At 59.5% G+C, this 41,131-nt stretch carries 49 protein-coding genes and 2 other RNA genes (1 of these 51 running past the window's edge); 23 read left to right on the forward strand and 28 right to left on the reverse strand.

The features are described 5' to 3' along the window. The 9 genes from H9Q10_RS05175 to ssrA form a co-directional block, all read left to right on the forward strand. Positions 1-66, forward strand: the end of a protein-coding gene (locus H9Q10_RS05175; RefSeq protein WP_197902940.1) for a CobW family GTP-binding protein. The gene continues 864 nt to the left of window position 1, outside the view; only the last 66 of its 930 coding nucleotides appear in the window; its start codon lies beyond the left edge, outside the window; the stop codon is at positions 64-66. Between the two features lie 121 nt (positions 67-187). Further along, the gene (locus H9Q10_RS05180; protein ID WP_197902941.1) at positions 188-451 is read left to right on the forward strand and encodes a hypothetical protein; all 264 of its coding nucleotides are present in this window, start codon (positions 188-190) and stop codon (positions 449-451) included. 107 nt (positions 452-558) lie between these two features. Next, complete coding sequence (locus H9Q10_RS05185; protein WP_197902942.1) at positions 559-1,185, forward strand: HI_0552 family protein; 627 nt, start codon at positions 559-561, stop codon at positions 1,183-1,185. Positions 1,186-1,427: 242 nt separating this feature from the next. Further along, positions 1,428-2,195 carry a TSUP family transporter gene (locus tag H9Q10_RS05190; protein WP_197902943.1) on the forward strand — a complete coding sequence of 256 codons (768 nt, stop codon included), beginning with the start codon at positions 1,428-1,430 and terminating at the stop codon, positions 2,193-2,195. 162 nt (positions 2,196-2,357) lie between these two features. Then, entirely contained in the window at positions 2,358-3,542 is a 1,185-nt protein-coding gene (metZ, locus tag H9Q10_RS05195; RefSeq protein ID WP_197902944.1) for an O-succinylhomoserine sulfhydrylase, read from the forward strand. 353 nt (positions 3,543-3,895) lie between these two features. Continuing rightward, on the forward strand, positions 3,896-5,029 hold the full coding sequence (gene zapE / locus H9Q10_RS05200; RefSeq protein WP_197902945.1) for a cell division protein ZapE: 1,134 nt from the start codon (positions 3,896-3,898) through the stop codon (positions 5,027-5,029). A gap of 206 nt (positions 5,030-5,235) precedes the next feature. Further along, entirely contained in the window at positions 5,236-5,808 is a 573-nt protein-coding gene (pth, locus tag H9Q10_RS05205) for an aminoacyl-tRNA hydrolase (RefSeq protein WP_197902946.1), read from the forward strand. A gap of 57 nt (positions 5,809-5,865) precedes the next feature. After that, the gene (locus H9Q10_RS05210) at positions 5,866-6,159 is read left to right on the forward strand and encodes a hypothetical protein (protein ID WP_197902947.1); all 294 of its coding nucleotides are present in this window, start codon (positions 5,866-5,868) and stop codon (positions 6,157-6,159) included. Positions 6,160-6,244: 85 nt separating this feature from the next. Beyond that, positions 6,245-6,606: a transfer-messenger RNA gene (gene ssrA / locus H9Q10_RS05215) on the forward strand. Positions 6,607-6,711: 105 nt separating this feature from the next. On the opposite strand, the gene H9Q10_RS05220 is transcribed toward ssrA, so the two are convergent. Beyond that, positions 6,712-7,233, reverse strand: a complete 522-nt coding sequence (locus tag H9Q10_RS05220) for a type IV secretion protein Rhs (RefSeq protein ID WP_197902948.1) — start codon at positions 7,231-7,233, stop codon at positions 6,712-6,714. A 355-nt stretch (positions 7,234-7,588) separates the two neighbouring features. Then, positions 7,589-8,038 carry a tetratricopeptide repeat protein gene (locus tag H9Q10_RS05225; protein WP_197902949.1) on the reverse strand — a complete coding sequence of 150 codons (450 nt, stop codon included), beginning with the start codon at positions 8,036-8,038 and terminating at the stop codon, positions 7,589-7,591. 185 nt (positions 8,039-8,223) lie between these two features. Here H9Q10_RS05225 and ligA point away from each other — a divergent pair, with 185 nt between their 5' ends. The 8 genes from ligA (at position 8,224) to H9Q10_RS05265 (ending at position 17,512) form a co-directional block, all read left to right on the forward strand. Further along, positions 8,224-10,608, forward strand: a complete 2,385-nt coding sequence (ligA, locus tag H9Q10_RS05230; RefSeq protein ID WP_197902950.1) for an NAD-dependent DNA ligase LigA — start codon at positions 8,224-8,226, stop codon at positions 10,606-10,608. Between the two features lie 302 nt (positions 10,609-10,910). Continuing rightward, positions 10,911-11,759, forward strand: a complete 849-nt coding sequence (locus H9Q10_RS05235; RefSeq protein ID WP_197902951.1) for an aldo/keto reductase — start codon at positions 10,911-10,913, stop codon at positions 11,757-11,759. 128 nt (positions 11,760-11,887) lie between these two features. Continuing rightward, complete coding sequence (locus H9Q10_RS05240; RefSeq protein ID WP_197902952.1) at positions 11,888-13,003, forward strand: alpha/beta hydrolase; 1,116 nt, start codon at positions 11,888-11,890, stop codon at positions 13,001-13,003. Positions 13,004-13,160: 157 nt separating this feature from the next. Continuing rightward, positions 13,161-13,574 (forward strand): HIT family protein, encoded by a 414-nt coding sequence (locus H9Q10_RS05245; RefSeq protein WP_197902953.1) that lies wholly within the window; start codon positions 13,161-13,163, stop codon positions 13,572-13,574. A gap of 114 nt (positions 13,575-13,688) precedes the next feature. After that, positions 13,689-14,162 (forward strand): hypothetical protein, encoded by a 474-nt coding sequence (locus tag H9Q10_RS05250; RefSeq protein WP_218042250.1) that lies wholly within the window; start codon positions 13,689-13,691, stop codon positions 14,160-14,162. Positions 14,163-14,286: 124 nt separating this feature from the next. Beyond that, on the forward strand, positions 14,287-15,462 hold the full coding sequence (locus tag H9Q10_RS05255) for an LD-carboxypeptidase (protein WP_197903001.1): 1,176 nt from the start codon (positions 14,287-14,289) through the stop codon (positions 15,460-15,462). Between the two features lie 173 nt (positions 15,463-15,635). Continuing rightward, positions 15,636-16,283, forward strand: coding sequence for a recombination mediator RecR (gene recR, locus H9Q10_RS05260; RefSeq protein WP_197902955.1), 648 nt, complete (start codon positions 15,636-15,638; stop codon positions 16,281-16,283). Between the two features lie 161 nt (positions 16,284-16,444). Then, positions 16,445-17,512 (forward strand): AI-2E family transporter, encoded by a 1,068-nt coding sequence (locus H9Q10_RS05265; protein ID WP_197902956.1) that lies wholly within the window; start codon positions 16,445-16,447, stop codon positions 17,510-17,512. Positions 17,513-17,594: 82 nt separating this feature from the next. Here H9Q10_RS05265 and H9Q10_RS05270 read toward each other — a convergent pair whose 3' ends face one another. Continuing rightward, positions 17,595-17,858 carry a hypothetical protein gene (locus tag H9Q10_RS05270; protein ID WP_197902957.1) on the reverse strand — a complete coding sequence of 88 codons (264 nt, stop codon included), beginning with the start codon at positions 17,856-17,858 and terminating at the stop codon, positions 17,595-17,597. Between the two features lie 151 nt (positions 17,859-18,009). Between H9Q10_RS05270 and H9Q10_RS05275 the strand changes: the two genes are divergently transcribed. From H9Q10_RS05275 to H9Q10_RS05285, 3 genes are all read left to right on the forward strand, one after another. Further along, on the forward strand, positions 18,010-18,474 hold the full coding sequence (locus H9Q10_RS05275; RefSeq protein WP_218042251.1) for a PACE efflux transporter: 465 nt from the start codon (positions 18,010-18,012) through the stop codon (positions 18,472-18,474). 106 nt (positions 18,475-18,580) lie between these two features. Then, positions 18,581-19,204 carry a 16S rRNA (guanine(527)-N(7))-methyltransferase RsmG gene (gene rsmG / locus H9Q10_RS05280; protein WP_197902958.1) on the forward strand — a complete coding sequence of 208 codons (624 nt, stop codon included), beginning with the start codon at positions 18,581-18,583 and terminating at the stop codon, positions 19,202-19,204. A 61-nt stretch (positions 19,205-19,265) separates the two neighbouring features. Beyond that, the gene (locus tag H9Q10_RS05285) at positions 19,266-20,042 is read left to right on the forward strand and encodes a ParA family protein (protein WP_197902959.1); all 777 of its coding nucleotides are present in this window, start codon (positions 19,266-19,268) and stop codon (positions 20,040-20,042) included. A gap of 73 nt (positions 20,043-20,115) precedes the next feature. On the opposite strand, the gene H9Q10_RS05290 is transcribed toward H9Q10_RS05285, so the two are convergent. The 8 genes from H9Q10_RS05290 to H9Q10_RS05325 form a co-directional block, all read right to left on the reverse strand. Further along, complete coding sequence (locus tag H9Q10_RS05290; protein WP_197902960.1) at positions 20,116-20,610, reverse strand: hypothetical protein; 495 nt, start codon at positions 20,608-20,610, stop codon at positions 20,116-20,118. 148 nt (positions 20,611-20,758) lie between these two features. Further along, a non-coding RNA gene (gene ssrS / locus H9Q10_RS05295) (6S RNA) lies at positions 20,759-20,936 on the reverse strand. Between the two features lie 16 nt (positions 20,937-20,952). Then, a complete protein-coding gene (locus H9Q10_RS05300) occupies positions 20,953-21,249 on the reverse strand; it encodes a cell division protein ZapA (protein ID WP_197902961.1) in 297 nt (98 codons plus the stop codon). Further along, a complete protein-coding gene (locus H9Q10_RS05305; protein ID WP_197902962.1) occupies positions 21,246-21,581 on the reverse strand; it encodes a hypothetical protein in 336 nt (111 codons plus the stop codon). The genes H9Q10_RS05300 and H9Q10_RS05305 overlap by 4 nt, the downstream gene beginning before the upstream one ends. Before the next feature lie 117 nt (positions 21,582-21,698). Further along, positions 21,699-22,679 (reverse strand): NAD(P)H-dependent glycerol-3-phosphate dehydrogenase, encoded by a 981-nt coding sequence (locus H9Q10_RS05310; protein WP_197902963.1) that lies wholly within the window; start codon positions 22,677-22,679, stop codon positions 21,699-21,701. Positions 22,680-22,774: 95 nt separating this feature from the next. Then, complete coding sequence (fabF, locus tag H9Q10_RS05315; protein ID WP_197902964.1) at positions 22,775-24,022, reverse strand: beta-ketoacyl-ACP synthase II; 1,248 nt, start codon at positions 24,020-24,022, stop codon at positions 22,775-22,777. Positions 24,023-24,180: 158 nt separating this feature from the next. Next, entirely contained in the window at positions 24,181-24,417 is a 237-nt protein-coding gene (gene acpP / locus H9Q10_RS05320) for an acyl carrier protein (protein WP_003824915.1), read from the reverse strand. A 223-nt stretch (positions 24,418-24,640) separates the two neighbouring features. Then, positions 24,641-26,683, reverse strand: coding sequence for a prolyl oligopeptidase family serine peptidase (locus H9Q10_RS05325; RefSeq protein ID WP_197902965.1), 2,043 nt, complete (start codon positions 26,681-26,683; stop codon positions 24,641-24,643). Positions 26,684-26,982: 299 nt separating this feature from the next. Between H9Q10_RS05325 and H9Q10_RS05330 the strand changes: the two genes are divergently transcribed. Continuing rightward, positions 26,983-27,621 (forward strand): hypothetical protein, encoded by a 639-nt coding sequence (locus H9Q10_RS05330; protein ID WP_197902966.1) that lies wholly within the window; start codon positions 26,983-26,985, stop codon positions 27,619-27,621. 429 nt (positions 27,622-28,050) lie between these two features. On the opposite strand, the gene H9Q10_RS12130 is transcribed toward H9Q10_RS05330, so the two are convergent. The 3 genes from H9Q10_RS12130 to H9Q10_RS05345 form a co-directional block, all read right to left on the reverse strand. Continuing rightward, a complete protein-coding gene (locus H9Q10_RS12130) occupies positions 28,051-28,329 on the reverse strand; it encodes a hypothetical protein (RefSeq protein ID WP_238480142.1) in 279 nt (92 codons plus the stop codon). A gap of 134 nt (positions 28,330-28,463) precedes the next feature. Then, positions 28,464-29,027 carry a TIGR01440 family protein gene (locus tag H9Q10_RS05340; protein WP_197902967.1) on the reverse strand — a complete coding sequence of 188 codons (564 nt, stop codon included), beginning with the start codon at positions 29,025-29,027 and terminating at the stop codon, positions 28,464-28,466. Positions 29,028-29,177: 150 nt separating this feature from the next. Beyond that, positions 29,178-30,146: a hypothetical protein gene (locus tag H9Q10_RS05345; protein WP_197902968.1), complete on the reverse strand. Its 969-nt coding sequence runs from the start codon at positions 30,144-30,146 to the stop codon at positions 29,178-29,180. Between the two features lie 199 nt (positions 30,147-30,345). Between H9Q10_RS05345 and H9Q10_RS05350 the strand changes: the two genes are divergently transcribed. After that, a complete protein-coding gene (locus H9Q10_RS05350) occupies positions 30,346-30,597 on the forward strand; it encodes an NGO1151 family protein (protein ID WP_197902969.1) in 252 nt (83 codons plus the stop codon). Positions 30,598-30,618: 21 nt separating this feature from the next. Then, complete coding sequence (ygfZ, locus tag H9Q10_RS05355) at positions 30,619-31,494, forward strand: CAF17-like 4Fe-4S cluster assembly/insertion protein YgfZ (RefSeq protein WP_197902970.1); 876 nt, start codon at positions 30,619-30,621, stop codon at positions 31,492-31,494. Positions 31,495-31,573: 79 nt separating this feature from the next. On the opposite strand, the gene H9Q10_RS05360 is transcribed toward ygfZ, so the two are convergent. The 14 genes from H9Q10_RS05360 to rplU form a co-directional block, all read right to left on the reverse strand. Further along, positions 31,574-32,332: a Slam-dependent surface lipoprotein gene (locus H9Q10_RS05360; protein ID WP_197902971.1), complete on the reverse strand. Its 759-nt coding sequence runs from the start codon at positions 32,330-32,332 to the stop codon at positions 31,574-31,576. Positions 32,333-32,397: 65 nt separating this feature from the next. After that, complete coding sequence (truB, locus tag H9Q10_RS05365) at positions 32,398-33,324, reverse strand: tRNA pseudouridine(55) synthase TruB (protein ID WP_197902972.1); 927 nt, start codon at positions 33,322-33,324, stop codon at positions 32,398-32,400. 84 nt (positions 33,325-33,408) lie between these two features. Continuing rightward, complete coding sequence (locus H9Q10_RS05370) at positions 33,409-33,906, reverse strand: peroxiredoxin family protein (RefSeq protein ID WP_197902973.1); 498 nt, start codon at positions 33,904-33,906, stop codon at positions 33,409-33,411. Beyond that, positions 33,903-34,346: an acyl-CoA thioesterase gene (locus tag H9Q10_RS05375; protein ID WP_238480143.1), complete on the reverse strand. Its 444-nt coding sequence runs from the start codon at positions 34,344-34,346 to the stop codon at positions 33,903-33,905. Before H9Q10_RS05375 ends, H9Q10_RS05370 begins: the two co-directional genes overlap by 4 nt. After that, positions 34,327-34,686 (reverse strand): VacJ, encoded by a 360-nt coding sequence (locus H9Q10_RS05380; RefSeq protein WP_197902974.1) that lies wholly within the window; start codon positions 34,684-34,686, stop codon positions 34,327-34,329. Before H9Q10_RS05380 ends, H9Q10_RS05375 begins: the two co-directional genes overlap by 20 nt. 216 nt (positions 34,687-34,902) lie before the next feature. Continuing rightward, complete coding sequence (locus H9Q10_RS05385) at positions 34,903-35,817, reverse strand: MlaA family lipoprotein (protein ID WP_197902975.1); 915 nt, start codon at positions 35,815-35,817, stop codon at positions 34,903-34,905. Continuing rightward, entirely contained in the window at positions 35,814-36,104 is a 291-nt protein-coding gene (locus H9Q10_RS05390) for an STAS domain-containing protein (RefSeq protein ID WP_197902976.1), read from the reverse strand. Before H9Q10_RS05390 ends, H9Q10_RS05385 begins: the two co-directional genes overlap by 4 nt. A 4-nt stretch (positions 36,105-36,108) precedes the next feature. Then, positions 36,109-36,699, reverse strand: a complete 591-nt coding sequence (locus H9Q10_RS05395) for an MlaC/ttg2D family ABC transporter substrate-binding protein (protein WP_197902977.1) — start codon at positions 36,697-36,699, stop codon at positions 36,109-36,111. A 44-nt stretch (positions 36,700-36,743) separates the two neighbouring features. Next, positions 36,744-37,226 (reverse strand): outer membrane lipid asymmetry maintenance protein MlaD, encoded by a 483-nt coding sequence (gene mlaD, locus H9Q10_RS05400; protein WP_197902978.1) that lies wholly within the window; start codon positions 37,224-37,226, stop codon positions 36,744-36,746. A gap of 7 nt (positions 37,227-37,233) precedes the next feature. Beyond that, positions 37,234-38,010: a lipid asymmetry maintenance ABC transporter permease subunit MlaE gene (mlaE, locus tag H9Q10_RS05405; protein ID WP_197902979.1), complete on the reverse strand. Its 777-nt coding sequence runs from the start codon at positions 38,008-38,010 to the stop codon at positions 37,234-37,236. Between the two features lie 2 nt (positions 38,011-38,012). Beyond that, on the reverse strand, positions 38,013-38,813 hold the full coding sequence (locus H9Q10_RS05410; protein WP_197902980.1) for an ABC transporter ATP-binding protein: 801 nt from the start codon (positions 38,811-38,813) through the stop codon (positions 38,013-38,015). A 309-nt stretch (positions 38,814-39,122) separates the two neighbouring features. Then, the gene (gene pdxA, locus H9Q10_RS05415) at positions 39,123-40,124 is read right to left on the reverse strand and encodes a 4-hydroxythreonine-4-phosphate dehydrogenase PdxA (protein WP_197902981.1); all 1,002 of its coding nucleotides are present in this window, start codon (positions 40,122-40,124) and stop codon (positions 39,123-39,125) included. Positions 40,125-40,279: 155 nt separating this feature from the next. After that, positions 40,280-40,552 carry a 50S ribosomal protein L27 gene (rpmA, locus tag H9Q10_RS05420; protein WP_197902982.1) on the reverse strand — a complete coding sequence of 91 codons (273 nt, stop codon included), beginning with the start codon at positions 40,550-40,552 and terminating at the stop codon, positions 40,280-40,282. A 30-nt stretch (positions 40,553-40,582) separates the two neighbouring features. Continuing rightward, on the reverse strand, positions 40,583-40,891 hold the full coding sequence (gene rplU, locus H9Q10_RS05425; protein WP_197902983.1) for a 50S ribosomal protein L21: 309 nt from the start codon (positions 40,889-40,891) through the stop codon (positions 40,583-40,585). Between the last annotated feature and the right edge of the window lie 240 nt (positions 40,892-41,131).

Here is a 41,131-nt window from a genome sequence, read left to right on the forward strand (position 1 = left end):
GTGATCGCCAAATCGTTCGACAGCGATGTGCTGGAGCAGCGGTTGCAGGCGGCGTTGGAGAAATAAGCGGGAGGCCAGCTGAAAAGCAAAGCGCATTTTTCAGGTAGCCTCAATTCGATAGCAGGCTACCTGAAAATGTGGGCGGCAATGCGGCAGCGAAGAAACGGGTGTTCGTAAGGAGGATGCAATGAAATCCGGGATGCTGATTTCGCAGAGGATACATGAAATACGATTGGCTTTGAGGGCGTTTCCACTGCCATACGTTTTCCTATGCCTGTTTGTGCCGCTCGGCCTTGGCTCGTTTTTGGCCGGCTTGACGGTCGCTGGTTTGGAGCCGACGGGTTTATCTGCTGCTCGAATTCTGTTTGCTGCACGGATTGGTTTTGCTGGCGCTGCCGCTATCGCGGCGGTGGGCACTTTGTTGGAATATGTTCAACGGATTAAATCGTAATTTGTGAATTTCTCTGCTCCGGATGACCGCTGAATCAGTTTGAGGCTACCTGAAAATCCGTTTTTCAGGTAGCCTCTCCCCTTTAGAAACACACTCCGCAAACCATTATGCTCACTCCGCAAAGCTGCGACCTGTTCCAACGCCCGTTTTTCCAGTTCGCGCAAATCCGCCAATACCAGCCCGAAACCGAAGCGCAAACCAAGGCGGAATACAAAGCCGCGTGGCAGATGTGGCGCGCGCTCATTTTTCAGGTAGCCTCCGGGCTGGGCGCGGGTTTTGCCCCGCCGCACATCGAGCGCTGGTGCAACGGCTGGCAGGTGCGCGCGCACTTTTTCGCCTATTTCAAATACGCCGCCCATGCCGACACGGCGGTGATCCTTTCGCTGCTGCTCAACCGCCGCCGGCTCACCGCCAGCCTAGAATGGCACGAATACCGCGCGGCAAAATCTACCCTGCCGCTGGCCTGCTACCAGCAGGCGCTGGCCGGTTTCCCGCGCCATGAGTTTGCCGACTTCCAAATCTGGCACGGCCGCGACAGCGAATATGCCGACTACCCCGCCGTATCTTCCGCGCCCGCCGCCACGTTTGCCCTGCAAGACGCCGCCGATTTCCTCTGCCTCGGCCGCCATTTGGAGCGCGATGAATTGGAGCAGGCCGACAGTGCGGCCTGGATGGCGGAGAGCATCCGCCGCCTGCTGCCGGTGTATGAGGCGTGTCACAATGTGCGGCTTTAAGCGGAACACGGCGGGCCGCCGCGCGTTGGTTTTGCGCCCTGCGCTGCTGTTGCAGGCTACCTGAAAACGTATCGGCAACAGAGCGGGTGCTGCCGGGCTGCCGTTTGGTTTTGCCCGTTCCGCCATCATTTTCAGGTAGCCTGTTCATACCCTTCTGCGGGAGGGTGGCAAACCGCAGGCTTGCCCAACAAGCGGCTTGTTGCAAGCGGCTGTTTCAAACAACAAAACATCGGAGAAACCAAGTGGACATCCCCTTTCTGCTTTTGCTGGCCGCCGGCTTCCTGGCCGGCCTGATGGACGCGGCGGTGGGCGGCGGCGGGCTGCTGCAACTGCCCGCGCTGTTCGGCGTGCTGCCGGCCGCCACGCCCGTGCCCACCGTGTTGGGCACCAACAAGCTGGGTTCTTTCGCCGGCACGCTCACTGCCGCCGCGCATTTTGCCCGCCGCATCCCGCTGCCGTGGAAGATGCTGCTGCCGGCCGGCGCGCTGGCGTTTGCCGCTTCGTTTACCGGGGCGAAACTGGTGGCCTATGTGCCGATGCAGTATATGAAGCCGGCCATGCTGGCCATCATGATTGCCATGTTTGCCTACACCTTTTTCCGCAAAGATTTGGGGCAAACGGCGCGCACCACCGCGCTCTCGCGGCGCGAAACGGCGCTGGGCATGGCCTTCGGCGCGGCCATCGGCTTCTACGACGGCATTTTCGGCCCGGGCACGGGCAGCCTGCTGGCCTTCGTGTTTGTGCGCTTCTTCGCCTACGATTTCCTCACCGCCACCGCCTGCGCCAAAGTGATTAATTTAATGACCAATCTGGCGGCGCTGAGCTTTTTCGTGCCCAACCAGCATGTGCTGTGGCAGTGGGCGCTGCCCCTGGCGGCAGCCAACCTGGCGGGCGGCTTTTGCGGCGCCAAGCTGGCCGTGCTGGGCGGCAGCCGCTGGTTGCGCTATGGCTTTATGGCGCTGCTGTGCCTTTTGATCGGCAATTTTGCCCGCCAGCTGTGGCTGGGCTGAGGTCGGGTTTTCGGCGGCGGGCAAAAAGAGTATGCTTGCGGCTGAAGATTGCTTTGTTCCCTTGATATTGGTTTTTCAGGTAGCCCCAGGGCCTGCCCATAAGCCCTAAAGGCTACCTGAAAAATATTTATCCTTGCCCTTCATTTAATTGGAAAAGACATCATGCCCCACTCCAAACCCCTCCACCCGCAAACCCTCGCCATCCGCGGCGCCAAAGAGCAAACCAACTACAACGAACACAACCAAGCCCTGTTCCTCACCAGCAGCTTCATGTTCGACACCGCCGCCGACGGCGCCGCCCTGTTTGCCCACCAGAAACCCGGCTTCACCTACTCGCGCACCGCCAATCCTACCGTGGCCGCCTTTGCCAAACGCATCGCCCTGCTGGAAAAAGGCGAAGCCGGCATCGCCACCGCCACCGGCATGGCCGCCATCCAGGCCGCCCTGCTCACCTTCCTCAGCGCCGGCGACCACCTCATCACCAGCCGCAGCCTGTTCGGCACCACCATGGGCTTCATCACCAACCACCTCACCCGCTTCGGCATCGAAGTTTCCCTCGTGCCGCAGAGCGACACCGCCGCCTGGCGCGCCGCCGTGAAGCCCAACACCAAAATGCTGTTTGTGGAAACCCCGTCCAACCCGCTCAACGAGCTGGCCGACATCGCCGAGCTGGCCAACATCGCCCACGGCTGCGGCGCCCTCCTGGCGGTGGACAACTGCTTCTGCTCGCCCGCGCTGCAACAGCCGCTCGAATTCGGCGCCGATTTATCCGTGCAATCCGCCACCAAAGCCATCGACGGCCACGGCCGCGTGCTCGGCGGCGTGGTGTGCGGCCAGGCCGATTTGATTGAGCAAGTGGCCGTGTATGCCAACTCCGCCGGCCTGCTGCTCTCACCCTTCAACGCCTGGGTGCTGCTCTCCGGCTGCGAAACCCTGCCGCTGCGCATGGAAAAACAAAGCGCCCAGGCGCTGGAAATCGCCCAATGGCTGCAATTGCAGCCGCAGGTGGCCAAAGTGTATTACAGCGGCCTGCCCGACCACCCGCAAGCCGCGCTTTCCGCCAAACAGCAATCCTCCGGCGGCATCGTGGTGGCCTTCGAGCTCAAAGGCGGGCAGCACGCCGCCTGGCAGGTGATCGACCACGTGAAAGTGTTCTCCAAAACCGCCAACCTCGGTGATGTGCGCTCCACCATCACCCACCCCTGGACCACCACCCACTGCCGCATGGAGCCCAAAGCCAAGCTCGAAGCCGGCATCCGCGAAGGCCTCATCCGCCTCTCCATCGGCTTGGAAGACAGCGCCGATTTGATTGCCGACTTGCAGCAGGCGCTGGAACGCATCCAATAAGCCCGCCGCCATGCCCAAGGCTACCTAAAAATGCCGAAACATTTTTCAGGTAGCCTTTCTATTGCCCGCCATATCGGGCAGAATAGCGCCGTTTAAATTGAGACAAATTATTTTTAGCGCCGCAGAAACCCGCCAGCCTGTTTGAACTCCGCAGAAACGCGCTCTGCGCGTTTTAACTTCGTAGAAACTCGCCCTGCTCGTTTTAACTTCGTAGAAACTCGCTTTGCTCGTTTTCAGGTAGCCTGCTATCCCGTAAAGGCTACCTGAAAAACGAAGCCTCGGCGCCGCAAGGCCAAGCGTCTGCCAAGCCAAAAAGCAAACCCATCCCGCCCATCCAACCGAAAACACACATCATGACCGCCTTTACCCCGCCCCCCTTTGCCGGCCACAGCCCGCTGAGCTGGTATCAGGCCGCCGCCGAGCAGCCCGGCTTTATCCGCGATGCCGCCCAAGAAACCGCCATCCGCCGCCTCGACCGGCTCTGGCACGAGCTCGCCGTCCACCGATCGCAGCGCGGCAGCCTGCTCGGCAAACTCTTCGGCAAAAAAGCCACCCCGCCCAAAGGCCTCTATTTTTATGGCGGAGTAGGGCGTGGCAAAAGCTTCCTCATGGATGCCTTCCACGGCTGCCTGCCGCCCGGCAGCGCCCGCCGCGTCCACTTCCACGCCTTCATGGCAGAAGCCCACCGCCGCATGCGCGAACACAAAAACCAAGCCAACCCCCTGCAAGCCGTCGCCCGCGACATTGCCCGCGAAGCCCAAGTGCTCTGCTTCGACGAATTCCACGTGAGCGACATCGCCGACGCCATGATCCTCGGCCGCCTGCTCGAAGGCCTGCTTGCCGAAGGCATCATCCTCGTGGCTACCTCCAACTACGAGCCCGCCGCCCTCTACCCCCAAGGCCAAAACCGCAGCAGCTTCCTGCCCACCATCGCCCTGCTCGAGAGCAGCCTCGACATCCTCAACGTAGACGGCGGCCAAGACTACCGCCAACGCAGCCTCACCCCCGCCGACATCTTCTTTATCCCCGACGATGCCGAAAGCGAAGAGCAGCTCGCCGCCCTGTTCGAGCGGCACACCGGCCAAACCCCCCGCTCCGGCATCCTGCCCCTGCTCGGCCGCGAAATCCCCACCCAAGGCCAGGCAGGCGGCACCTTGTGGTTCCACTTCGACGCCCTGTGCCGCGGCCCCCGCTCCCAAGCCGACTACCTCGCCCTGGCCGAACAAAACCGCATGATCATCGTATCGCACATCCCGCGGCTGAATGAAACCGAGCGCGCCGAAGCCCGCCGCCTCACCTGGCTCATCGATGTGCTCTACGACTACCGCGTCAAACTCAGCGCCAGCCTCGCCGCCCCGCCCGAACAACTCTACCCCCACGGCGACTTCGCCCACGAATTCGTGCGCAGCGCCAGCCGCCTCACCGAAATGCAGTCCGAAGCCTACCTCGCCCTGCCGCACCTCACGCTGGATAAAGAGGCTACCTGAAAAACCAGACACAGCAGCAAACTGCGAAGTTAAAACCGAACTTTCGATTTTTTAGGCAGCCTGCCGCCATCCCCTCCGTGGGGAGGGTTAGGAGGAGAGCGGCAAACCGCAGGTTTGCTTGTATCGCCAGATCGCCCAAATTATTTTCAGGTAGCCTTCTGCCTCATCCCAAGGCTACCTGAAAACCCCAAACCAAAGGAAAGCCCATGCCCATCAAACTCATTGTCGGCCTCGGCAACCCCGGCCCCGAATACGACGACACCCGCCACAACGCCGGCTTCTGGCTGCTCGACGAGCTCGCCCGCCAATGGCAGGCCAACTGGCAAGACGACAAAAAATTCTTCGGCCACAGCGCCCGCAGCATGCAGCCTGAAGGCGAAATCCGCCTGCTCAAACCACAAACCTATATGAACCGCTCCGGCCAATCCGTGCAGGCGCTCGCCGCCTTCTACAAAATCAAACCGCAGGAAATCCTCGTCATCCACGACGAACTCGACCTCGCCCCCGGCCGCATCAAATTCAAGCTCGGCGGCGGCAACGGCGGCCATAACGGCCTCAAAGACATCCAAGCCCGCCTCGGCACGCCCGATTTCTACCGCCTGCGCCTCGGCATCGGCCACCCCGGCGAGCGCAGCGAAGTCATCAACTACGTGCTGAAAAAACCCCGCAGCGAAGACCGCGAGCTCATCGAGCAAGCCATCGCCAAATCCATCAGCACCCTGCCCACCATCTTCGCCGGCGACATCGCCGCCGCCCAGCGCGTGCTGCACGGCAAATAGCGGGCGGTTCGGGTAGATACTGGCAGATAAAGGCTACCTGAAAAACAGGGGATGAGCATGAGCAAAGATTTTCGTGTTTTAAAAGCATCGTTGGCCGCAATGATTACCGCGCTGGCAACAGGCGTGGGCTTGGGTGTAACAACGCTGCTGTTGGTGGTTTTAGGGCTGCTCACAGATGTATTTGAAATGTATCGTGATGATGCCAATGAGGCGTTTTGGACGGGGATGGCATTATCGATGGCGGGGGCATTGATAGCAGCGGCCGTGGTGTTTATCACTGTTTATTCTGCTTATTCTGCCGACGACGAAAAGCAGGAAGGCAAGCGGCGTGTTCGCATCCACCGGAGGTGATGAGGAGTGAGGGATTTTCAGGTAGCCTTTTGCCGCACCGATTGTCCAAAAGCCCCTCTCGGCGTATAATCCGCCTTCCTTATCTGGGGGCGACCTTGGTTTCGACGGGGGTTGCAAAGCAGATGCGGGCATACCGGGGTCTCAGATTTCCCGTAAAACACTGAATTCAAATAGTCGCAAACGACGAAACTTTTGCATTGGCCGCTTAAGGCCTGCCGTTGCAGCAGTTGGTCAATGGGCTGTGTGGCGCAAGCCACGGCAACGTCATTTCACATTGACTGGTTTTCCGCCGGGTTACTTGGCGGGAAATAAGATTTAAGGTAACTGGCTTCCAAACAGCCTGTCTGTCGGCGGAATGGGGGCAAGATCCAAGTTGGCACGACTAAGTATGTAGAACGCGCTGTAGAGGACTTTCGGACGGGGGTTCAATTCCCCCCGCCTCCACCAGTTGGCAAAAATACCCTGCTTATGCAGGGTATTTTATTGCCCGCCGTTTTTGCGGGGCCTGGGCTACCTGAAAAGAGGAAAGGCAGGCTGGCGGCTGCGATGCGTTTAAAACCACTTCGGCCGCAGGGCGCGGCTAGCGGGGTTCTGGAAGAAGGGCTGGAGCAGGCGCTGCAGGTGGGGCTGGAGCGGGGATAGGGCGGGTTCGCGGCAGAGGGTGGCGCGGTAGTAGAGGGCGAAGATTTCGGCCTGCTGTTCCATGTTGAGGCAGCCGATGTGGGGCACGGTGGCGAGATCGGGCAGGCGGTAGGCGCGTTGTTTCAGGTAGCCGCCGCGCAGGGCGGTGAAGAGGCCGGCGAGCCACACGGGGAAGCCGTGCTGGTGTTGCCAGACATGGGTGAGCTCGTGTATCAGCCAGGCGCGCTCGGGCTGGGGGCGGGCGGCGAAGTCGGGGCAAAACTTGCTGGCGGGGAAGTGGATGTGCCCGAAGGGGGCGACGGCCACGCCGAGGGGCGGCAGCCACCAGGTGCCGAAGTGCAGGCGGATGCGCGCGTAATCCAGCCCGCTGCCGAACACGCTGCGGGCGAGTTGGGTTTCGGCGGGGGTGAGCGGGCGGGAATGGCGGATCATGGTTGGGAATAGGGTAGGGCGGATGGCGGGGCTACCTGAAAATAGTTGGGCGCTTGGTTGCGGGGCAACTCGGCTTTCTGCGGAAGCTTTGTTTGTGTTTTGTTGGGGCCTGTTTGCGTTTTATAGCGGATTTTGTGACTTTCGATACCAGGCGAGCCAACGCCGTAGCGAAAGTTAATTTGCTATCGCTTCGCTGATGCTGGCGCTTTCAGGTAGCCTGTGGCGGAGGAAAGGCTACCTGAAAAATAGGGTTGATGGGCAACGGAATAGGCAACAGCGTGCCGCCTTTCCGTTCATCTCCCGAAGGGGCGCGGGGTTCGGCCGTATGCGGTTGCCGTGGTGGGCGGCAGGGGGGCTAATACTTGCGGCTGTGGTTTTCGATGCCATCGCACACGGTGGCGAGGAAGTCGAGGTATTTCGGGTCTTCGTCGGCCCACAAATCGTCTTCGCCCAGGGCGTAGGCGCGGATGAGTTCGTCGGCGGCACGCTCAAAGTTGCTGAGCTCGAATTGGGTTTGGCCGAGCCGCAGGTGCAGGAAGGGGTTGCCGATGGCATCGGGGCAGTGCATGGCGTGGCTGAGGGCTTGGCGGGCGGCTTCGTGGTGGCCGCGCAGGAATTCGGTGTCGCCGATGGCGGCGAGTATCCAGATGGCGGCTTCCCATTCGGTTTGCGGCTCGGGCAGCAAATCCCAAGCTTGCTGGTAGTGTTCCAGCGCTTCGGCGTGGCGCGCTTCGTCGGCCAGCGCGTCACCCTGTTCGCACAGGGTGGTGATTTGCTCGTATATACGGTCGTCCAGTTCGGCCATGGTGGATTCCTTTGCTTTGGGATGGGGATGCCCGCATTATACAGGCTACCTGAAAAATACTTGGGCGGTTTTTAGCTTCGCAGAAACTCAGCCTTGGCTGCGCCAAGACATCGTTTTCAGGTAGCCCCTTCTCTTTGGCCGCGTGATAATATGCGCCGTTTCTTTATTCACACCACTCCGCCGCCATGACCGCCCAACAACGCATCCGCGCCCTCACCGCCCAGCTCAACCAATACGCCCGCGAATACTACACGCTGGACAACCCCACCGTGCCCGACAGCGAATACGACCGCCTGTTCCGCGAACTCGAAGCACTGGAAGCCGAATATCCGCAGTTCCGCCTGCCTGAAAGCCCCACGCAGCGGGTGGGCGGCGCGGTGCTGGACGGCTTCGAGACCGTCGTCCATGCCGTGCCGATGTTGTCGCTGAACAACGCGTTTTCGCCGCGCGACGACGAAACGGGCGCGTTTGACCATGCCGAATTTTTGGCGTTCGACGAGCGCGTGTGTAAGGAACTGGGCGTGGCGCAGGCCGAATACGCCGTCGAGCCGAAGTTTGACGGGCTGGCCGTCAGCCTGTTGTATCGCAACGGGATTTTGGTGCAGGCAGCCACGCGCGGCGACGGCACCACGGGCGAAAACGTGACCGAAAACATCAAAACCGTACGCAACATCCCGCTGAAACTGCACGGCGACACGCTGCCTGAAACCATAGAAGTGCGCGGCGAAGTGCTGATGCTGAAAGCCGATTTTGCCGCGCTGAACGAACGCCAGCTCGCGGCGGGGCAGAAGCCTTTCGCCAACCCGCGCAACGCCGCCGCCGGCAGCCTGCGCCAGCTCGATTCCAAAATCACCGCGCAGCGCAAACTGCATTTTTTCGCCTACGGCATCGCGCAACTGGCGGGCATCCCAAGGCTACCTGAAAGCCATATCGAAGAACTCGCACTGCTGGGCGAACTCGGCTTTTCGCTGCCCGAAGGCTATTTCGGCGCATACACCGGCGCGGCGGCCGTATTGCGCGAATACGAGCGGCTGGCCGAACACCGCCCGCGCCTGCCATATGAGATTGACGGCATGGTGGTCAAGGTCAATTCCTTGGCCGAACAGCAGCGGCTCGGCTTCGTGTCGCGCGCGCCGCGCTGGGCCATCGCGCACAAATTCCCCGCCGAAGAAGCCCTCACCACGGTGGAAGCGATTGACGTGCAGGTCGGCCGCACCGGCGCGGTTACCCCCGTGGCGCGGCTCGCGCCCGTGTTCGTGGGCGGCGTTACCGTTACCAACGCCACGCTGCACAATCAGGACGAAGTGGCGCGCAAAGACGTGCGCGTGGGCGACACCGTGGTGGTGCGCCGCGCGGGCGACGTGATTCCCGAAGTGGTGCGCGTGGTGTTGGAACGCCGCCCGATGGTTGAAAGGCAGCCTGCACCCGATTTGTTTTTGCTTCGCAGAAACTCGCAAAGCTCGTTTTCAGGTAGCCTCAAAGAGCCGCTGCACGAGCCGTTCAGGCTGCCTGAAACCTGCCCCGTGTGCGGCAGCGCGGTGGAGCGCGAACCCGGCGAAGCCGTTGCCCGCTGCACCGGCGGAATGCTCTGCCAAGCCCAGCGCGCCCAAGGGCTGATTCACTTCGCCAGCCGCAAAGCCATGGACATCGTAGGGCTGGGCGACCGGCAAATCGAAGCCCTGGTCGCGCAAGACATATTGCACAGCTTTGCCGATATTTATCAACTGGATATCGCCAAGCTGCAAACCATCAAAGACGGCAAATCCGCCGCCACCAAATGGGCGCAGAACATCCTAGACAGCATCGCCCAAAGCCGCACCCCGCCGCTCGCCCGCTTCCTGTTCGCGCTCGGCATCCGCCACATCGGCGAAAGCACCGCCAAACAACTGGCATCCGCGTTCGGCAACCTCGACACCGTGCGCCGCGCCCCCCAGCCCATACTCGCCTGCCTGCCCGACATCGGCAGCGTCGTCGCCCATGCCGCCGCCCACTATTTCAGGCAGCCTGCACAGCAGAAAATGCTGGACGACTTGTTGCAGTACGTTGCCCCGCAGGCCGCCGCCCCGTCGCCGCAAGCCCGAGAATACGCCGCGCCCGAGCAATGGCTGCAACGCCTGCCCAATATCAAACTCAGCGAAAAACGCGCCGCCGAACTCTGGCAGCTCGCCGGCAGCCTGCACGCCCTAACCGCCGACAACGCCCTGCCGCAGGAATGGCAGCAATGGCGCAGCCAGCCTGAACACGCCCAACTGTTGCAGGAAATCATTCAATTTATTGAAGGGCTACCTGAAAATGCGGACGACGTTTCAGGCAGCCTGCACCACGAAAACAGCGCCATCGCAGGCAAAACCTTTGTGCTGACAGGGACATTGCCCACGCTGAAACGCGACCAGGCCGCCGCGATGATAGAAGCCGCCGGCGGCAAAGTGAGCGGCAGCGTGTCCAAGAAAACCGACTTCGTGGTGGCGGGCGAAGCCGCAGGCAGCAAATTGGAAAAGGCGCAGAGTTTGGGCGTGGCGGTGTTGAGTGAGGAGGAGTTGCTGGGGATGTTGGGGAGTGAGGCCAGCTGAAGCTTGATTCTTCCTGCTATCGGAAAAGGGCGGTGCGTGAACGGCAAAAGCGGCAAATATTGAAGATGGTTTTATAAGGAATTATTTGTTTCCCAGCAGGCCAATGAAAGGCTACCTGAAAATTTCAGGTAGCCTTTATCTGCATCAAAAGCCGTTCCACATCCGGTGTGCCCAACCCTGTTTCCAGCCGGCCTTTTCATGAATCCGCCTCATCAGCCTTAGAAACCAAAGCCTATTTATCCTGCCCGCGCGCGTGGATACAATGCCGCTTATCCAGTTGAAAGCGAAAAAGGAGATTTCTCATGCAAACCTTCACCCTCAATAACGGCGTGCAAATCCCCGCCCTCGGCTTCGGCGTGTTCCAAATCCCGCCCGAAGAAACCGAGCAGGCCGTGATTGCCGCCATTAAAGCCGGCTACCGCCACATCGACACCGCGCAGGCCTATGTGAATGAAACCGAAGTTGGGCGCGGCATCAAAAACTGCGGCATTCCGCGCGAAGAAATCTTCGTAACCAGCAAAGTCTGGGTGGAAAACTACGGCTACGAAGCCGCCAAAGCCTCGCTGGAGCGCTCGCTCGCGCGGCTGGGCTGCGGCTACATCGACCTGATGCTGCTGCACCAGCCCTTCAACGACATCTACGGCGCCTGGCGCGCGCTGGAAGAATACCAGGCGGCCGGCAAAATCCGCGCCATCGGCGTGAGCAATTTCACCGCCGACCGCGTGCTGGATTTGGGCTTGTACAACAAAGTGATGCCCGCAGTAAACCAGATTGAAATCAACCCATTCCACCAGCAGGCCGAGCAAGTGGCCGGATTGTTGGCCGAAGGCATCGTGCCCGAAGCGTGGGGGCCGTTTGCCGAGGGGAAATTCGGCATTTTTGAAAACCCCGTGCTCGCCGCCATCGGCAAAAAATACGGCAAATCCATTGCCCAAGTGGTAACCCGCTGGCTGATTGAGCGCGGCATCGTGGTGCTGGCCAAATCCACCAAACCCGAACGCATGGCGGAAAACCTGAACGTGTTCGACTTCGCGCTCACCGAAGAAGACAAAGCCGCAATCGCCAAGCTCGACGTGGGCAAAAGCCAAATCATCAGCCACACCGATTTGGCCATGGTGCGGCAGTTTAAGGAATGGGTGTTCGGCGTTTGAGCTTTGGGGCTACCTGAAAAATTCAGCGGTATAGAAACGGTGCCGTACTCCGTTTCAACGGCGTTGGGGCTGCGTTTTCAGGCAGCCTTCCTCCCTCCGCCCCATCTGATTTGAACGAAGGAATCGCCATGCAAAAAACCGTTCCCGCCGCCACCCTCGCCCTCACGCTGGCAGCCTGCGCCCAAAGCGGCTACAACAGCGGCACGCTTGCCATTGAAAAACAGGGCAGTTTCGCCGTCGGCGGCACGGTCAAAACCTCGCAAGGCACGTATACCCCCGTCCCCAAAACCATTGCAAACCGCCAAGGCGGCGCGTTTTGGGACGCGCACCAAGCCGCCGTTGCCGCAGGCGGCATGACCCTGCACGGCGACCACGCTTCCGTGTTCTATCAAATCCCCGCCCGCGCCAAACACACGCCGCTGGTGTTTCTGCATGGCTACGGACAGTCCGCACGCGGCTGGATGACCACGCCCGACGGACGGGCAGGCTTCAACGAACTGTTTTTGCGCCGCCGCTACCCCGTCTATCTGATCGACCAGCCCCGTCGCGGACAGGCAGGGCAAAGCACCGTGCCTGCGGAAATCAATGCCGTGCCGGACGACCAGTTCTGGTACGCCCAATTCCGCATCGGCGTGTATCCCAATATGAACGAAGGCGTCACCTTCCCCAAAGACCCGGCCGCGCAGGAACAATTCTTCCGCATGATGACGCCCGACACCGGCGCGTTTGACGTTCCCGTGATTACCGATGCCGTGGTCAAGCTGTTCGAGCGCACGGGCGGCGGCGTGTTCGTAACCCATTCGGCAGGCGGCATCATCGGCTGGACAACGGCAATGGCGACTGACAAAGTGCAGGGCATCGTTGCCATCGAACCCGGCGCATTTCCCTTCCCGAAAGGCGAAGAACCGCCGAAATTGGAAAGCAGATTCGGCGACGTCGCCCCGATGAGCGTTGCGCCCGACGAGTTCGCCAAACTCACCCGCCTGCCCATCGTCATCTACTTCGGCGACTTTATTCCCGATCGGTTGGATGGCACGCAGGGCGGCGAACAATGGCACATCCGCATGAAAATGGCGCAGCAGTTTGTCGATACGGTAAACAGACACGGCGGCAACGCCAAACTCATCCACCTGCCCGAAATCGGCATCAGGGGCAATACGCACTTTATGTTCAGCGACACCAACAACGACCAAGTCGCCGCCGAAATGGCGCGTTGGCTCACAGAGCAGGGGCTGGACAAATAAGGCCGTCTGAAAGCCGTGAGGTTACCTGAAAACAAGCAGCACAGGTTTCAGGTAGCCTTTACCTTTCCCGCCCAAGCGTTAAAGCGCTTGGCAAACCGGCTGCCGTGCCCTATCCTTGCCCCGACTGACCAACCCATCCGCCCGAAAGGAAACCGCCATGCCCGCCTCCTGCCCGCTGTGCCGCGCCGACGGCGAAACCGTGCTGTGGCAAAACAGCCGCCTGCGCATCATCGCCGTACATGACAGCCCCGCCGCGCCTGCGTTTTGCCGCGTGATTTGGCGCGAACACGTGGCCGAGATGACGGATCTGCCGGAAGAAGCGCGGCAGGAAATCATGGCGGCGGTGTGCCGCACCGAGGCAGCGATGCGGCAAGTGTTGCGCCCGGCCAAAATCAACCTGGCCAGCCTGGGCAACCAGGTGCCGCACCTGCATTGGCATGTGATTGCCCGTTTTGAGCAGGATGCCTGCTTTCCGGATTCGATCTGGGCCGCGCCGCGCCGAGAAGCCGAGTTGGCGCTGCCGGAAGACTGGCAGCGGCAGGTGGCGGCTTTGCTGGCTGCCGAAGCGTGAGGGGCGGCTGGTATAATGCCCGCCGTTTGCCCCATGCAAAGGCTACCTGAAACCGCTATCGCAGGCTTGCTTTAACGGCGGTATTTGTTGTGAATGATGGAATAGAAAAGTGTGATGAAACAGCCGTGTTTATTGACGATTTCGCCCGACTCGCTCATTTTGTTTGATAACGGCCGAGACAATTTCCTAAAAGAATTCCATCAAGCGTTTGCAGATGATGCGATTGAGGGCGAATATGAAAACTTGTGGTATCTGCTCGGCACGGACGCATTCTTTGCCGTGCGCGAAAACCAGCTCGTTTTGCAGGATTGGGACGACAAAACCTACTTCTCCCTGCCGTTATCCGAGCCTTTAAATTTGGCCGATAATTGCGGCGTGATGTTGATTGATACGCCCGAGCCGGTGGACGCAGCAACGCTCCAAGCCGCATTCGGTAATGTGGCAGACGATAACGAAGCCCTGTCGCAAGCCCTGTTTGACTTTGAAGCGCAAAACGGCTGGAGCAAATACGATTGCCGGGCTTTATGCATCTGCCTGTTCAATAAAAGTGAACAAGAGCAAATGAAACAGAAATTTGATTTGGCATAACTGCTTTCAGGTAGCCCAAACCCCGAAAAGGCTACCTGAAAACGATGTCTTGGCGCAGCCAAGGCTGAGTTTCTGCGAAGCTAAAACCCCAAAACACTACACCAACCGATTAAGGATTTCCGCCATGCTGTTTCCCCACCTTACCCGCCGCCGCTTCCTCAGCGCTTCCGCCACCGTGGCCGGTGCCGGCATTTTGCAGGCGTGCAGCGCGCCGGTGATGCCTGCCTCAGCCGGGCAAACCGCCGCGCCGGGCGGCCAAGCCCAACCGCGCCGCAACGGCGGCGGCACCGCCCTGCGCGTGGTGGCGCCCTCCGGTTTTGCACCGCGCCCCGAGCAGGCGCCGGCCGGCCGGCGCCGCCTGTATGACGCCGGTTTCACCATCACCAACCAGCAGGCGGTGGAGCGCCGCTATCAGCGTTTTGCCGGCACGGATGCCGAGCGCATTGCCGATTTCCAAGACGTGGCCTCGGGCAAAGCGCCCACGCCGCAGGTGCTGATGGGCATGCGCGGCGGCTACGGCGCGGTGCGGATTCTGCCGCATATCGACTGGGCCTCGCTCGGCGCGCGCATGCGGGAGCAGGGCACGCTGTTTTTCGGCTTCAGCGACGTGTGCGCTGTGCAGCTTGCCTTGCTGGCGCAGGGCAATATGTGCAGCTTCGCCGGCCCCATGCTGTATAGCGGCTTCGGCAAGGCTCAGCCATCGGTGTATGCCATGCAGGCCTTTATCGACGGCAGCACGCAGGCCGATTTGAGCATCCAGGTGTCCGACATTCAGGCAGATAACGTGCCCACCCTGCACGGCACCATGTGGGGCGGCAACCTCAGCGTGATCGCTTCCCTGGCCGGCTCGGCCTATCTGCCGCAGCCCGAGGGCGGCATCCTCTTTCTCGAAGACGTGGGCGAGCAGCCCTACCGCCTCGAACGCATGCTGCAAACCCTGCATCTGGCCGGCATCCTCAAGCGGCAGCAGGCCATTGTGCTGGGCAACTTCCGCATGAGCAGCGCCCGCGACGTATACGACGGCGGCTACGACCTCTCCAGCGTCATCCGCACCCTGCGCCGCATCAGCGGCATCCCCGTGCTCACCGGCTTCCCCTTCGGCCACATCAGCGATCTGGCCACCTTCCCGCTGGGCGTGCCCACCGCCATCCGCAGCAACGGCGCCGGCGGCTACACCGCCCGCTTCAGCGGCCATCCCACGCTCAACCCCGCCGCCCTCACGCTCAACAACCTGCTGCCGCCCCCGCCCTCCTTCGACAACCCCGCCCCGGTGGAAGACAACAGCGAAGCCGGCGAATAGCCGCCGCCGTATTTTCAGGTAGCCCGATTTGCCGGAAAAGGCTACCTGAAAAAGGTGCTTCAATGCCGTTCAAATGCCGTACAGCAGCGTTTCTGCGGAGCCAACGCATTATCTTGTGCCGGCGCCGTTCGCCCCCATATCGCGCCCAGGCTACCTGAAACCCCATTCCCACCATGACCCGCAAAAAACCCGACGCCTTCGCCCGCCTCACCCAAGCGCTGGAAATCCTGCCCAACGTCGGCCCCAAATCCGCCCGCCGCATGGCCTACGAGCTCCTGCGCCACAAGCGCGACGGCGCCGCCGAACTGGCCGCCGCCCTCCAGCACGCCCTCACCGCCGTGCAGCACTGCCGCCTGTGCAACACCTTCTGCGAAGGCGAACTGTGCGCCATCTGCGCCGACCCCGCGCGCGATCCGCACCGCCTGATGATTGTGCACCTGCCCGCCGACGTGGCCGGCATGGAGGCCGCCCATTGCCACGACGGCCTGTATTTCGTGCTCATGGGGCAGGTGAGCCCGGCGCAGGGCATGGATTTGCAGCACATCGCGCTCGACAAATTGGTGGCGCGCTTGCAGGAGGGCGAGGTGGAAGAAGTGATCATCGCCACCGCCTTCACGCCCGAAGGCAACGCCACCGCCTATGTGCTGGCCGAGTTCTTCAAAAACCTGCCCTACCGCGTGAGCCGTCTGGCGCAGGGCATGCCGCTGGGCAGCGAGCTGGAGTACATCGACGCCGGCACGCTGGCGCAGTCGGTGTATGAGCGGCGGCTGGTGAAAGAATCCGACGGCTCGGCGGCCGAAACGCAAACCAAGCCTGAGTGATATTTTCAGGTAGCCTCCGGCAGCCGCACCAAAGCACAGGCTACCTGAAAAATCCAAACATCCATGCTGACTGCGCAAAAACGTTGCCGCGCCGCATTTAAACGGCATTGAAGCGCCTGTTTCAGGTAGCCCCACCCCGATCCCCCACACAACGGAACACCATGCTCCCCGCCAAACACACCCACTCCGCCCACCGCACCGCCTCCTACATCTTGATGGGAATCGCGCTGCTGGTGGCCCTCTATTTCCGTTTCCTGCCGCTGCTGCTTTCGGTGGTCATCACCTACATGGTCATCAACCAAACCAACGGCCTGATCCTGTGGATACGCCACCGCCTGCTGCCGCACGACACCTTCCTGCACCGCTCGCTCAACGTGCGCAACATCAACCTCGTGTCGGCCACGCTCACCATCGGCCTGGTGCTGCTGGCCATCGTGCTGATGGCGCTGGGCGTGTACCGCCTGATCCACGGCGGGCACATCAGCGTGATGCTGGGCAAGCTGGCGGAAATCCTGGCCGACACCAAACACAACAGCGAGCTGCCGCCCGCCATCCTGAATATGCTGCCGGAGAACCTGGCCGAAATCAAAACCGCCGCCGCCGAGCTGATTACCGAATACGGCGCCACGCTCACCCGCATCAGCCGCAACAGCTTCACTTCCTTCATCTATGTGATCATCGGCGTGATCATCGGCGCACTGCTCAGCTTCCACCGCCTGAATATGCGGCACAAACGCCATCAAATGCCCGCGTTTAAGGCCGAGCTGGTGCGCCGCGTGGTGAATTTCCAGCACAGCTTCGAGCGCGTGTTTATTGCGCAGGTGAAGATTTCGCTGATCGATACGGCGGTAACGGCGGTGTATCTGTATCTGCTGCTGCCGCTCTTCGGCGTGGCGCTGCCTTTCCGGCTCACGGTGCTGGTGATTGCCTTCGTGGTGGGGCTGATTCCGGTGGCGGGCAACCTGATTTCCAACACGGTCATCATCATCCTGAGCCTGGGCGCGTCGCTGTATGTGGCGCTGGCTTCGCTGGTGTTTTTGGTGGTGGTGCACAAGCTGGAGTATTTTTTAAACGCGAAAATCATCGGCTCGGAAATCGAATCGAGCGCGTGGGAGCTGCTGGTGGTGATGGTGGTGTTCGAGCGGATTTTCGGCATCGGCGGCATCATCATCGCGCCGGTGTATTATGCTTATTTGAAAAACGAGCTGAAACAGCGCGGGCTGATTTGAGGAGTGGTAATGCCAAACAGGCTACCTGAAAATTTTCAGGTAGCCTGTTTTAACAAAATAAACAGCCATTTTTATTTAGTTATTATTTCTGACAGCGAACAACCATGTGGATATGGTTAATATCATTTCTTGAAGAATTTTTGATTGCATAACCAGTAGGACATACCTCCTGGGCCTTATCCATTGCATATTTTTCACACCATGCACCACAGAAAGAACCGTCAATACTAATCAAATTTCCGTTTTTTTCGTCTGCTTCAATAACACTGGAAGAAATTGAAGGGAGACGAACAACGCAGGCTTGAAGAAATAAAGCAGCTAAGATGCATAGTGCTAATTTTTTCATTTTTATTTCCTTAAATATTAAAGTATGAAGAAATTCAAATAAAAGTAAAATTTTGCAATCGCATTATATCAACTTCAATGACCTTACAACAGATAGACAGAAAAATTTAATCTAGAAGTACCTAAAGTTTTCAGGCAGCCTCTGCGGTATAATGCCGCATTATTTCCATCCGAGCCGAACCGTGAGCTTCTTCGAGCGTTTTATCCATTCCCTGTTGTTTGAAACCGGCGCGGTGCTGATTTCCGCGATTGCCGTGCTGCTGTTCGGACATTCGCAGGCCGGCACGGCATTCGGCATGAGTGTGGCAGTGTCGGTAACGGCGATGGTGTGGAATTTCGTGTTCAACTGGGGTTTCGACAAAATCTTCACCGGCCGGCGCGAGCGGCGAAGCTGGGGCGTGCGCATGCTGCAAACCGGCGCGTTTGAAGGCGGGCTGCTGTTTTTCACCACGCCGCTGATTGCCTGGTTTCTGCAAATCGGGTTGTGGCCGGCGCTGCTCACCGACCTCGGCCTCACCCTGCTCATCGTGCTCTATTCCCTGGCCTACAACTGGGCCTTCGACCACCTGCGCGCCCACCTGCTGGCGCGGCGCGGCCGCGTTTCCGGGGCACATTAGGTTTTGCAAAACCGTCGGATAGAGTAAAATCGAGCCCACATTCCCAACAGGCTACCTGAAAAATCAAAAACCCATTTTCAGGTAGCCCTAATCTTTCGCAATCATTATGGACAACAAACAAAAACTGCAAGAAGGCCTCGCCGAGCTCGGTCTCAGCCTCAACACCGCCCAGCAGCTCCTGCTGCTCGAATATGCCTCGCTGCTGCAAAAGTGGAACCGCGTGTACAACCTCACCGCCCTGCGCCGCGACGACAAAATCATCAGCCACCACATCCTCGACAGCCTCACCCTGCTGCCCTATGTGCAAGAGGCAAAAACCCTGATGGACGTGGGCTCCGGCGGCGGCATGCCCGGCATTCCCACCGCCATCTGCCGCCCCGACCTGCACATTACCCTGCTCGATTCCAACACCAAAAAAACCGCCTTTTTGCAGCAAACCGTGATCGAGCTTGGTCTCTCCAACGTCACCGTGGCTTCCGGCCGCGTGGAAACCATCTACGACAAAAAAGTCGACGTGGTGACCAGCCGCGCCTTCGCCGAACTGGCCGATTTCGTCGCCCTCACCAAACACCTGCTCAACGAACACGGCTACTGGGCCGCCATGAAAGGCGTGTACCCCTACGAAGAAATCGCCCAGCTGCCCGCCGACATCGAAGTGGTGACCGCCGACAAACTCAACGTGCCCATGCTCGATGCCGAGCGGCACATGGTGATCATGCGGCAGAAATAGCCTCGTGCCGGAGTAAAAAGGCTACCTGAAAAACTTCCCTCCACCGCAGAAAGGCCGACCGATGAGCGCCACCGTAATCGCCATTGCCAACCAAAAAGGCGGCGTGGGCAAAACCACCACCGCCGTCAATCTGGCCGCCTCCCTGGCCAGCCGCAAACAGCGCGTGCTGCTGATCGACCTCGACCCGCAAGGCAATGCCAGCACCGGCAGCGGCATCGACAAAGGCAGCCTGCAAGCCGGCACCTACCAAGTCTTGCTCGAGCAAATCCCCTCCGCCGAAGCCCGCCTCAGAAGCCCGTACGGGCACTACGACATCCTCGCCGCCAACCGCTCGCTGGCCGGCGCCGAAGTCGAGCTGATTCAGGAAATCGCCCGCGAAATGCGCCTCAAAACCGCCCTCCGGCCGCTCATTCCCGAATACGACTATATCCTCATCGACTGCCCGCCCACCCTCACCCTGCTCACCCTCAACGGCCTCGTGGCCGCCGACCGCCTCATCGTGCCCATGGTGTGCGAATATTACGCCCTCGAAGGCATTTCCGACCTCATCGCCACCGTGCGCAAAATCCGAAAAGCCATCAACCCCAAGCTCGACATCCTCGGCATCGCCCGCACCATGTACAACACCCAGAGCCGCCTCTCGCTGGAAGTGAGCGACCAACTGGAAAAACACTTCTCCCGCCTCGTGTTCCGTACCATCATCCCGCGCAACGTGCGCCTGGCCGAAGCCCCCAGCTACGGCATGCCCGCCTTGGCCTACGACCCCAAAGCCAAAGGCACCCAGGCCTATCTGGAGCTCGCCGACGAAGTGCTCGAGCGCTGCCGTCAACCTGCTTAGACCGCCAGCCCTCCCAATGCAAAACAGGCTACCTGAAATTTTCAGGTAGCCTGTTATCGCTTATGCTTATGTGCTAAAGCGGGAAAATCGGATATTTTTGATTAAACAGCCAGTTGCTGCTTCGACAAATCTGCCTAAGCGTTTGCTCTTTCCCGGCAATCAGCAGATTGTATCCGGCAGACCAAGGTTTGATAATCATCAGTTGGCTTCCATCAAATAATAGGCTGTTCCATAAGGTGTATTCTTGGGAGGGAGACAGTATTTCCTCCCAGTCTTCCTGGCAGTTGCGGAAAGTGTGAACGGGAAAATCAAAAGCGTTGTTTGGCTTAAATAGCTGGTCTAAATCCAAACAGAACAAATGTTTAATTTCTATTAGCTCGGTAATCTCCTGTATTTCTCCGTCTTCTAACATGGAGTCGTCAATGGCTGCGTAAATCCAGCCTTTTTGTGTCAGGGCGGCGGTATTGAAATCGTGTTCAAGTGTAGCCTCATCAAATTTCAGGTAGCCTTTTAATTCATGCCCGTCTTGTTCACGATACAGGCTGAGGAAGTTGTTGGTAATAATCATCTTGAAGCCTTTCCATTTGTTTTTCAGGTAGCTTTTGTCTGGCAGCAGGCTACCTGAAAAATAAACATGCCGTTATCATACATCAACGCGCTGCCCAAGCCGCCGCGCAAAACAAAATCCGGTATGCAAGATACCGGATTTGTTATGGGGAAACCCCGCGAGTGCCGTTGGGCTGGATTCGCTTGAACCTTGAGTCAAGGTTGGCCACTTCCGGCAGTTTCGGGTACGTCCGCGAGGAACGCGCGCGCCCACCGCACAATCTGCAGCCTGAAGCGATGTTATTGGTTCAAAGGAATGGTATGCCTTCGCGAACACCGCAGGGTTAAAAGAATGATAGCCAAGTTATTTTTCTAATTCAAGTGCTTTATCGCAACTCTCTATTATGGTGCTTATTCTACGCTCAATTTCACCGATTGCCAAACCGTCTTTCGCGCTCATTTTGAGCAAATCGTGGGTGAGGTTCAGAGCGGCCATGATGACGATTTTATCGGTTTCCACGATCCGGCCGGAAGACTGGATCACGCCGATTTTCTGGTTCAGCATGTGCACCGCCTGCAACAGGGTTTCTTTTTCGCTGTTTGGTGTGCCGATGTTGAACTGACGGCCCAAAATATCCACGTTTACTTGTTCGATGCTCATGCTGCCTGCTCCTCTTGGGCGGGTACGGGAAGCCGGTCGAGCAGGGCGCGGATGCCCTCGGCGCTTTCCGCCAGCAGCTTGCGGTAGGCGGCGTTTTCCTGTTGCAGGGCTTCGATTTGGCTGGTGAGCTCGCGCTCCATGCGCGCCATGCGTTCGCTGTAGGCCAGTTGCAGGCCGTCCACCGTGGCGCGGTGGTCGTGCCGCTGTTTCTGCCAGGCGGCATCCATTTCGCCGATTTTTTTGTGCAGCGCCTGTTTTTCGCGCACGGCGGCCTGGTATCTGCCCACCAGGGTTTCAATGGAGGTTTGCAAGTGCTCTAATTGGCTGTTCATGAATCTGCCTTTTGGTCAATCTCGGGCGGCGGTGCGGCATGCGCCCGAGTGGAATCGTCTGCCCGCATTATACTGAAACTTGTGCCGCACGGAACCGATGGCCGGCAATTTTACGCGTTATTCCACGCGGATTTCGCGCAGCATCAGCCGTTCGGCCACGCTGCCGACGTTGATTTTGCCGTCTAACAGTTCGTTCAGAATGCGGGTGATGGGCATATCGATGCCGAGCTTAGCGGCTTGCGCGCCGGCTTCGCGGATGGTGTACACGCCTTCGGCCACGTGCCCGAGTTCGGCTAGGATTACGGGCAGGGGCTTGCCTTCGGCCAGCTTGAGGCCGACTTGGCGGTTGCGCGAGAGGGCGCCGGTGCAGGTGAGGATGAGGTCGCCCATGCCGGCGAGGCCCATCAGGGTGGTTTGTTTGGCGCCCAGGGCCAGCGCCAGGCGGTTGATTTCGGCCAGGCCGCGCGTCATCAGGGCGGCACGGGCGTTGAGGCCGTATTGCAGGCCGTCGGCAATGCCCACGGCGATGGCCATCACGTTTTTCACCGCGCCGCCCACGCCCACGCCGACCATGTCGTCGTTGGCATAGAGGCGCAGCACGGCGGAGCTGAGCTCGGCGGCGAGGCTTTCAATCCAGGGCAGGTTGCTTGAGGCGAGGGTGACGGCGCAGGGCAGTTGCTGAGCTAGCTCTTGGGCGAAACTGGGGCCGGAGAGGATGCCGATGCGGGCATTGCCGGGCAGCTCTTGGCGGGCGACTTGGTGCGGCAGCAGGCCGCTGCCTTGTTCGAAGCCTTTGCAGGCGGTGAGCACGGGGATGTCGCCCCAGCCCCATTGTCGGATGGTTTGCAGGCTGCCGCGCAGGCCGGCGGTGGGGGTGGCGATGATGACGAGCTCGGGTGTGGCGGGTGGGGTGTCGGCGATGCTGAGCGCTTCGGGGAAGGGGAAGTTTTTCAGGTAGCCTGTGTTGCTGCGCTCGGCACGCATGGCGGCGGCGTGGTCGCGCTCGCGCGTCCACAGGCTGACTTGCTGGCCGTTTTGGGCGAAGTGGATGGCAAGGGCGGTGCCCCAGGCGCCGGCGCCGATGATGCAGATTTGCATGGGTTGCTCCTGTTTCTTGTGATAAAGGCTACCTGAAAAACGGGAGGGGTGTTTTCAGGTAGCCTCTGTTTGCTGAAGGAACGCTTGGCGGCAAATCAGCCGTTGAAGCGTTTGAATGCGAGGGTGCCGTTGGTGCCGCCGAAGCCGAAGGAGTTGGAGATGGCGGCGCGGATGGGCAGGTCGCGGGCTTCGTTGGCGCAGTAATCCAAATCGCAACCGCCTTCGATGTCTTGCTCGAAGATGTTGATGGTGGGCGGCGATTTCTGGTGGTGCAGCGCCAGCACGGAATACACGGCTTCCACGCCGCCGGCGCCGCCGAGCAGGTGGCCGGTCATGGATTTGGTGGAGTTGACCACCAGCTTTTTGGCGTGTTCGCCGAAGGCCAGCTTCAGCGCGGTGGTTTCGTTGGCGTCGCCCAGCGGGGTGGAGGTGCCGTGGGCGTTTACATAGTCGATGTCGCTCGGGTTGAGGCCGGCGTCTTTCAGGGCGCGGGCCACGGCCAGGGCGGGGCCTTCGGCGTTGGGCGCGGTGATGTGGTGCGCGTCGGAGCTCATGCCGAAGCCGGCCAGTTCGGCGTAGATCTGTGCGCCGCGCTTTTTGGCGTGTTCGTATTCTTCCAAAATCAGCACGCCGGCGCCTTCACCCATCACGAAGCCGTCGCGGTCTTTGTCCCACGGGCGGGAGGCAGTGGCGGGGTCGTCGTTGCGGGTGGAGAGCGCCTTCATGGCGGCAAATCCGCCCACGCCGAGCATGCACACCGCGCCTTCGGCGCCGCCGGCCACCATCACGTCGGCATCGCCGTATTGGATCATGCGGGCGGCATCGCCGATGCAGTGCGCGCCGGTGGTGCAGGCCGATACAATGCCGTAACTGGGGCCTTGGTAGCCTTTGAGGATGGTAACGTGGCCGGCAATCAGGTTGATCAGCGAGCCGGGGATGAAGAAGGGGTTGATGCGGCGCGGGCCGTTTTCGTGCACCACGATGCCGGTGGCTTCGATGGAGGGCAGGCCGCCGATGCCGGAGCCGATGTTCACGCCCACGCGGGTTTTGTCGAGGGCGGCGTAGTCGTCGAGCCCTGCATCGGCAATGGCCTGCAGGGCGGCGGCGATGCCGTAGTGGATGAAGGCGTCCATGCGGCGGGCTTCTTTGCCGCTGATGTATGCGCCGATGTCGAAATCTTTCACTTCGCCGGCAATTTGCGCGCTCAGCTCGCCGGCGTCAAAACGGGTGATCCTGCCGATGCCGCTCGTGCCGGATAGCAGGTTTTGCCAGGCATCGGCCACGTTGTTGCCCACCGGGGAAATCTGCCCCAGTCCGGTTACCACCACTCTTCTTTGGCTCATGATTGTTTATCTGTCCTTAAGCCGCCTGAAAGGCGTCTGTATAAACTATCTGTATCTCACTCAGCCTGCCCGAAGGCGGCTGCATAACAAAAACCCCTGCCGCCGGCGAATGATACGCCCGAGGCAGAGGCCGGTATTCTGCTGTTACCTGCTGCCGGTTAGTTGGAGCGGGAGGTAACGAAATCGATGGCTTGCTGAACGGTAGTGATTTTTTCAGCTTCTTCATCGGGGATGTCGCAGCCGAAGGCTTCTTCCAAAGCCATTACCAGCTCAACCACGTCCAGAGAGTCGGCGCCCAAATCTTCGCTGAATGAAGATTCGTTTTTCACTTCGCTTTCGCTCTTGCCCAATTGTTCGGCAACGATTTTCTTAACGCGTTGTTCGATGTTTTCCATTGTGGGGTCCTTGTCCTTAATAAACGGGGAAAAATTAAAGGTAGTTCTCTAAAGGGCGGCATTGTAACGGATTTGCCCGCAATTTGCCATCTGTATGTTGCGGATGGGATAAGGGCTTTGCCGATGCGCGGCCTGATGAGGCTACCTGAAAACAACGGTGCGCATATTAGCATAGCGCGCCCGCTTTGCAAACTGTCTGGAAAATCCAATATAAACAAACAATCTATGCGCGCTTTCCTGCTGCCTGCCCGCCCACGGTTTGCTGCAGGAAGAGCAACACAGCGGCCAGTTCCGCAGCCATTTCTTCTTGCGAGGCATTGCCGGTGTGGCCGCCGGCTTCGGGGGCGTAGAGGCGGCTCTGAGCGCCGACTTCGCGCAGGCGGGCGTGGAATTTGAGCGCGTGGGCGGGGTGCACGCGGTCGTCGCTCAGGTTGGTGGTAACGAGGGCGGGCGGGTAGGCGCGGGATGCGTGCAGGTTGTGATAGGGCGAGAGTTTTTTCAGGTAGCCTCGGTCGGGCTCGGCATCGGGGTTGCCGTATTCTTCGAGCCAGGAGGCGCCGGCGGAGAGGTGCGGGTAGCGCAGCATGTCGGTGAGCGGCACTTCGCACACCATGGCGCCGATGCTCTGCGGGGCGAGGCAATAGGCGGCGGCGCACACCAGCCCGCCGTTGCTGCCGCCTTGCAGGGCGATGCGCTCGGGCGCGGCCAGGCCCCGTGCGGCCAAATCCTGCGCCACGGCCACCAGGTCTTCGGCACTTTTGTGCTTGCGTGCGGCGCCTTGGGCGGCGGCGTGCCAGGCGGGGCCGAATTCGCCGCCGCCGCGGATGTTGGCCAGCACAAACGCGCCGCCCCGGGCGAGCCAGTGCCGGCCGATGATGCCCAGGTAGTGCGGCAGCTCGGGCACGCCGAAGCCGCCGTAGGCATACACCAGCGCGGGCGCGTTCGGCTCGCCGCTGCCCACGTGGTAGTACGGAATGCGCTCGCCGTCGGCAGACACAGCGTGAAACTGGCGCACGGCCAAGCCTTCGGGGCTGAACTGGGCAGGCTGGCGGCGCATCACGCACCACTCCTGCCGTTGCAAATCCAGCGTATAGAGCGTGAGCGGCGAGAGGAAGCTGCTGGCGGCGATATAGAGCACGTCGCCGCCCCAGGGCTGGTCGGTGAATTCCAGCACCCCGGCCGCACCTTCCAGTGGCAGTTCGGGGATTTCGGCATCCTGCCACTGCCCCTGCTGCAGCCGCCAGGCCTTGAGGCTGCCGGAAACATTATCCAGCAGGGTGGCGGCCACGAAGTGGCGCGTGGTTTCCACGGCTTCCACCGACTGCCCCGCCTGCGGCGCAAACAGGCAGTGCGCCTGCCCGAGCGTGCCCTTGTTCAGCTTCACCGCCAACAGGCTGCCTTCGGCGTAAGCATGGTTTGCCCGCTGCCAGCCGCTGCGCAACAACACCAGCAGCCAGCCGCCCAGATAGCCGCAGATTTCCGCGTTTTCAGGTAGCCCCAAGGGCAGCAGCGTGCCATCTGAGGCTACCTGAAAATATTGCCGGCTGAAAAAGCCCGTGCTCTCTTCCAGCAAATCAATCGGCGTGCCCTGCGCGTCCAGATAGCGCCAGGCGTGCACCCACACCGATTGTGCCGCCGTCTGCAACACCGGCTGCGCCTCCTCGAAGCGCTGCCCGCGCCGCAGCAGCCACACCTCGCGCGGATAGCCCGAAGCCGTGAGCTGGCGCTCGTCCCAAGCCGGGCACACCCACACGCTGTTTTCGTCGCGCCAGGCGATGTGGTTTTTGCCGGCGGGGAAGTGGAAGCCGTTGGGCACCACTTGGCGCGTTTCCAGATCAAATTCCAGCGTGAACGCCGCATCGCCGCCGCCCGGGCTGAGCGAGAGCAGCACCCGGTTTGGCTGCTCCACATAGTGCGACACGCCGTCTAAATACACGTCTGCGCCCAAAACCTCATCGAAATCCGCCACCGAAAACAGCACTTCCCATTCCGGCAGCCCGGCGCGATACGAAGCCGCGCTGCACACGCGGTACACGCCCTTGGGGAACTCCTCGCTCTGGTAGAAGTGGTACATCCGCGCGCGGTGCTCCTGGCAAAACGGAATCTGCTGCTCGTCTTGCAGCACGGCGAGGATGTCGCGGCACAGCGGCTCGTAATCGGGCTGGCTTTCCAGCCAGGCTTGCGTTTGCGCGTGTTCGGCGGCGGCGAAGGCGGCGGTTTCGGGGGCGGCGAGGTTTTCAAATACGGCGTGGCGGTCGGCGGGCATGTGTGACTCCGTTGAAGCTGGCGTTTTCAGGTAGCCTTTGGATGGGCGGATGGAAAGGCGGGCATTGTAGCAGCATTGGCAGGGCGGGATGGGGAAAGGCTACCTGAAAGTGCGGCTCACGGTTCTGTGGCATGTATTCGGATTGCGGCTGCGGCTAATCCAAGCTGCCCTTCTGAAACAATGAGCGGGCGGATTTTTCAGGTAGCCGGATGGCCGGGTCGGGCTTCACACGCAAACAAGCCGTCTGTGCCGTGCTAAAATCCGCCGCCCCGGAAATGGCTCGAACCGAAAGGAAACCAATGAGCAAGCTCTCCTATTTGATGGCTGCCGTGCTGGGCTTGGCCACCATGCCTGCCCACGCCTACGATGCCACGCGCGGTGCCTTGCAGCACGATCCCGGCTTGGCCGGTTACGGCTACAACATCCAAGGCCAGCGTCAATCCGGCGGCCACGGTAGCGGCGGCAGCCACTTCGTCCAGCCCGGGCCGGGCGTGTTCCGTGATTCCACGGCCTTTGTGAGAAACAGCCCCAGCCGCTGCATTTCAATGGGTAGAGACGGGAAAATCTGCTATCAGGCCTATCTCGACCCCAGCCTCAGCGCGCAGAAAGTAGCGGTCTATTTTGAAAACAGGCAAAACCGGCGGCATGGCCAAACATTCCACTACGAAAACGGCATATTTGCGGAAAACGTTGCCTATGTGGACGGCAACGAATGGTGGACGGGCGGCAAGCGCTATAGCCGCCTCAATGCGCAAAGCTATGCCGTGGAGGAATACGGCCGTTACGGCAGGCGCCTGCCCAACTCGCGCACCGAAGTATCTACTGAACAGATGCTGCGCGAACTCGGCCTGAAAAGCGTGCGCCTGAAAGACGCCGTGCCGCCCGAATTTTATGAAGAAATCATGCAGCGCGCGGAAGAAGCGCGGCGGCGCAGATAGTTTGATTTGCTGCATAAAAGGCTACCTGAAAATTTCAGGTAGCCTTTTGCTGAGAAATTGCCGAAGCCGCCGAACCGTGTGTTGTCGAATATGAAGCGAATTGTTTTGCGTCCAGCACCATAAACTGGTGGAGAGGGAGGTCGGTAACAGTTTCCAGCGAATCAAAATTCTTGTGCAAAATCTCCATCAGCCATGTCTGCGAACTGCTTATTTTCAGGTAGCCGTAGGGCGGGTAATGAATTAGCTTCCTTGGTACGGGAATAGGATGCGGCTACGGATAATTTAAGTGGTCTTTGATAAAAGCTTCAAAGCTGTTCCAATGTTTATTGAATTGTTTGTTTTCAATAAATTTTTTAATATTTTCAGCTTCAATGAAAAATACTTCATCTGTATCTTTGTCATACAGAATATAATCATCCAGCTCATTGTTTAATAATGAAATGAGAAGTATTGATTTGGCAGCCCGATGTTGGCTCTTAAGTTTTCGGTTTGGCTGCTCGGGATGTCTTCCAAATCCATGGATAAATCCACTAAATAGCCAAACTTCCCATAAATTTCATCGCTATATACAGACCAGAATTCGGTGAAGCTGCGGTTTGTTTCGTTAAATCCTAGAGAGGCAAACAAATCGCGGTATTCCTTTTGAATATCGGGCATGATTCTGCCTAATTCATCATCAAGATACTCTTTAAAATTTTCGTCCAACATGGCGGCTTTTGCTTTGTAGTTAGGTAGGGCATGGATGCCTAGGCTTGGAGGCTACCTGAAAAATTTAGCTTCGCAGAAACTCCGCTTCCTTCGGAAACATCGTTTTCAGGTAGCCTTTTGCGCGGCTGGCGGCTTCATACGCGGCGGATGCTGTCTTTGTAGTGGCCGGCGCGTTCGCCGCCGATCAGGCGCGGGCGGCTGGCCAGGGCGCAAACGTGGGCGGCGCCGAGCTCGCGCTGCTGCGGGCGCAGGGGAATTTGCACGTGTTTGATGTGCATGCCGATGGAGGTGTCGCCGATGTCGAGGCCGGCGTGGGCGGTGATGAATTCCACTTCCACCGGGTCGCGCATGTATTTGAAGGCGGCCAGTTGGGCGCTGCCGCCGGCGTGCAGCCCGGGCAATACGTTGACGATTTCCAGCCCGCGCGCTTCGGCCAGCTCACGCTCCACGGCCAGGGCGCGGTTGATGTGTTCGCAGCCTTGCACGGCGAGGTAGATTTTGCGCTCGTTGAGGATGTCGAGCAGGGTTTTGACGATGATTTCGCCCACTTCTTGGTTGGAATTTTTGCCGATGCGCCCGCCGATGACTTCGCTGGTGGACAGACCGAGCACGAATATCTGCCCTTCGCCGATGGCGGATTGGTGCAGGATGTCGAGGGCGAGGGTGCGGGTTTGGGCGGCCAGTTGGGTGAGATCCATGATCTGTCTCCTTAAGGGTTTGCGGTGGATACAGGCTGATTTTACCAGCCCGGCGGCAGCAGGGTGTTGATGAAGATAAAGGCTACCTGAAAACGTGCAGAGCAAGTTTCAGGTAGCCTTTAGTTTCAGGTGGCTTTGTGCGGGAAACGGCTAGAGCTGCTCTTTTTTCACGGCGGCGAGGGCGCGGGCGAGGTTGTGCGCCAGCACGTCGTCCACCAGCTTGGGCACTTCGTCGAGAAAGGCTTGCTGCAGGTTTTGGATCATCAGCGCGGTTTGCTTTTGCAGCGCGGTTTTCACCATGCCGGATACGGCGTCGGCCAGGTGGGGGCGCAGCTTCTCGGCCAGGGCGGCGAGCAGCTCGGGCTCGCTGAGGCAGAGCAGGGGGCGGCCGGGCCGGGCGGGCGGGGCATAGGCATTGAGCAAGACGATTTTCTCGGCGGCGGCGGCCAGTGCGGCGGTGCTGCTTTCTATTTCGGCGGTTTCGGGCGCGGCAGCGAGGGTTTCCTGTGCCTGGGCGATTTCTTCGACGATTTCCTGCTCGGGGGTAACGCGGCTGTCATGCTCGGCCAGCCACACGGTGGCCTGCTCGGCTATGGGCTCGCCGCGGCCGATGTGCAGGGCGTTTTGGGCGTTGAGCCAGTCTTCTTGAAACAGGATTTGCGGATTGTTGAGCTCGGCTTCGGAGGCGGCGGTTTGCAGGTTGTGCTGCTGCTGCCAGTGTTCGAGGTAGGCTTGGTAGGCCTGTTTCTGCTCGGTGAGGTTGAGGCGGCGGCCACGGCTGCTGCTGAGCAGGTGGGCCGGGGCGGGGCGGGAGGCTGGGGCGGATGCTGCCGTTTGCACGCTTGGCGCGGCTTGCGGGCGCGCTTCGGGAGCGGGTGCGGCGATGTGCGGCACGGGCGCGGCAGGCTGCACGAACGGGGCGGGCGCTGCGGCAGTATGGCGGTTGGATTGGGCGGCTTCGGCGGCGGGCTGGTGGCTTTGGCGGGCGAGGTGGCGGCGTTTTTGCTGCAGGCGCTCCAAGCCTTTTTCCCAGTCTTCCGTTTCGGCGGCGGGCGCAGGCTGGGGGGCGGGGGTGTCGTCGGTGAGGGTGAAGACGATGTTGTCTTGGGGTGAGGTCATGGCGGTTTCTCGGGGAATGGTGGGGCTTTTGTTTTTCAGGTAGCCTCAAATTGGCGGATAGGCTACCTGAAAAGCTAACAGCCGATATTATTTCATAAATTAGGAAACTGTGGGTTATACGCTGTCCAATCGGGAGGCTTGGGCTTATAATCCGCCGCACGGCCGGGTGGAATGCGCCGCCCATGAAAAGGAAAAGATAATGGAAGAAATCGAACAAAGAATCAGCTATTTGGAAGAAAGCTGCGAAGCCTTGCGCGTGCAAAACCTGGTGTTGGGCAGCGCGCTCAAAAGCCTGCTGGGCAGCCTGCCCGCCGATTTGGCGCAAGACACGCTGGAGGCCATCCGCGCCGGTTTCGACAGCGAGCTGAACCGGCTGGAATATGAAGACAGCGTGCAGAGCGAGCTGTTCCACGATGCCACCTATGCCTTTTTCGGCGAGAAAAATTATTAAACCCATCAAAAGAGTGAAACCATGAATGCCCCGTTCCGTTTGCCCTTTTTCGGCGTGGTGGAAGTAAGCGGCCAGGATGCCGCCGATTTCCTGCACAACCAGCTTTCCAACCACATTTTGGATTTGCAGCCCGGCGAGGCCTGTTTCGCCACCTACAATTCGCCGCGCGGGCGCGTGCTGGCCAATATGCTGGTGGTGCGCCGCGCCGAGGGGTTTTTGCTGCTGATGGTAGCGGATTTGCTGGAAAACACGGTGAAGCGGCTGCGTATGTTTGTGTTGCGCAGCAAAACCGTGTTCCACACCGACAGCGCCTGGCAGGCATACGGCCGCAGCGGCGCAGAAGCGGCAGGGATCGACCCCGCCGCGTTGAAGTTTGCCGCACCCGAAAGCGCCGACGGGCTGATCGGCATCACGCTGGCAGGTGGCAACCAAATTGTGCTCAGCCCGGCGCCGCTGCCCGATGCCGAGCAGCCTACCGCCGCCGAAGCCTGGCTGGCCGCCGAAGCCTGGCTGGCCGCCGAAATTTTGCAGGGCAGGCCGTGGATTGCGCAGGCCACTGCCGAGAGCTGCGTGGCACAAATGCTGAACCAGCACCGGCTCGGCGCGGTGCACTTCAAAAAAGGCTGCTACCCGGGGCAGGAAATCATCGCCCGCGCCCAATACCGCGGCCAGGTGCGGCGCGGCCTGGCGCTGAGCCGCAGCGTGCAGGCGGTGCTGCCGGGCAGCAAGGTGGAAGTGGACGGCGAGGAAGCAGGCATCGTGATCAACAATGCGGCGCACGAGGGGGCGTTTGTGCAACTCTTGGTGATCAAACACGCGGCAGCAGGAAAGGCTTTGCAGGCAGATGGGCAGCCGCTGGAAACGCTGCGGCTGTGGTTTGAGGCGGAGGGTGATTGAGCTGTTTGCAGGATAAGGAACAGGCTACCTGAAAATTTTCAGGTAGCCTGTTTGACAAAATTAAATCAGCAAATCAGGGTTACTCAACAATTTTTATCGCACCAAATGCACCGGTGTAATCGCCCAATTTTTGGTAGATGCCGCCCAATTCTTCGGCGCTGCCGCCGTAGAAATGACCGTCGAACGCTGCGCCGGAGCTGGCATTGCCACTGAAGTGATTGCCGTTAATGGACCCATTATCCAATACAACGGGTGCTTTCCCAGCGGGGTTGATGGTGCCGCTGATGGTTTTAGCACCAAAATCCACGCGGAAATTGGCTGGACCCGATACCACTCTGCCAGCGGGGTTGGTTTGATCGGCATGGGCGGCATGGCCCTCATAGCTAAACGTACCGCTGGTGGGCATTTCGCGGTCTAATGTGCGGATACCTTGCGAGAACATATAGCCGTTGGTGGTGTTGCTGTCGTGCACATAGCCGAAGCTGCTATAGGACAGCGTATTGCGAGCCACGCGTTCGCTGTTTTCATCACGGATTGTGGTTATTTCACCGGCTTGGATGCCGGGAGGGATCACGGCGATTTCTTTTCCTTCTACGGTGAGGGTGTTGAAATTGCGGTCGGTGAAGCGAAGTGCACTTTCGCCTATTTTTCGGTAGCTAGTGGGATTAATGATGATTGCAGTCCCGGCGCGCTCGTTAGTTTGTATTGCGGGAGGAGTGTTGCCGCCGGGAGTGGGGGTGGGGGTGAGCTGAATATTGCCGGCAGAACCGCCGCCGCTGCCGCAGGCTGCGAGGCCGAGTGTGGTGATGGCGATGGCCAGTAGGGTTTGGGGTTTCATCTTTAAATGCTCCTTTTTATAGAGTTATGTCGGCTTCAGCCGAGCTGTTAAGCAGCATAATTTTATCATAAACCAGAGGTTTGCCAAGCTTGGGCGGCCTGCGTGCTCATCAGGCGGACGGCTTTCAGGTAGCCTGCTTGGGCGCCGGCGAGGCCGATGAATTCGCCGCTTTCGCTGTAGATGCGCAAGGGGGTGTGTTCGGGCAGGCCGGCGGGGGCGGCGGGGGTTTGGCCGAAGCGCAGGGCTTGGATGGCGGCATGGGGCAGGGTGTGGGCGGGAAGGTGTTGCACCAAGGCATCGCAGGGGAGGAGGAGGGCATCGCGTTCTTCTTCGCTGAGTGCTTGGAGTTCGGTGAGGCTGTGGCTCTGTTCGATACTGAAGCCGGCGGTGGCGGTGCGGCGCAGGGCGGTGAGGTGGGCGAGGGTGCGGGCGCTTTGGGCGATGTCTTCGGCAAGGGTGCGGATGTAGGTGCCTTTGCTGCATTGCACGCTGATTTGGGCTTCGGGGTAGTGGAAGCAGAGGATTTGGATGGCGTGGATGCGGATGCTGCGGGGCTCGCGGGGGATGCTGATGCCTTGGCGGGCGTATTGGTAGAGGGGTTTGCCTTGGTGTTTGAGGGCGGAATACATGGGGGGGAGCTGCTGCTGTTCGCCGAGGTGCTGGCTGCAGGCTGCCTGAAAATCGTTTGGGCTGACGGGGGTATTGCAGCTGGCGGTGGTGCTGCCTTCGGCATCGCCGGTGTCGGTGGCTTGGCCGAGGCGGAGGGTGGCGAGGTAGGCTTTGTCGGCGTCGAGCAGGTATTGGGCGAATTTGGTGGCTTCGCCGAAGCAGATGGGGAGGAGGCCGGTGGCGAGGGGGTCGAGCACGCCGGTGTGGCCGGCTTTTTCGGCACGGTAGAGGCGGCGGGCTTGCTGGAGGGCGTTGTTGCTGGAGATGCCGGCGGCTTTGTCAAGCAGGAGGACACCGTCGATGTGGCGTTTTTGGGGTTTCATGGTGCGGGGGGGTTGATTATTTGGGGATGATATTTCAGGTAGCCTTTTGCGTGGGGCAGAGGCTACCTGAAAAATATCGGCAGGTTATTCGGCCAGCAGGCTGTCGGTGAGGCGGTACACTTCGGCGAAGTCGGGCTCGCCGACGAAGGTTTTTATCACTTGCCCTTTGCTGTTCACCAAAAAGGAGGTGGGGGCGGCGATGACTTGGTAGGCCTGCTGGGTGCGGCCTTGTTCGTCGTAGAGCACGGTGAAGGGCAGGCCGTGTTGCTCGGCGTAGGCTTTGACCACGGGCAGGGGGTCGCTGGGCACGGGGATGGAGACGGCGATGATTTGGAAGTTTTTGCCTTGGTAGTCGTGCGCCATGCGGATGAGCTTGGGCATTTCGGTAACGCAGCCGGGGCAGGAGGGGAACCAGAAGTTGATGAGGGTGACTTTGCCTTGCAGGGCGGATTGGTCTACGGTTTGGCCTTGCAGGCTTTGCAGGGCGAAGGCGGGGGCGGGCTGGTGTTTGGGGGCGAGCAGGATGTAGCCGGCGGCGGCGAGCACCACGGCGAAGAGGAAGGCGCCGAGCCATTTTTTCATGATGCGTTTCCTTCAGCGGGGATTTGGGCGGCGATGGTTTGGCGCAAGTCTTCGGGGAAGCGGGCGGCGCGACCGGATGATTGGTCGATGAGCATGAAGGTGATGTCGGCCTCCACCAATATGCGCGGGCTGCCGGCTTGGCGGATGAGGGCTTCCCGGCGGCCGATGCCGGAAAAGGCGGTTTCGATTTCGAGCTTATCGCCCAGGAGGGCGGCGCGACGGTAGCGGATGTCGATGTGGACGATGGCCATGCCGTAGCGGCCGCTGCGGAAGAAGGGGGCGAGGCCGTTGTGGTCGAAATAGTCCCAGCGGGCTTCTTCGAGGAATTCGAGGTAACGGGCGTTGTTCACATGGCGGTATACGTCGAGGTGATAGCCGCGGACGGTAAGGCAGGTGCGGTGTGGCATGGCGGTTGGGGAGTTAATCCGCGATAGGGGCATAGGGCTCGCGTTCCACTTCGCGGGCGGATAGGTCGCCCACGATGGGGGAGAATTGGATGTGGAACCATTCGGCGAAGATGTCGGGGTGCAGGTCGGGCCACTGGCTTTCGTCTTCGCACCAGTCGGCCAGTTCGGCAGCAAAGATGGCTTCGATTTGCGGCTTGATTTCGGCCCACACTTCTTCGAGGTCGTCGCAGGGGTTGATGAGGTAGGCGTTGGCGTGATCCTGCATTTCCTGCAGGGTGAGGCCGGAGAGGTCAGTATCGGGCAGGCTGTCGAGCCAGTTCCAAAAGGGTTGCAGCGGCACGAGGCGGAACAGGCTGCGGTTGACTTCGTACATGTTTTGCTCCTTTGATGGTGTTGAGATTTTTAGCTTCGCAGAAACTCAGCGTTTTCAGGTAGCCTTTGAATGGGATAGGCTACCTGAAAAATCTCATGAGCCGTTCGCGGTTGCTGCCGGATTTTGTTGCGATGCTGAACAGGTATTTTCAGGTAGTCTTGGTTGGCTTGGGGCTACCTGAAAAAATTTGCCAGACCGCCAAGCGGCAGGATGGGTTTATTGGCTCACGTTTTCCACGTGGATGGTGTTGGGTGCGAGGTTGCGGATGCTGCCCATGTCGTCGGCAGCTGGGGTGGGCTGGGGAGCTGCCGCTTCTGCGGGAGCAGGGCTGGTGGCGGCGGGCGCGGGGATGCCTACGGTTTGGGCGGCATCGCCTGTTTCCGCTGCGGGCGCGGCGGAATTGTTCCCGCCCTCGCCGCCTTCTTCAAAACTGGGCACGTAGTCGTCTTGGCTGCCGGGCAGGGTGGTGCCGGTTTGTTTGGCACGGGCGGCCATGTATACGTCGCGGATGTAGGCGTAGCGGTCGAGCGAGGCTTGATCGACGCTATCGGTGAGGTCGAGCAGCCCGGCGCGGGTGTCGAGCGTTTCCACGGTGGTGGCTGCCCAATAGCCGCTGCCGTTACCGAAGGCCAGCCGGTTGGGCGAGTAGATGCCGGTTACGGTGCGTCCGATGGAATCGCGCACGGTGCTGGGGCCGAGCAGGGGGTAGACGAAATAGTTGCTGTTTTTCCAGCCCCAGCTGGCGAAGGTGTCGCCGAGGGTGTTTTTGTTGTCGGGCATTTGTGCGGCACCGGCAATGTCGATCAGGCCGCCGAAGCCGAAGGTGGTGTTGATGCCGACGCGCACGAGGTCGGTGCCGGCTTTGGCAATATCGAGCCGCAAGAGGTTGCTGCCGATGCTCACAACATCGCGCAGGTTATTGAAAAAATTGCCGATGCCGCTGCGAACGGGCTTGGGCGTAACGGCGCGGTAGCCGCGGGCGGCGGGCACGAGGACGTGGCGGTCGATGCGGTCGTTCACGCCGAACATGAAGCGGTTGTAGCCTTCATAGGGGTCGTAGGCGACGCCTTCGGCCATGGCGTGGCCGGACAGGCTGAGGCTGAGCAGGGTGAGGGTGAGCAGTTTTTTCATGAGGAAATCCAATCGCCTACTTCATACAGTTCGGCCAGCGCGGCCACACCGGCGGGAATGCCGGCAAACGACCAGGCGGCTTCGGGATGGCTGCGTTTGGCGGCGGCCAAAAGCGAGATGCACACGGAATCGGCTTGGGTGATGCCGGAGAAATCCACCGTGGGGCGGGCGCTGTTTTTCAGGTAGCCTAATTGCTGGCAGTAGGCGCGAAACAGCGGAGCCGTTACCGTGGATACGGTCACTTCTCCGCTCACGTAAACCGTGCCGTCGCGGCATTCGCTGTGCATGGTATCAGTTGCCGTTTTTGCTGCGCAGTTCCTGAATCAGGCCGTCGATGCCTTTCTGCGCGATGGTATTGTTGAACTGGCTGCGGTACACGGTTACCAAGCTGGCGCCTTCCACGGCCACGTTGTAGATGCGGTATTTGCCGCCGTTTTGGTACATGGTGTAATCCATGGTGACCGGTTTGCCGCCGCTGGGGGTCACATCGGCGGTAACGATGATGCTGTTGCCGCGCTGTACGGGGTTGTTGCGGATCACCACGTTGGCGTTGCGGTATTGCAGCATGGTGCCGGAATAGGTGCGGATGAGCAGGGTTTTAAACTGCTCGGTGAGCGCGGTTTTCTGCGCAGCGGTGGCGTTGCGCCAGTTGGCACCCACGGCCAGTTCGGTCATGCGGGTGAAGTCGAAGTAGGGAATGGCGTAGTTTTCGGCCTGGCGGCGTACTTGTACGTCGTTATTGCTGCTGGCGCGCTGCAGGATGTTCAGCACTTGGGTGCTGTTTTGTTTGAGCTGGTCCACTGCCTGCTGCGGTGTGGCGAAAGCCAGGCCGATGCTCATGATGCCGATGCTTAAGGCGGCAGTGAGGGCGGATTTTTTCATGGATGCTGTCCTTTCAATGTGAAAAATGAAATATTACGGTGTACTTATTGTACGTCACCTTGTGTGGCACCGTTTTTTTCCACGGTGTTGGTCATAAATTTGCCAATGAGCTGTTCCAGCACCAGGGCGGAGCTGGTGATTTCGATGGCATCGCCATTTTTCAGCTCGGTTTCTTCTGCGCCCTGCTGAAGGCCGATGTATTGCTCGCCCAACAGGCCGGAAGTGAGGATTTCGGCGGAAACGTCGGTGCTGAAGTGGAATTGGTTGTCGATATTCAACACCACGTTTGCGCGATAGGTTTTCGGGTCGAGCTCAATGGAGGACACGCGACCGACCACCACGCCAGAAGCTTTCACCGGCGCTTTCACCTTCAAGCCGCCGATGTCGGTAAAGCTGGCGGAGACTGTGTAATACGACTGTTTGGTAAAAGACTGCCCGCCGGCCACGCGCAGCGACAAAAATACCACGGCGGCAATGCCCAAGGCCACAAAAATGCCAACCCAAAGTTCTAAAGTGCTTCTTTTCATAATCCGTTTATCCGATAAACATGATGGCGGTTAAGACAAAATCCAAGGCCAATACGGTGAGCGCGCTGCTCACCACGGTGCGGGTGCTGGCACGCAGGATACCTTCCGGCGTGCTGCGGCAGTGGAAACCTTGATACACAGCGATCAGCGAAATGGCCACGCCGAACACGGCAGATTTGATTAAGCCGTTCACCACATCGTAGCCGAAATCGATGTTCGACTGCATTTGCGACCAGAAAATGCCGCTGTCCAAACCCAAATGGCGCACCCCGATGAGGTAGGCGCCGTAAATGCCGGCCACATTGCAGATGGAAGCCAAGAGCGGCATCGACAGCACCCCCGCCCAAAAACGCGGCACCACCACGCGGGCAACCGGATCCACCGCCATCACCTTCATTGCCTCCAGCTGTTCGGTGGTTTTCATCAGGCCGATTTCGCTGGTCATTGCGCCGCCCGCGCTGCTGGCAAATAGGATGCCAGCCAACACCGGCCCCAGTTCGCGCAGCAGCGAAGCGGCCACCATGTAGCCCAGAATGTCGGCTGATTTGAACTTGGCCAGCTGCGTGTAACCCTGTAGGCCCAAGACCATGCCAACAAACAGGCCGGATACGGCGATGATGATGATGGACAGTACGCCGGTGAAATACATTTGCCGGATGCCCAGCCGCAGGCGCGGCAGCAAGGTGCCGGAGCGCGCCAATACGGCGAATAGGAATAGGGTGGTTCTGCCCAATTCCTGCAAAAAAGCCAGCGTTTTGCGGCCTATTGTGCGAAAAAATTCCATAGTCAGCGCTTGAGCAATGCTTGTTGTACGTTGTTTTCCGCCGGATAGCGGAAGGCGACCGGGCCGTTGGGCAGGCCGTTGACGAATTGGTTAATCCACGGCGAATCCAAGCTGCGCATCTCTTCCGGGCTACCTGAAAACAGGATTTCACCGTGTGCCAGGAACACCACTTGGTCGGCGATTTCCAAGGATCGGTGGATATCATGTGTGACCATGATGCTGGTGGAGCGCAGGGCGCGGTTGATTTTGCTCACGAGATCGGTAATCACGCCCAGCGAAATCGGGTCGAGGCCGGTGAAGGGCTCATCGTAGAGCATCAGTGCGGGGTCGAGCGCGATGGTGCGCGCCAGGGCGACACGGCGGGACATGCCGCCGGAGAGCTCATCAGGCATTAAGTCTTCCGTGCCGTGCAGGCCGACGGCGTTGAGCTTGAGTAACACCAGATCGCGGATGATTTCCTCGGGTAAATCGGTCTGCTCGCGCAGCGGGAAGGCAACGTTTTCATACACCGACAAATCGGTAAACAGGGCACCGAATTGGAACAGCACGCCCATGTTGCGCCGGTGTTGGAACAGCTCGCCGGCGCTGAATTGCGCGAGGTCGCGGCCGTTGATGAGCACGCATCCTTCGGTGGGACGGATTTGGCCGGTAATCAGCCGCAGCAGGGTGGTTTTGCCGCTGCCCGAGCCGCCCATCATGGCAGCAAACGCGCCTCTGGCTACCTGAAAATTAACGTTTTTCAGGATGGGCCGGTCGCCATAAGCAAAGGCGACGTTTTGCATTTCGATAAAGGGTGTGGCCATGGGCTGCTGCGGGGTTGGGATACATACAGGGGTGTCGATTATAGGGAAAAAGGGCACTGGGTTCAATGATTTTGCGGGGTTGCGGGCCGGGGTGTGGCGGATTTTGGTGTTGCGAAAAAGTTGCCTTGCTGTCTTTGAATAACTGTGATGGGGTTTTGTTTGCGCTTCACTGAAGCTGGTGTTTTTCAGGTAGCCTTTGATTGGCGGGGAAGTATGCTGTTGCCTAATGGGGCTTGAATAGGGCTACCTGAAAAAGTTTCTGCGGTATAGGGGGATAATTTTCAGGTAGCCTTTGGGGATGGCGTGCGGCTATGTGGTAGCGCAGTGGTGTTGCCAGTGTTCGGCCATGCTGAGGGCAGTTTGGATGGCAGTGAGCAGGCTGCCGTGGTCGGCGCGGCCGGTGCCGGCGAGGTCGAGAGCGGTGCCGTGGTCAACGGAGGTGCGGATGAAGGGCAGGCCTAGGGTGATGTTGACGCCTTGGCCGAAGGAGGCATATTTGAGCACGGGCAGACCTTGGTCGTGATACATAGCGAGCACGACGTCGGCGTCTTTGAGCAAGAAGGGTTGGAACAGGGTGTCGGCAGGGTAGGGGCCGCGTACATCGAGACCTTGGGTGCGCAGGGCTTGCAGTTCGGGTTCGATAATTTGGATTTCCTCCCAGCCAAGATGGCCTTGTTCGCCAGCATGGGGGTTGAGCCCGGCTACGAGGATGGTGGGCTGGGGGATGCCGAATTTGGTTTGCAGGTCGGTGTGCAGGATGTGCAACACTTGACGCAGCAGGGGGCGGGTGATGGCTGCGGCAATGTCTTTAAGGGGGAGGTGTGTGGTGGCGAGGGCGACGCGCAGACCGTTGCCGGCAAGCATCATGACGACTTGTTCGGTGTGGCTGATGGCGGCGAGGTATTCGGTGTGGCCGCTGAAGGGGATGCCGGCGTCGTTGATGATGCCTTTGTGCAGCGGGGCGGTGACCATGCCGGCGAATTCACCTTGGCAGATACCGGCGTAGGCGCGGTCGAGCATGGCAAGGACGTAGCGGGCGTTGGCGGAATCGAGTTTGCCGGTTTGGCAGGGAGAAGCCAAAGGAATGTGCAGCACTTCTAATGTGCCGGGGATAGGAGCTTGGTTTATTTGGTAGTCGGCCATGGTGATGCGGTAGCCGAGTTGTTCGGCACGGCTGGCGAGCAGCTGTTTGTCACCGAGGATGACACAACGACAGGGCAGTTTGGTTTGGGCGAGGGTGAGGCAGATGTCGGGGCCGATGCCGGCGGGTTCGCCGGAAGTGATGGCGAGGATGGGTTGCTTGCGATGCATGATGAGGCTACCTGAAAAACGGATGGTGGGGATTATAGCAGTTGGCAGGCGGCCGGGTTTTGATGCGCTACGGGGAAGTATGGCTGGAGACGGGCAATAAAGAAGGATGCTGCCAGAAAGCAGCATCCTTTGGGTGGGCCAATATAGCCGATTGTTTATTCTTCAACGCCGGTATAGGGGCGGACGTTGACGGTTTTGCGATTATGGGCGCCTTTTACGGTGAATTCTACGTAGCCATCCACTTTAGCAAACAGGGTGTGGTCTTTGCCCATGCCTACGTTGTTGCCAGCGTGGAATTTGGTGCCGCGTTGACGCACGATGATGGAACCGGCGGGAATCAGTTCGTTACCGTAGGCTTTCACGCCCAGGCGTTTGGCTTCTGAATCGCGGCCGTTGCGGGTGCTGCCGCCTGCTTTTTTACTTGCCATGTTTGATACTCCTGAAATTGGGTTAAAAACTTAGGCGATGGCCACGATTTCGATTTGGGTGAAATTCTGGCGGTGGCCTTGGCGTTTTTGGTAGTGCTTACGGCGGCGCATTTTGAAAATGCGGATTTTTTCGCCACGGCCGTGGGCAACCACTTTGGCCGTTACTTTTGCGCCCTCGATAAAGGGAGCGCCTACTTTTACAGACTCGCCGTCAGCAATCATCAGAACTTCGGTCAGTTCGATTTGGCTGTCGAGTTCGGCAGGTATCTGTTCTACTTTCAATTTTTCGCCAACGGAAACTTTATACTGTTTGCCGCCGGTTTTTATGACCGCGTACATACTCAACTCCATATATAGTTAATTGGTTCAATTAAATGCGCTCCAAAATAAAACGCGGAGCACAAGAGGGCAGTATTCTAATATAAGAAAAAGGTGATGTCAAAAGGTGATTTTCTCTTGCAGTTCTGATGAATGTGGTGGGAAGGGGAAAATAAATTTAAAAAGTATTTGACAGTTGTAGTTTGGGTAGCGTATAGTTCGCGTCTTCGCTGCTTCCGGGCGCTGAATTGAACCTGAGCT

This window comes from Eikenella glucosivorans (assembly GCF_016025525.2).
GTDB lineage: Bacteria > Pseudomonadota > Gammaproteobacteria > Burkholderiales > Neisseriaceae > Eikenella > Eikenella glucosivorans.

Coding starts and splice junctions, on each gene's coding strand:
- H9Q10_RS05275 (WP_218042251.1), top strand. CDS start 18,010: ATGCCGCATTATTTCCATCCGAGCCGAACCGTGAGCTTCTTCGAGCGT.
- H9Q10_RS05245 (WP_197902953.1), top strand. CDS start 13,161: ATGCCCGCCTCCTGCCCGCTGTGCCGCGCCGACGGCGAAACCGTGCTG.
- H9Q10_RS05220 (WP_197902948.1), bottom strand. CDS start 7,233: ATGATCCGCCATTCCCGCCCGCTCACCCCCGCCGAAACCCAACTCGCC.
- H9Q10_RS05285 (WP_197902959.1), top strand. CDS start 19,266: ATGAGCGCCACCGTAATCGCCATTGCCAACCAAAAAGGCGGCGTGGGC.
- ligA (WP_197902950.1), top strand. CDS start 8,224: ATGACCGCCCAACAACGCATCCGCGCCCTCACCGCCCAGCTCAACCAA.
- H9Q10_RS05345 (WP_197902968.1), bottom strand. CDS start 30,146: ATGACCTCACCCCAAGACAACATCGTCTTCACCCTCACCGACGACACC.
- pth (WP_197902946.1), top strand. CDS start 5,236: ATGCCCATCAAACTCATTGTCGGCCTCGGCAACCCCGGCCCCGAATAC.
- rpmA (WP_197902982.1), bottom strand. CDS start 40,552: ATGGCAAGTAAAAAAGCAGGCGGCAGCACCCGCAACGGCCGCGATTCA.
- H9Q10_RS05250 (WP_218042250.1), top strand. CDS start 13,689: ATGAAACAGCCGTGTTTATTGACGATTTCGCCCGACTCGCTCATTTTG.
- H9Q10_RS05375 (WP_238480143.1), bottom strand. CDS start 34,346: ATGCCCCTATCGCGGATTAACTCCCCAACCGCCATGCCACACCGCACC.
- H9Q10_RS05225 (WP_197902949.1), bottom strand. CDS start 8,038: ATGGCCGAACTGGACGACCGTATATACGAGCAAATCACCACCCTGTGC.
- H9Q10_RS05370 (WP_197902973.1), bottom strand. CDS start 33,906: ATGAAAAAATGGCTCGGCGCCTTCCTCTTCGCCGTGGTGCTCGCCGCC.
- fabF (WP_197902964.1), bottom strand. CDS start 24,022: ATGAGCCAAAGAAGAGTGGTGGTAACCGGACTGGGGCAGATTTCCCCG.
- H9Q10_RS05290 (WP_197902960.1), bottom strand. CDS start 20,610: ATGATTATTACCAACAACTTCCTCAGCCTGTATCGTGAACAAGACGGG.
- H9Q10_RS05340 (WP_197902967.1), bottom strand. CDS start 29,027: ATGGATCTCACCCAACTGGCCGCCCAAACCCGCACCCTCGCCCTCGAC.
- mlaE (WP_197902979.1), bottom strand. CDS start 38,010: ATGGAATTTTTTCGCACAATAGGCCGCAAAACGCTGGCTTTTTTGCAG.
- H9Q10_RS05255 (WP_197903001.1), top strand. CDS start 14,287: ATGCTGTTTCCCCACCTTACCCGCCGCCGCTTCCTCAGCGCTTCCGCC.
- H9Q10_RS05270 (WP_197902957.1), bottom strand. CDS start 17,858: ATGAAAAAATTAGCACTATGCATCTTAGCTGCTTTATTTCTTCAAGCC.
- H9Q10_RS05210 (WP_197902947.1), top strand. CDS start 5,866: ATGAGCAAAGATTTTCGTGTTTTAAAAGCATCGTTGGCCGCAATGATT.
- H9Q10_RS05305 (WP_197902962.1), bottom strand. CDS start 21,581: ATGAACAGCCAATTAGAGCACTTGCAAACCTCCATTGAAACCCTGGTG.
- H9Q10_RS05395 (WP_197902977.1), bottom strand. CDS start 36,699: ATGAAAAAATCCGCCCTCACTGCCGCCTTAAGCATCGGCATCATGAGC.
- H9Q10_RS12130 (WP_238480142.1), bottom strand. CDS start 28,329: ATGTTGGACGAAAATTTTAAAGAGTATCTTGATGATGAATTAGGCAGA.
- H9Q10_RS05390 (WP_197902976.1), bottom strand. CDS start 36,104: ATGCACAGCGAATGCCGCGACGGCACGGTTTACGTGAGCGGAGAAGTG.
- rsmG (WP_197902958.1), top strand. CDS start 18,581: ATGGACAACAAACAAAAACTGCAAGAAGGCCTCGCCGAGCTCGGTCTC.
- rplU (WP_197902983.1), bottom strand. CDS start 40,891: ATGTACGCGGTCATAAAAACCGGCGGCAAACAGTATAAAGTTTCCGTT.
- H9Q10_RS05300 (WP_197902961.1), bottom strand. CDS start 21,249: ATGAGCATCGAACAAGTAAACGTGGATATTTTGGGCCGTCAGTTCAAC.
- H9Q10_RS05240 (WP_197902952.1), top strand. CDS start 11,888: ATGCAAAAAACCGTTCCCGCCGCCACCCTCGCCCTCACGCTGGCAGCC.
- mlaD (WP_197902978.1), bottom strand. CDS start 37,226: ATGAAAAGAAGCACTTTAGAACTTTGGGTTGGCATTTTTGTGGCCTTG.
- ygfZ (WP_197902970.1), top strand. CDS start 30,619: ATGAATGCCCCGTTCCGTTTGCCCTTTTTCGGCGTGGTGGAAGTAAGC.
- H9Q10_RS05380 (WP_197902974.1), bottom strand. CDS start 34,686: ATGTACGAAGTCAACCGCAGCCTGTTCCGCCTCGTGCCGCTGCAACCC.
- H9Q10_RS05360 (WP_197902971.1), bottom strand. CDS start 32,332: ATGAAACCCCAAACCCTACTGGCCATCGCCATCACCACACTCGGCCTC.
- H9Q10_RS05330 (WP_197902966.1), top strand. CDS start 26,983: ATGAGCAAGCTCTCCTATTTGATGGCTGCCGTGCTGGGCTTGGCCACC.
- H9Q10_RS05410 (WP_197902980.1), bottom strand. CDS start 38,813: ATGGCCACACCCTTTATCGAAATGCAAAACGTCGCCTTTGCTTATGGC.
- recR (WP_197902955.1), top strand. CDS start 15,636: ATGACCCGCAAAAAACCCGACGCCTTCGCCCGCCTCACCCAAGCGCTG.
- H9Q10_RS05385 (WP_197902975.1), bottom strand. CDS start 35,817: ATGAAAAAACTGCTCACCCTCACCCTGCTCAGCCTCAGCCTGTCCGGC.
- H9Q10_RS05325 (WP_197902965.1), bottom strand. CDS start 26,683: ATGCCCGCCGACCGCCACGCCGTATTTGAAAACCTCGCCGCCCCCGAA.
- acpP (WP_003824915.1), bottom strand. CDS start 24,417: ATGGAAAACATCGAACAACGCGTTAAGAAAATCGTTGCCGAACAATTG.
- H9Q10_RS05235 (WP_197902951.1), top strand. CDS start 10,911: ATGCAAACCTTCACCCTCAATAACGGCGTGCAAATCCCCGCCCTCGGC.
- H9Q10_RS05350 (WP_197902969.1), top strand. CDS start 30,346: ATGGAAGAAATCGAACAAAGAATCAGCTATTTGGAAGAAAGCTGCGAA.
- truB (WP_197902972.1), bottom strand. CDS start 33,324: ATGAAACCCCAAAAACGCCACATCGACGGTGTCCTCCTGCTTGACAAA.
- zapE (WP_197902945.1), top strand. CDS start 3,896: ATGACCGCCTTTACCCCGCCCCCCTTTGCCGGCCACAGCCCGCTGAGC.
- pdxA (WP_197902981.1), bottom strand. CDS start 40,124: ATGCATCGCAAGCAACCCATCCTCGCCATCACTTCCGGCGAACCCGCC.
- H9Q10_RS05180 (WP_197902941.1), top strand. CDS start 188: ATGAAATCCGGGATGCTGATTTCGCAGAGGATACATGAAATACGATTG.
- H9Q10_RS05310 (WP_197902963.1), bottom strand. CDS start 22,679: ATGCAAATCTGCATCATCGGCGCCGGCGCCTGGGGCACCGCCCTTGCC.
- H9Q10_RS05265 (WP_197902956.1), top strand. CDS start 16,445: ATGCTCCCCGCCAAACACACCCACTCCGCCCACCGCACCGCCTCCTAC.
- metZ (WP_197902944.1), top strand. CDS start 2,358: ATGCCCCACTCCAAACCCCTCCACCCGCAAACCCTCGCCATCCGCGGC.
- H9Q10_RS05185 (WP_197902942.1), top strand. CDS start 559: ATGCTCACTCCGCAAAGCTGCGACCTGTTCCAACGCCCGTTTTTCCAG.